Raw genomic sequence first — 57,671 nt, 5'->3', positions numbered from 1 at the left:
GATCTTGGCTGAACTGCTGGCTGAGACCGAACGGATGATCGAGCAGATCGAAACCACAGCGCCGCTGGAGGCGCGCAACTGGCTTGAACGGATCCGGCGCTGGGATGTTGAGCGGCTCGAAGCTGAGCGCGAGCGGTTTCGCTCCGTCTACAAGCCAATCAGTATCTTGCCGCCGGATCAGTATCGCGCACTGGTGTTGCAAGCGACTGAGGGTTGTAGCTGGAACCGCTGCCATTTTTGCACGTTTTACCGCGATCGCGCCTTTCGCATTCATGCACCGGCCTCGTTTCGCGACCATATTCAGCGGGTGAAAGAGTTTGTCGGGGCCGGTTTGGGGTTACGGATGGCGATCTTTCTCGGTGATGCCAATGCGTTGATTATCCCGCAGCCGCGCCTGCGCGAGCTGTTGCAGGTCGTGCATGAGGAATTTACCATCGGCCCTGAGGCTAACTTCAAAGGCATTTACGCCTTTCTCGACATTTTTGGCGCAGAACGCAAAATGCTGGCCGAATACCGCGAACTGGCCGCCGCTGGCGTGCGCCGGATCTACCTTGGGCTAGAGAGCGGTGACGAGACGGTCTTTCGCCTCTTGAACAAACCGGGCTCACCGGCGGAAGCGATCGAAGCGGTGCGCACGATCAAAGCTGCCGGGATTGCGGTCGGCATAATCTTGCTGGTCGGGGCCGGCGGCGAACGATTTGCCGCCGAACACGTGCAGCATTCGCTAGCGGTACTAGCAGCGATGCCGCTCGGCCCGGATGATATCGTCTATCTTTCACCCCTGATCGTCCCGCCTGACAGCCCGTACCTTGCCCAACTACAGGCGTATGGCAGCTCCCCGTTGCCCGAAACCGCCATCAACCGCCAACTCGAAGAACTCAAACGCGGCGCGCGCGCGGTGGTCAGCCCCGGCACAAAAGTAGTGATTTACCATATCGAAGAATTTGTGTATTGACAAGCATCGGCGTATTACTGCAACTCACCAATTGGGCTGCCAATCCCGGCTTGCCTCTGCTATAATGAAAGCGATACGCAGTAATGATCGCTTGCTAACTAAGCTATCCATACACAGGATCGGCCTGCCGATGTCTGAGCACCGATTCATCCAGATCGATCGCAACCGCATTGCCCGCTACCTCGGCGCTGCGCAGGCACAGGCGCTGCTCGATGGCAACATGCGGCCCCACGAACTGTATGCCGCTTGCGCCTACCTTGCTAATGTCCAATACGCTCTGACGACCTACCTCCCGCGCCGGTTAGTTGCGTATCGGTTAGCCACGACTGATGACCAACCGTGGGTAGAATGGGTTGACGGCTCGCTGCTCTTCGCTGATGTGAGCGGTTCCACCGCCTTGGCCGAACGACTGAGCAGCCTTGGCCGCGAAGGGGCCGAGATTGTCACCGACACGCTCAACACCTACTTCGGGGCCTTGATTCGCCGCATCCAACAGGCCGGCGGCGATCTGATCACGTTTGGCGGCGATGCGCTGCTCGTGCTCTTTACCGGCCCCGATCACGCCAACACGGCAACGGTGGTAGCCCGTGACATGCTAGAGGCGCAAGCCGGCTTCGTGCGCGAAGTGCCGGGAATCGGATCGTTTCCGCTCACGATGCACATCGGGGTCGAGAGTGGCCGGGTGGCGCTCGTCAGCGCCGGACGGCCAGAGTCGCTGCGCTATAGCGCGATGGGAGCCTGCGTTGAGCGAGTTGCTCGCGCTGAGGAGTTAGGTGGACGCGGTGAGATTGTGCTCGGCCCGCAGGCATGGGCGATGATTGAGGGGCGCGCCCAAGGTGAGATGCTTACCGACGGTTATGCAAAATTGCATGCGATTAGTGGCGATACACCCCACACACCGCCGCCTTCCCATGCCAATCCGCCGCCGCCGAGCCGTGATACCGCCCTTCATTTGATCTGGACGCTGGAACGGCTCAGTCCATACTTACCGCCGACTCTGGTTGACCGGATCATGATAGAACCACGGCGGCCTCAACTGGAAGCCGATCTGCGTCCAGTCTCAATCTTGTTTGCGCAGATTGAAGGCTTAGCGCCACTGGTCGAGTCGTTGCCGCCCGCCACCATGGCGCAGGTCATCGACGCCGTTTGGCGCGTCTGTTTCACGGCGATCGAGCATTACGGCGGTTCTGTCAATAAAATTGACTTAGCGACCGAAGGCAGCAAGCTGCTGGCTACCTTTGGCGCGCCAGTTGCCCAAGAAGATCATCACGAACGCGCGGCGCGAGCTGCGCTCGATTTGCAGCGCGCCTTCCATACCCTGACCACCGCCCAACCGGCCGGCATCGCGCTCAATCGCTTGCGCCTACGGATCGGCTTGAATAGTGGAACCGTTTTTGCCGGCAATGTTGGCGATGTTGAGCGCAAAGAATACACCGTCATGGGTGACGCGGTGAATGTCGCGGCGCGGGTGATGGCACATAGCAATTGGGGTGAAATCCGAGCGACAACTCCATTTGCGGTTAGCATCGGCACCACGATGGTCTTTGCCGACTCACGTTCGGTCAGCGCGCGCGGCAAACGCGAACCGCTCGAACTATTGCGCTTGATCGGCGAACGTGAAGCGCCTACGCCGCAATTCCACCATGCGATTGTTGGCCGGCGGCACGAACTGGTGTGGCTGCGCGAACGTCTAGAACTGGCGTTAACCGGTTACGGCCGTGTCGTGCGTATCAGCGGCGAAGCAGGCATTGGCAAAACGCGACTTGCCGCCGAGCTATTGGTGACAGGGGCACCCCGCACGGCCAAGATCGTGACGGTACGTTGCTTATCATACCAGCAAAGCACACCATACGCGCCATGGAGCGATGCGATGCAGGCGCTGTGCTCGATCCCCGCCGGCGCCGATCAGGCAACGCGGGCCGCCCAGTTGCGACAGGCCCTCGCCGCCGCTGCAATCGCCGATGATTGGATGCCGATTGTAGCCGATTTGGTCAAGCTGGATATTGATGACAACCCGTTAACGCGCACGCTTGACCCAAAACAACGGCAGGAACGCCGATTTGAGATTATCCGTTCCATCATCCTCGCTATGGCTGCTACACGCGGCCTGATCCTCGTGTTTGACAATTTGCAATGGGCCGACCGGATCTCACTTGATCTCTGGCGCTATATCGCAAGTGCGGTAGCGCAAGCGCCGATCTTCTTGTTCGGCTTACACCGCGACACCTTGTACTGGGATAACGATCCGCTAGCCGACAAAGCCGAGGTGCTCACGCTGACCGAACTGCCGGCCAGCGATAGCGCAGCGCTGATTGCCGCTATTCCCGCCGGCGCTCAGATCGATCCGCAGGTGCAAGCGCAGATCATCGCCCGCGCCGCCGGCAATCCGCTCTTTATCGAAGAATTGGTGCGGGCCGTGCAACACGGCAACACAGCGCTCGACGAGCTGCCCGACAGCTTGAGCGGCTTGCTATTAGCTCGCATCGACCAGCTTGACGAACGTTCACGGGTATTGCTGCGGGTGGCCGCCGTGGTCGGCCAGCGCTTTCCACTGCCGGTACTGCAATCGGTTTATGGCGAAGACACGCGCTGGCTGATCGAACATGTCAGCCAGCTCGACGCGCAAGAATTGACCCTGCTCGAACGCGAAGCTCCTGAACGGGTTCACACCTTCCGCCATGCGTTGCTGCACGAAGTCACCTATCAAAGTATGCTCTTCGCTCGCCGGCGTGAACTGCACCGGCGAATTGGCGAATATCTTGAACAACGGTATGCACGTGAGCTGAACCAGCTCCGGCACGATGTGAGCAACGCGCGCCAGTTCCAGTATGTGCAGATCGGGCGCAACGGACCGATGGCGACCCGCGCCGTCCGCGCTATTGCGAGCCCGATCTTCCTGTTGGCACATCACTACCGGTTGAGCGACGCCCCGGAACGGGCGATTCAATACCTCTTGCTAGCCGGTCATTTGGCCCGCGACGAATACGCCAACGAACAAGCAATCACCTATTATCGCTGGGCGCTTGACATTATTGGTGAACGGGGCGACGATCCGCGGCTGTGGGAAGCGATGGAGGCGCTCGGCGACACCTTGGCGGCGATTGGCCAGTACGATGAAGCACAGCAGACGTACCAACGTTTACTAGCGTTAGGCAACGATCGCTTGCCGCCAGTCGTACAGGCTGAGACGTTGCGTTCGTGGGGAGCGGCGCTCGAAAAGCAAGGACATTATCAAGAGGCGCTGGAGCGTTTGCGTAGCGCAGAAGCGATCGCTAGCGCGGCGATCAACCACACGCCGCCGTTGTTGCTAGCGGCGATTGCCGCCGATCTGGCCCAGACCCTCACCCGGCTGTCAGCATTTGACGAAGCGCTGGCGATGTGCGAAGCCGGTTTGGCCCGTATCCGCAACGATCAACGCAGCATCGAGGATGAACGGATCGAGGCGGAACTTCAGCAGCAATTGGGTGTGATTTATGGCATGCGCGGACGCTACGATCTGGCCCGCTACCACTTTTTGAATGCGTTAAGCGTGCAAGAAGCGATTGACGACATCTACGGCTGCGCTCGCACCTACAACAATCTCGGCTACTTAGAGCAGTTGCAGAGCAACTATGCGGCAGCGGTCGAACTCTATGCCCACGCTGAAGAGCTGGCACGCAAGGTCAGCGCGAAATACGCCCTTTCCAGCGCGTTATTAAATGTGGCTTACGCTCATTACCGGCTGGCCAACTACGATGCCGCCGAAGCAGCGTGCCACGACGCGCTAGCGCTGTGCGAAGAGATGGGTGATCAGCTAGGGATGGCCCAAGCCGATGATACGCTCGGCATTATTGCCTATGCGCGCGGCGATTATCAGCGCGCGCTACAGGTTTATCAGCAAGCATTACCCATCTATGCCAAACAGGACAACCAGTACCAATACGGGAATACGCTCGCAATGGCGGCGCTGGCCGCCATTGCCAACGGCGATCCCGCAACCGGTCTTACTTACGCCAATCAGGCTTACCACATCGGCAATCAGATTCAAGTGCCGCAGTTAACGGTCGAAGCCCTCTGCGCAACGGCGGAAGCGCTCTTGGCCCAAGCCTGCCAAGCTGGGCAGAGTGATGAACGCGAGCAATTGCTGCAAACCGCCGCCGATTATGCGGCACGCGCAGCGGCACTCGCCGAACAGATTGGTAGCCGGTTTGATCATGCGGTAGCTTTGCGCCTGAGCGGTGAAATTGCCGCTGAACGCAATGAACCATTTAGCGACTACTTCACGCGCGCGATGGATATCTTTGCGACGATTAATTGTCGCTTTGAACACGCCTGCGCTGCGGCCCGCTTTGGCAATGCCTTGCAACGTCGCAACCTTCCAGCAGCTCATCCGTATCTAGAATTGGCCCGAAATGAATTGACCACAATTGGCGCCAACGGTGAACTTCGCCGGCTGGCCGAACAAGCAGGGGAGGTGTAACATGTCACAGTCAGCCGTTGAGCAGGTAATTGGTCGCGCTGTCATTGATGCTGAGTTTCGTGCCCAACTGATCGCTGATGCCCGTGTAGCCTGCGCCGGCTATGATCTCACGGAAGAAGAGTTGGAAGCGCTGGAACGGCTTGATGCCGAGAGCTTGCAAGCCTTTGCCGGTAAACTTGACCCGCGCCTGTCGAAGAGCGCCGGTCGCGGCTTTTTCTAAACAATCCAAGGTGAGTGCCACTGTCAAGGAATGACGATATGCACGAGCGGAGCGCCGAACGTCCTGAACTCCATTTTGTGCCGCGCGCGCTCCGTGAATTATTTTTACCGCGCCGGATGCCGCGTAACATACGCGCAGCCGTCGAACATTGGCTCAAGGGCGAACCATTAGCGCAATTGCTGCCGGCAGCGTTGGAGGCACCATTCAGACTCGATCTCGATCTAGCTACTATCTTTGCTGAGCCAAACCAGCTCGCGATCGTCGGGCCACCGGCCAGCGGGCGCAGCCTTGTCCTTGCGCAAATTGCCCAGCGTTGGCTCAACGATCAGCCAAGCGTACCGCTCGTGCGATTATTGCTCGCTGCGCTTGACACACCGAGCTTGACGCCGCGCGCGATTACGGTGCGCGCGTTGACCAAGCTGAATCTGGCGCCGAATCCACTCGAACACAACCTACCTTGTCTGCTGCTGATCGATGATTGGGAAGATTTGCCGCCTGCTCGGCGCGGAATCTGGCAACGTTTCTTGACCGGCCTCGCCGAACGTTGGCCGCAAGCACGAGTGGTCATTGCGTTGCCGCCGGGCGAATTGTGGCCGGGATTTCGCCATCACGCCATCGCACCATTGCCCGCTGAGCGATTGATTGGGTGGATCCGGCACCTCTTTCCCCATAGCGATCCACAAGCCATCCTGCCCTTGTTTGATCGCGATCCGCTGATCTTGCTGCGTGAGCGTCCGGCTGAATTGCTGTTGTTGGCGCTGACTCAGCCGCTCAGTGGTTGGCCCGTCTCGCGCGCTGCGCTGTATGAACGAGCGGCAACCTTTGCCGCGCCATTGTTGGCTACCCTCCCCGATCAGGAGAGCTGGCGCATTGGGCGCACCGCCTATCAGCATTACCAACAGGCGATCGAACTAGCGGCCCGACCGCGCCTCGACCCCACCCCCCTCTCCGATGCCGGCCCGCACCAGCACGCGCTGGTTGTGCCATTAGCATTTGGCGCCGCGCCGGATCCGCGCCCCCTAATCACCAGCCTCTATAACAGCGATCTGGCGCCAGCAGAACGGTTGTTGTTATTGGCCCGCTCCCTCCGTGAACGGCCACGGCTCGATCCAACCCTGAGCCGGCCCTTGATCGACGAGATCTGCCAGCACGGCGGGGAGGCATTGAACATGCTTGCGCCAGCATTGCCGGTGATCCTGATAGATATTAGCCGCACCCAACCAGATCAGCGTAACGCATTATTGGAACGGATCGTAAGCCAGCTCGCGCCGGCGAATAGCATAGCGTTGCTGATTACTCTGCTCGACACTAGTGATGCCCCGCCGACCTTGCGCTGGCACGCGATCGATCTACTCTGCCGGCAACAGATTTTACCACCGCCCCTGCCCGCCTATGCCGATCTGATCAGCCAAGCCGGTCGCTGCCTCCTCGCTGTGAGTCGCGCCAGCACCATTGATCAGTTAGCCGATCCGGCAGTGCATCTTGGCCTGCGCTTGCTCCTCAGCGGCGCAGCCGGTGAGGAGCGGCAACAGCTCATTGCGCACTATGTGCTGCGGCAAACAACCCTGCCAGCCAGCCTGCGCGCACTTGCGCCAGCAGCGCTACCCCTCGCCGAATTGCCACAGGCCGCCATTGATCAAACCGCCGAGGTGCGACAAGCGGCCCGCGCAGTCTGGTTGCGCACCGGCCATCTTGATCAACTAGCCCGCTTTGTCATTCAACCGAATCATCCGTGGCTGGCCCGTGATGAAGCGCTCGCCGATCTGGCTGCAACCCCTGCCGGCCATCCACTTCTAGCTGGGTTCGCATTGAGCAGCCGTTTGCCGGTTGATCTGCGCTTGCGCGCTATTAGCCGGCTGCATCGCTTGCCACACGGTGTTGACCTGCTCACCCGCTTGTTGCACGCAGTCGATGAACCGGCAATTATCCGGGCTGCTGCGGCTCGCCAATTGGCTCACTATCCACATGCCGTTGGGCTGATCAGCCCATTCTTAGGCCAGCAACACCCACCGCTGGTGCGCCGGGCAGTCGCCCACACGCTGAGCGCATTGGCTACACATAACCATCCATCAGCGCTAGCCGCGCGCACCACCCTCCTCGCTGCGCTCGATCGACCCGATCTTGACGCCACGTTAACCACGACCATCATCATGGCGCTTGGCCAACACGGTGGCAAGCATGCGTTGGCCGCACTGGGTCGCTTGCTCGCGCCCACGTATGGCGTCGACTTGTTGGAAACGTGGATCACCGCGTTACCGGCGCTGATCGGGCCAGCCGATCAATGGCTGCCCCAAGCTGAAGAGCCGGCCACGCGCGCCCTCTTGGCCGATGTGATAGTGACAACCGACACCTTAGCCGGTGCAATGGCAATCCCGCTCGACCGGCCTTCGGCCCTAATCACCCGCCACGTGTTACGAATTACCAGCGCAGCAGCACACGCTATCGGGATGATCGGACGCAATCAACCCACACTGGCCCCAGCCATCAACGCTTTGATCAGCGTCGCTTTACACGACACCAGCGCGCCGCGCCCGCTGGGTGAGCTATTGGCTGCCGATCCATCCACTGATCTAACCGCCATTGCGCGTAACGCCCAGTACGATACCCCCTTGCGCGCTGCGGCGCTGCAAGCGATTGCCGAATGGCCTGATGGTGCAGCTCTGTTGCTACGCCTCGCAGAAGAAACTGAGGCAGACCTTGCCTGTGCCGCGCTTGACCGCATTGGGCCGCCATGCTCCGCACCGATGATCGAGAGGCTGTTGTGCCTTGCCGGCGCAGACAGCACCGAACCGGTGCGGCTGGCAGCGTTGCAAGCGTTGGGCCGCAGCGCCGACCCCGCTGCAACGCCGGCGCTGATGGCCATCGCCACCAACGAACAGGAGCCGCCAGCCATCCGTGCCGCGGCGTTCGATGCTGCAGTCGCCCCACCGGTAGAACAGATCATCGAATGTATTACCATGCAACCCGACCCCATTCGCAGCGCGGCGCTGCGCGCGCTTAGCCGGAGCGATCGCCCAGTTCCAGCCAACATGCTGCACCGGCTAGCATTTGACGCTGATCGGGTTTGTGCGCTCGCTGCCGTCAACGCGCTCGCCAGCCAAGCCGAAACTACAACGCCCATTTTAGCCCGCGTTATGCGGAGTCATCCCGATCTGGCTGTGCGCCTCGCCGCTGCCGCTGCACTCAACCCAACCGCCGTCAATGACACGATACCGGTCTTGGTCGAAGCATTGCTCACGCCATACCCCGCCCTGCAAACGCAAGCGTTCACGCTGCTCGCCGCCGCCGATCCGTACCACCCGACGCTCCGGCAACTACTCATCGATCCGCATGCCCCTGATGTATTGAAATTGCTCGCTCTGAACCATCTCAGAAGCGTAGCGCCGGCCGATCCGCTTATTCGCGCGGTGGCAATCGATCCAAACGCCGCAGAACCACTCCGTTGCCACGCGATTGTCGCGCTGAGCCAGCACACCGATCACGATGTCATCGAGTGCTTGGCCCATTTGGCTGTGGCCAGCGGCCAACCGCTTAAGGTGCGCCACGTCGCGGTGACGGCGCTCGACCAGCACTGCGCAGAGTTGACCAACGTCGCTGCATTGCAGGCACTAGCAGCACTGGCTACTGCGCCTAACCCGGAGGTGGCGCTATGGGCGGGCGAAGCACTGCTGGATCGGTTAGCAAGCGCGAGTTTGTAAACGTAACGACATAAAAGCATGCTGAGCGGGCAGCGGTATAATGGCGACCAAGCCTGCCATCATACCTTTGCGATGGATCCCGCCGCACCAATGCCGTTGCAATGAGAGGAGAACGGGATGTCCCACACCGATTTCATCACCACTAGCCGCGGCTTGCGCCGCAATAGCCCGCCGATGCGCCTGTTTGAGAAGGCCAAACAGTTTGGCATCTGGAACCCCTCGCTCATCGATCTCAGCCGCGATCGCCACGACTGGGAGCAATTGCGCGACGAAGAGCGCGACCTGCTGCTGCGCTTGACCGCACTCTTCCAAGCGGGTGAAGAGGCCGTCACCCTCGACTTGCTGCCGCTGATCAGCGCTGTCGCCCGCGATGGCCGGTTGGAAGAGGAGTTATACCTCACGACATTTCTGTTTGAAGAGGCGAAGCATACCGATTTCTTCGCCCGCTTTATCGACGAAGTGGCGCGCGCCAACCCCGATCTCAGCCGCTACCACACGCCAAGCTACCGCGCCTTAATCTACGAGGCGCTGCCGACAGCGATGCACCGGCTTGAGCGAGACCCTTCGCCCTTCAACCTCGCCGAAGCGTCGCTGACCTACAACATGATCGTCGAAGGAGTGCTGGCCGAGACCGGCTACCACGGCTACTTTACCATTCTCGACACCCACAACCTCATGCCCGGCATACGCGAGGGCATTCGCCTGCTCAAGCAAGACGAATCACGCCATATCGCCTACGGCATCTATCTCCTTTCGCGCCTGATCGCAACCGATCAACGGATTTGGGATCACATTGTCGAACGGATGAACGAGCTGCTTTTGCATGCGATGGGTGTGATCGACGAAATCTTTGCCAGTTACGACGAGATGCCATTCAGCTTGCAAGTAGAAATGTTCAGCAATTTCGCCCTCAACCAATTCCAGCGCCGTTTGAACCGGCTTGAGATGGCGTGTCAGCAGAGCCTCGCTGAGATTGAAGGGCTGGCGACTGACGACGAGGATGCCGTATGAGTGCATTTGCCCGGCGGGTTGTGTTACTGACCGGTGCCGGCGGCGGGTTAGGGCGCGAGTTTGCCCACCAGTTGCTGGCCGCCGGCGCTGAACTCATTTTGAGCAGCCATAGCCCACAGCGTTTGGCTGCTGCGGCTGAGTTTGCCGCTCACGGCCAATCTAGCGGGAAGGCCGGCCGCATCCGCGCGCTGTTGCCCGCCGATCTGAGCGATCCGGCAAGTTGCGACCGGCTGGCCCAACAGGTTATACAAGTCGCTCCCGATCTTGATCTAGTCATTCACAACGCCGGCATCGGCCTCTACGGGCCGCTCAACACCATACCGGCTGACGCCGCCGACCGGCTGCTGCGTATCAATCTGCATGCCCCAATCCGGTTAACAGCAGCGCTCTTGCCCGTCTTGCGCAACCGGCCCAACGGCCAAATCGTCTTCATCTCGTCGATCCTTGGCCGGGCCGCGCTCCCTAACATTAGCGTCTACAGTGCGGCCAAATTCGGTTTGCGCGGTTTTGCCAGCGGCCTCACCGCCGAGGGGTATAGTGTTAGTACCGTCTACCCCTTCTTCACCCAAACCGATATTCTCGATGCACCCCAGTACGGTGGCGGGCCAAAGCGGCGCGTGCCGGGATGGTTGGTCGATCAGCCGCCGCCAGTAGTACGGGCTAGCCTCGCCGGTATCGCTGCCCGCCGCCGCCAAATCTACCCCAGTTGGAAAGCGCGACTCTACGCAGTGGTCGCGGCCATCGCGCCTGATATCTTACCGCCCTTCAGCCGGTTGGTCGCAGGATGAAGCAGATACAATGCGCAACCGATGTTGGCGTGCGGTAGTTAAACTGCCGCACGCCATACGTTCCGCAGTGATTACGAGAGAGCGCAGTCTCCACCCAGACCCCCGCTAGGGGCGGTGACGGAGGGTAGGACTATTCCCTAGCAGCGAGCGACCAAAGCCCCTGAGCAGGCTCCACCCGTGCTCGCCATGACAAGCGGAAATCACTCGCATTGTTGCCGGCAAAACATCTTAACAGCACCGTATTGCGCTGTGTCTGTGGTACACTAGGGAGAGTACCAAGACGTACTAGCGCGCAGACGCCCCAACGCTTGGGTACGTAGTGTCTGCGCGCTCCTCATCATCAGGATTGAGTGTATGAGCGAGCTTGCCGAAGAACTCACCCGCCTGACATGCGACCTGATCCGGTTTGAGACCATCGCCGGACGGCCTGATCAGTTGCAGGCAGCGATTAACTACGTTGCTAACTATTTGGCCAATGTGCCGGGCATTTATCTCGAACAAAGCAGCGCCGAAGGCAAACCGGCGTTAGTGGTCACGTTGCAGCCAACCCGCACGCCGCGCCTGATGCTGAACGGCCATTTGGACGTGGTGGTTGGTCAGCCGCACCAATTCGCGCCGGAGGTGCGCGATGGCCGGATCTATGGACGCGGCAGCCAAGATATGAAAGGGAGCGTGGCGGTGATGATGCGCCTGATCCGCGATTTGGCCACCCGCCCTAACCCGCCCGACGTTGGTTTTCAATTCGTGACTGATGAAGAGATTGGTGGACGCAACGGCACTGGCCGGCTGCGCGATGAAGGCTGGCAGTGCGCGTTTATGCTCTGTCTTGAACCGACCGATCTCGGTATCTTATTCGAGCACAAAGGCGGCATGTGGGCCCAGTTGCGCCTCCCCGGTCGCGCCGCCCACGGTTCGCGGCCATGGGAAGGCGATAACCCGATCTACCGCCTGACCCAAGGTATTACCGCCATCACCGAACGTTATCCGCCGCCAACCGGCCCGCACGATTGGCGCACCTCAGTCACGCCGACCGAAATTCGGGTTGGGGCTGGTTCACGTAATCAGGTGCCGGCTGAAGCGCTGGTGACGTTTGATATCCGCTGGACTGCTGATACGACGCCGGAGGCGATTCAAGCCGATCTGCAAGCTGCCTTCCCTACCGCCGAATTGGTCAGCGTGATGGCCAGCGCCGGTCTCCGCACTGACCCCGAACACCACGAGGTCAGTCAGATCGCCGAGTTGATCGAGCGCTACACCGGCCAGCCGCCGCGCTTCTACCGCGAACATTTCGCTACCGATGCGCGCTACTATTCGCATATCGGCGTGCCCGCCATTTGCCTCGGCCCAGTGGGGAAAGGGTTGCATTCAGCAGAAGAATGGGTCGAAATCGCGAGTCTGGTGACCCTCTATCAGATCATTACCGGCTATATTGACACTCTGCACGAGCGGTAAACGCACAATGCCTTCCCACCGGCTCGCGCTGCCACAGAGAGCGAATTCACAACGTATCGAATCAGAAGTTCACACCAGCTATGCTTTACCTATTACAAACCCTACCCGGCCTTGCCGCGCTCACGTGGCGCGAAGTTGAACAAAAGATCCGGCCTGACTCTGATCGACCAGCGCCGCGCCAAGTCGGCATCCGTGGCGTACCGGCTCGCAACGACCTCATCTTGCTCGACCATCAAGGTTCACCGCGCCCGCTGTTGGCGTTGCGCACGATCGAGGATGTCTTTGTCGTTGCCACCCGCGGCTTTAAAATCGCGCCCGATGATCGCGGCCTGCGCCAGATCTATGCTGCCACCCGTAATGAAGAGGCGGTTAAACCAGCGCTCGACGTTTGGCGGCGGTTGAATGGCGGCAAACGCAACGGCACCTTTCGCGTCGTAACGCGCATCGTTGGCAAGCACAGCTTTCAGCGCCGCGAGTTGGGCCGCGCCGTCGCCGACGCAATGCGCGATGGCTGGCCGGGACGCTGGCAGCCCATCGAGGAGGAGGCCGATCTGGAAGTGTGGGCAACGTTGCTCGAACAAGAACTGATCGTAGCGATCCGGCTCTCTGACGCCTCGTTGCGCCTACGCGGCAAGATTGCCCACCTGCCGGCCTCGCTGCGCCCAGCCCTAGCGGCAGCGATGGTGATGTTGACCCATCCGGCTGAAGATGACATCTTTCTCGACCCGATGGCCGGCGTTGGCACCTTGTTGCTCGAACGAGCGGCAGCGGGACCGTTTACCGCGCTGTACGGCGGTGACATCAGCCCGGCGGCAGTGACGGCGATGCAGGCCAATTTGCGCAGCGTGCGGGGCCAGATCGAAGTACGGCGCTGGAATGCGACGAAGTTACCATTGCCTGACGCAAGCGTAACCAAGGTGGCGGTGAATCTGCCCTTCGGCACCCAGATCGGCGAGGGCGAAGACCTTGAAGATCTGTACCGTGATGTACTGTATCAGATTGCCCGCGTGCTCAAGCCGGGAGGAAGACTGGTGACGCTCGTCGCCGATCAACAACTGCTCGATCGCGCTCGCGCTCAGGCAGCACCGGTCTTGCGCGCTATCGCCCGCCACCGGGTGCTGGTGCTCGGCCACCGCGCGACCATCTGCGAACATATTCGCGTGGCCGGTACGGCAACTCCGCCGCCACCACTGCTGTCCCCTGAAGATGACGACTGGGAGTAACACATGACGCGCCGAATCCGTTCGCTGATCAGCACGTTGATCATTGTGTTCGTCTTTTGGTTGATCTGGTCGCGGCTGCACATTGTGATCTGGGTGCAAATGCCGTGGTGGGGATTATTGCTGTTGGCAATCGGGATCTATTTGGTGATCGATTACGGGATCGATCAGGTGTTTGGCCGACGGCGGTAAAGGCAAGGTAGAGCATAGCGACGCTATGACCCTACCGCCGCTCTTTACCGTGGCAATCCCAACGTCGCCATCACCGCCTCTTCGCGGGCGCGCATAGCGGCCTCGTCAGCGGGGCCGCGCTCGTGGTCATAGCCGAGCAGGTGCAACACGCCATGCACAGTCAGGTAGGCCAATTCACGGGCTGGACTGTGACCATACTCTGCGGCTTGCGCCAACACGCGCTGGTATGAGATCGCAATATCGCCGAGATAGCGCGGCTGATCGGGCGCAACCACAAACGGCCCCCGATCACCGTCATCGGCGAAGGAGAGAACATCGGTTGGCGCGTCAACCCCGCGAAAATCACGGTTGAGCCGGTGCAATTCGGCATCGGTGGTAATGCGAATGCCAAGCTCGCACCCGGCAGGCGCTTGTTCATTGGCCAGCGCCGTGTGCGCAGCCCGTTCGACCAACGTCGCATCAACCTCGATCCCCTCATCAATCAGCACTTCAATGGTATAGCTCATAGCCCGCGCGTCCCTCGCAAAAAAAACGACACAGAGGATCGCGCTATTGACGGCTGCGACCCTCTGCCGTCTAAGCCAGCTTACGGTTTTGATTCATCGGCAGCGTGCTGTAATGCCTGCTGCGCCAGCAAAAGCACGTCGCGCTCGCGCTCGAACGAAACGCGGCGCAGCGCTTCGTCAAGCGGAAACCAACGGGCATCATCAACCTCTCCCGCTTGTGGCCGCACCTCGCCCCGTTCGTAGCGCAGCAGAAAGAGATCGACGTATTTATGCACCCGGCCCGCGCCCGACCGAAACCAATACTCGATTGTCGCCAGATGCCGCTCAACTACACCCTCCAAACCGGTCTCTTCGGCAACTTCACGCACGGCGGCGGCCTCAGCGGTCTCACCGCGATTGACGTGCCCTTTGGGCAGCCCCCAGCGTTCGCCGCGATCGGTGGCAATCAGCGCCACTTCGATCTGCGCGGCGACGATCCGGTAAATAACACCGCCAGCCGAATAAGCTGTGCGATGTGACAAAGAACGGCGTGAAGTCATGGATGTCCGAGTCAGGCACGCTTAAGCACACGACCGGCCCGCATATCCCAATAGCGATCGATCGAGTACTGAATCCGCTCGCGAGCGACATCCGCCGACTCCCAGCCGACCGGCTCGACCCGTGAGCCTTCAAGGTCTTTGTACACGGTAAAGAAGTGTTCGACTTCGCGCAAGTAGTGCGCCGGCAAGGCGGTGTAGTTGTGGTAATCGGCGAAGAAGGGATCGTACTGCAACACTGCCAGCACCTTATCATCCGGCTCACCCTTATCGAGCATGCGGAACAGACCTAGCGGGCGCGCTTCGACAATGCAGCCGGGGAAGGTCGGCAGGTTGGTCATCACCAACACATCAAGCGGATCGCCGTCGTCGTAGTAGGTCTGCGGCATAAAGCCATAATCACCGGGGTATTGCACCGCCGAATAGAGCACCCGGTCGAGGCGAAACGCGCCGATCCGCTTGTCGAACTCATACTTATTGCGCGATCCCTTTGGAATTTCAACCACGACGTGAATCACATTCGGAACGTCTGGGCCGGGCTCCAGATCGTGCCACAGGTTCTGCATTGGTAGCCTCACTCGTATAACGTAACTTGACCCATTACCGCAAGATTATAACACGTCATGGCAGCAAAGAATCGGAGAGACGCCGGCTCCACAACGTCTCTCCGCTGTGCTCATTCCCTTATCGAGCAGCCAGCGCCAGCGCAATCCCGCTGGCCCGATAGCGCGGCCATTCGGCTTGTGACGCGTAGCTGATGATAACCGCGTTTGCCGCCAACCGCGCGACCCCGGCGATGGCGCTGCCGTTGGCCGCTTGACCAGTGAAGGTGATCAGGCGGCTACCGTCAGGGAGCTGGTACGGCGCTTCAGCTTGGGCAACCGTGACCCAATCAGCGACCGCTTGCGACCATCCCGCCTCGCTTAGCACTGCCGGATCGGCCACCGCGCGCCGGCCCACCAACCGGCCATTGCCGGTCGCCGCCAACTCGCCGGGTTGCGCGACCGGTAGCACTTCCCATTCCGCCGGAACCATGATTGCGCCGGTATCGATCTGGGCCGTTGCCAACCCAACTGGCGCCCAGATCAGCGGGCTGGCGTAATCAACGATTGTCGTCAACCGCCGTTGCGGTTCGCCAGTGGGCGAGAGTTGCCACAACTCACCGGCAGTCGCCTCAGCATAGAGTGGCTGATTGCGATCAGCGGTTGGGTTCCAGCCAGAGGGTACCAGCACCGCCAACGTATTGCCGTCAGGCGACCATGCCGCCGCCGCCACGCGCGGAATACGGGCCACGAACTGGCCGCGCAGCGTCAGATCACCACCCGGCAATGTCTCGCGCCGCTCACCGCGCAGCTCGACCAGCGCCAGCCCCCAGATATCGTAACCGGTGAAACCACGGGCATCGCTAAAGTTATACTCCACCAGCGCCAAGCGCTGACCATCGGGGGCAAACACAGGCGGACGGTGCCAACCCGCGCCAGCCAGTGTGGGCATGCCGCCACCCTCGCTGCTGCCGGCAATCATCGTCAGATTAATATCAACCAGTGCCTGATAGCCGAGAAACCGTTGATAGGCCACCTCACGCGCATCGGGCGACCACGCCGGCCCATAGACGAGATAGCCCGCCTCAACCGAGCCATCGGCACTGGCGAAGTCCCACGCATTGGCGCCAGCCCGATTCACTAGCCGGATCGTGTTGGTTTGGCCGGGGAAAGGCAAAAAGTCAGGTTGCGCAGTTGGCGGCGTCGTATATGCCAACCGACGGCCATCAGAGGCGAACACCGGATCGCAACCGGGGCCGATGGCGCGTTCAGTAAAGGTGGGCAGATCGACAATAGTGACCGTCGCCGCTGCACACCAGCGACTCCAGCGCTCCCAATCGAACGGCAAAACCGGCGATTCGGCGGCAGCAGCATAGGCGAGCGACAAGCCATCAGGCGTCCAACTTAGACCATACGCCGCGCGACCCCGCACCAGCACCTGCGCCTCACCGCTTTGGCGATCGATCACACTAATAGTTTGGCCATGCGCAATTGCAATCTGCCGGCCAGCAGCATCAACGGCGACATCGCGCACCTCAGCGGCCAGCACCCGCTCACGCCCGCTCACCGGATCGAGCGCCACCAGTGACCCATTCCGCAAAAAGAGAATCTCAGCCGGATAGGCCGGCGCCACAACGTGCGTTTGAGGCAACGGCGTGGGCGAAACCGGCGCTGGCGTAGCTGAAATGGTCGGCGTCAAGGTTGGCACAGCCGTCGGCAACGTGACCGTTGCGGTCGCCGGCACAGCGGTGGGTGAAGCAATCGGCGAAGTCGGCGCTGGTGTTGGCGGCAGCGACGCTGCGCCGCACCCGGTAAGAACGAGCAGCCAGAGCAGCCAGAGACGGTGCAACATCGGGATCACGTCCTTCCTGCAAGCAGACACATCCTCATCTTGGAGAGTTGCGGCAACCACCGAACGCACGCAACAATCCCTTTTACTATAAAGATGAACGTGATCGATCGTTAGTTCCCGCGGTAGCGGCAGGGACAGAGCGTTGCTCTGTCCCTACTACCGGTTACGGCTGCGTTAACGTTGTTAGATCAACCAGAATTTCAATTTTGCCGGCTGACTGGGCTGCGCTGCGCAACTCGGTCACCCACGGCAAGAAGGTAGTGCTAAACGCCTCTTGGCCGGCAGGCGTATCGAGCAGCATCCGGTCATCAAACGAACGCACCTCTGGCCCGCCGGTCACTTCGATAATGTGCCAGCCATAATCGGTCTGCACCAAGCGCAGCTCACCCGGCTTCATACTGAACACCGCCTCTTCAAACGGTGCGACGTACAAACCACGCGGCGCCCAACCCAAATCGCCACCTTGGGCCGCCGACCCCGGATCATCCGAGCGCGTACGGGCCAGTGCAGCGAAATCACCACCATTTTGCAATTCAGCCAGAATCGCCTCAGCCGTAGCTTTTCGGCTCTCAGCTTCTTCGGGCGTGGCCGACACCAAAATGTGGCGCGCACGCACCTGCTCGGCCGTCGTATGCTTGAGCAACATCTGCTCGATCAAGGCATCACGCCGTAGCAACCGGCGCAACTCTGCCTCATCGGCAATGTTGTTGCTTTGCAGAAACGCTATAAATTGCGCCTCATCGCCACCAGCTTGCGCCAGCCGCAACTGGGTCACTTGCTCGTCGATTTTGGTCTCATCGACGGTAGCGCCCTCTTGCATAGCGGCCTGCACGACTAACTCAACATCGATCATCTGATCAAGCAATGTTTTTGGATCAGCTCCCGGTAAATAAAAACGATCAAAATCTCGCCGCAAGATAAATCCGTCGCCAACTCGCGCAATCACCCCTTCCGGCGCTGAAGTAGTTGCAGCGGTTGGCGCCGGTGGCGCACTGGTCGTTGGCGAACCGGCCACCGTCGGCCCCGACGACCCACCACAGGCGGTTAGCAAAAGGCTCGCGGCCAAGACCAGCCACGCAGCGCGACGAACAAACCAATCTAGCCTCACAAATAGACTCCTCTCCAAAACCACGTCGTGGACGTATCACAAGCAATACGCCGCAGTGTGCTCTCATCCTACCACATATTGCAGACCAAAACGAACAAGGATGCTATTTCATGCAGAACGACAACGCGCCCCGGCGATCATACGCAACAAAACCTTTGCATCAAAGTGTGGTAAGATGGCGCGCTAGTGAGGCGAAACAACGTTTGCCTAGATTACAAGCTGCGCTACACCAACTGATGAGATGGAGGAACAATCTATGGGCCTTATGGAAGGCAAGAAGGGCCTGATTCTCGGCGTGGCCAACGACCGCTCGATCGCGTGGGGCATCGCACAGGCCCTGCATCGCGAAGGGGCGACGATTGGCTTTACCTACCTTGGCGAAGCGCTTGAGCGGCGCGTGCGCCCGTTGGCCGAGAGTCTCAACGCGCCCTTGATCGAGCCGTGCGATGTATCAAAAGATGAAGACATCGCCGCATTGATGGAACGCGCCCACGAGACGTTTGGCCAGATCGATTTTCTCGTCCATGCGATCGCCTTCGCCAACAAAGAGGAATTGAGTGGCACGATACTCAACACGACCCGCGAAGGCTTCCGCGTTGCGCTTGAGATTAGCGCCTATTCGCTAATTGCGCTAGTCAAGGCCGCCGAACCGATCTTTGCACCCAACGCGACTGTGCTGACGCTCAGCTACCACGGCGCGCGGCAGGTGATCGGCAGCTACAACGTAATGGGAGTCGCGAAGGCTGCGCTCGAAGCTAGCGTGCGCTATCTCGCTGCCGGCCTCGGCCCGCGCGGGATCCGGGTCAATGCGATCAGCGCCGGCCCGATCCGCACCCTCGCTGCTAGCGGCATCTCGAACTTCCGCAGCTTGCACAAGCACTTCGCCGAATATGCACCGCTCCGCCGCAACGTGACTATCGAGGACGTCGGTAATGCTGCGCTTTACCTCTGCTCGCCATTGTCTGCCGGCGTCACCGGCGAAATTCATTATGTCGATGCCGGCTTTAACGCCATCGTACCCGGAAGCAGCGAAGAGTAGCGGATCGAGTGGCAGTGTGCTACAATGGGGCAACATGCGCACTGCAATGCGGAGGAAAGCATGGTAGAGATTGCAATTGTCTCAACCGATGGCGCAACGGCGCAACGGTTAGCGGCGCTCATCGCTAACCTTGACTTCCGCGTCACGACGTATACTCCTGATACGCTACCGGCAGAACTGCCAGCCCTCTTTATCGTGGCGATGCCGGTGCTGGCTTCACCCGAAGAACAGGTGATCGAGCGCCTCCGCGCTGATGAGGCGACGGCGAACATCCCGATTGTGATTGCGAGCGCATTGCCGATGAACGAGTTGCAGTCGGTTCCCTACGCCAGCGATTGGACGATCGCGATCGTGCCGGAGCCAGTCGAGGCGAAGGTATTAATCGACACGATCAATTTCCTCTTAGGCAAGGGATGATTGTGTAGCAGGGGCGGGTCGTTACGACCCGCCTAACGCCACCAACGAGCGTTCAACCAGTGCGAACACCGGCGCCGGGATGAGGCCAATAGCTATCGTGCCGATCGCTGCCACCACAATATCAACGGTAAGACCGCGATTGAGGGCAGGGGCCGGCTCGCCTGCCGGCTCGGTCATAAACATGCGGATGATAACGCGCAGGTAGAAGAAAGCAGCCACGGCACTCGTAAGCACCCCCACCAACGCCAACCACGGAAGCCCCCCCTCCCATGCTGCGGTGAGCGCGTAGAACTTGGCCATAAAACCGGCAGTCGGCGGCACGCCGGCCAGCGAGAACATAAAGATTGCCATTGCCACCGCAAGCATTGGCTGGCGCTGGTACAAGCCGGCAAAATCGTCGAGCCGCCACGCATTCTCGCCTTGATGCTCAAGCGCGATCAGCACCGCGAACGCCCCTAGATTGCTCAGCGCATACACCAGCAGATAGAAGATAAACGCTTCTGGCCCGCGTTGCTCGCCGGCGACCATCACACCGAGCATTACATAACCGGCATGGCCAATGCTCGAGTAGGCCAGCATGCGCTTCACGTTGGTCTGCGCAATGGCACCCAAATTGCCGACCACCATCGTCAGCGCGGTCAGACCGGCCAGCACCGGTAACCAGTACTCGCTCAGCGTCGGCAAGCCCTCAAAGAGCAGCCGCACCAAAGCAGCCAGCGCACCGCCTTTGGTGCCAACACTCATAAACGCTGCTACCGGCGTCGGCGACCCCTCGTAGACATCGGGTGTCCACATGTGGAACGGTGCCAACGCCACCTTGAAGGCAAAAGCGATGAGCACCATCGCCGCGCCGCCAAGCAACAGGGTCAGATTGAGATCGCCCAACCCGCGGCTGGCTGCATATGCGCCAATCTCAGCCAGTCGGGTCGAACCGGCGGCACCAAAGACCAACGCAATGCCATAGACGAAAAATCCGGCGGCAAACGCGCCCAACACCAGATATTTCATCGCCGCCTCTTCCGAGGTCAGACGCGGGTAGGCAAAGCCGGTCAAAACGTAGAGCGTAATCGAGAGCGTCTCGATGCCGAGGAACAACACGATCAGATCGGTGCCTTGGGCAAGCAGGATCATGCCGCTGACAGCAAACATGATCAGCGGATAGAACTCTCCTTGCTCGATCCCTTGGCTAGGCAAATACTCCAGCGACATCGTAATGCTGAGAATGCCGACTAGCAAGAAGACCCACGTCAGCGTGAGGGCAAACGGATCGAGCCGCAGCATCCCGTCGAAGGTAGTACCGGTCACTCCCCAGAGGGGAAGACCAACCAACCCGGCCACCACCAAACCGCCGATCGCAAGGTAACCGGTCAATTTCTTGCGACCATCGGGAATAAAGAACACGTCAACCAACAGCAAGACGGTCGCCCACGTGATCACCACCAAGAGGGGCGCCATTAACGTCAGATCCACCGGCGGGATCATCAATGAATCCATCTGATCTCCTCCTCGCCTGCGCCGGCGATACCGCTTGTTTCTGCCACGTCACTTTGTGCGCCGGCCAGATGCGCCATTTGGGTTATGCGTGTATGCGGTGATATCATTTCACGTTTGTGCTAACACCTAAGCAGTTTTTATGCCAGTACGAGGGCGGGTTGACCAAGGCAGCGCATCGCCGAGCGTGCCCGCAATTAGCTTTGGCGAACGTAACAATACTTTTCACCCTTACCACCGGCCCTGCTCCCCGTTGCTGGGGAGCAGGGAAGCGCTTGCCGCTCTCGTGGGCTGGCGCACCCACCCCTCATTGCTTTATGTGCCTATCCTCGCGCCAGCGTGAGCGCGCCGGATCTAGCAGATCGCTACCCGCCCGCCACCTGCGCCATTAGTTCGGCTACTAGTGCTGCAACACTGTGCTGCATGCCAGCAAAGAAGAGCGCGGGATAGATGCCAATCACGACAATTGGAATGCTCAACAAAGCGAAGGTCGTGAGTTCACGCTGATTGAGATCGGGCAAATTAGCATTGGCCGGCTGTGAGACATCGCCCATAAAGACGGCCCGGAAGAGTTTGAGCAGATACGCCGCCGCTAACACTACGCCACCAACGGCAATGGCAACATAGACCCAACCGAGCAATGGCGACCGGAAAGCGCCGGCAATGATGGTAAACTCACCGACAAAGCCATTGAGGCCCGGCAAGCCCGCCGATGAGAGCGCCACTAGCAGACTGAAGGCGGCAAACACCGGCATCACCTTCCACAAGCCGCCATACTCGGCCAGCTCGCGGGTATGCCGGCGTTCATACAGCACCCCCACCATCAAGAAGAGGGCACTCGTGCTAAGACCGTGGTTGACCATCTGCAACACCGCGCCGCTGATCCCTTCAGTGTTAAGCGCGAAGATGCCAAGCACCACAAATCCCATGTGGCTAACCGATGAATAAGCCACCAGTTTTTTCATGTCTGACTGGGCAAAGGCCACCGCCGCGCCGTAGATGATCCCGATCACAGCTAGTACGGCTAAGGCCGGCGCCGCCCACTGCGACGCTGCCGGGAAAAGGGTCAAGTTATAGCGGATCATGCCGTAGCCGCCCAATTTGAGCAACACCCCAGCCAACACCACCGAACCAGCCGTTGGCGCTTCGACGTGTGCGTCGGGCAACCACGTGTGAAACGGCCAAAGCGGCACCTTCACCGCAAAGGCCAGAAAAAACGCGCCAAACAGCAGCCGCTCGGTTAATGTATCAAGGGTAAACCGGCCAGAGCGCAGATCACTAACAAACTGGCCAAAGCTAAACGTGCCGCGAAAACCGGGTTCGACGGCGGCAATAGCGTCGCGGTGCAGAATGTGCAACGCAATCAGAGCCAGCAACATCAGCACTGAACCGGCAAACGTGTAGAGAAAAAACTTGCGCGCAGCGTAGATGCGGTTCTGGCTGCCCCAGATCCCAATGAGAAAGGTCATCGGAATGAGCGTAAACTCCCAGAAGAGATAAAACAGCAGCAAATCCTGCGCCAGAAAGACGCCGAGCATCGCTGTCTGCAAAATGAGTAGCAGAATCTGGAAGTTACGCACATCCTTATGCACTGAGTCCCACGTTGACAGCACCACAATCGGCCCGAGAAAGGTAGTCAGCATCACCAGCCAGAGACTGATGCCATCAACCCCCAAACTATACGTTGCGCCAACGATTGGCAACCACGGCAACTCTTCAACAAATTGCATGACTGGCGGCGCGCCCACCACTGCGATCTGCATCGGATTGGTCTCGAAGCGCAGCGGCAACAGCAGCGAAATGAGAAAAACGGCCACCATCGTCACAAGCGATATCCGGCGGGACAACTCGACATTGGCGCGCGGCACGAACAACAACGCCAACGCCCCGGCTGCCGGCAGCCAGAGGACGAGCGAGAGGAGCGGAAAGCCTAGCTGATTCATAGCACTCCCTCGTGGAGCGACGTGCCGGCTAGATCACCGCCAGCCGCCGCTCCGGCCTTCCCGTACCAGAGAACCCTTGACCGTCTGTGTAGGACGTTTGCACCGCGTTGCACCAGCACCCGTGATCATTGCGCGCTGAGCGCAGGGGTAGAGTGGGGTACTGCCCGTGCGCGGCGAAGCCATCGCCTTCGAGCACGACCCGATCCCCCTTAGCCTTCCCTCCCGACCCAGCGGGAAATTGCTGCGGTCGGGCGGCACCCAACGCGGTTGGCAGCCATTGCTCCCTCGCAATGACATACGGGCACCTTTGCCCGTTCCCCCATTGTCATTGCGCGCTGAGCACAGGGGTAGAGCGAGGTGCTGCCCGCGCGCGGCGAAGTCATCGCCTTCGAGCACGACCCGATCCCCCTCAGCCTTACCTCCCGCCCCAGTGGGAGATTGCTGCAGTCGAGCGGCGTCTGCGTAACCACAGCCGGAGGGCAGGCGCTGGTTCGTACCCCCACCCTCCGCCCCCCTCCCCCATTGGAGAAGAGGGCGCTGTCTTCTCCCTCCCGCAGCGGGGGCGGGTTGGAGTGAGGGCTGTGCCTAGCGGGCAAACCACAACATCACCCCCAGCACAATCAAGACCCCAACTGTAAAGACCAGAGCGTAGGTGCGCACATACCCGGTTTGCAAGGCACGCACGCCGTTGGCCAAGCCGCCGAAGAAGCGGCCAACTCCCATCACCAACCCATCAACCCCTTGCGGGTCGAAAACGCGAGCCAGAAAATCGGCCAGCCGCTCGAAGCCGACTACCACCGTGCGCTGGTAGAGCCGGTCGAAATACCATGCTTCTTCCATCCCTTTCCAGATATCGCCGCTGTAGCGGTAGGCCGGATCTTTGCCGCCAATTTTGATCTTGGCCGCGTTGGAGGTGTACACCCACCAGCCGAGATAACCCATACCTCCCGCACCGGCTGTCGCGATCAACGCCAACCAGAGGTTAAATTCGCCGGCCTTTTCATGCAACACCGGTTCGAGCCAATCGGTCAACCAGTGCAGCGCCGGCACATTGATCGCGCCGCCAATGGTTGCGCCAACCGCCAGCACCACCAGCGGTACGGTCATCACCTGCGGGCTTTCGTGCGGATGATAGCTAGGATCGCGCTGCGTACCAAAAAAGACCAGCGCTACCTGCCGGCCCATATAAAAGGCGGTCAGCAGCGATGTCAGGAAGAGAAGAACAAAGATCGGCGTGTGGCCGTGGCTGATCGCATGGGCCAAAATCTCGTCTTTACTCCAGAAGCCGGCAAACGGCACAATACCGGCCAGCGCCAACGCGCCGATCACATACGTGCGGAAGGTGGTTGGCATCGCATCCTTCAACCCACCCATTCGCCGCATATCCTGCGTGTCGTGGGTACCGTGAATGACCGAACCGGCGGCGAGGAAAAGCAGCGCCTTGAAGATACCGTGGGTCAGCAGGTGGAAGATCGCGGCCACATACGCCCCCATGCCACAGGCCGCCACCATAAAACCCAACTGCGAGACGGTGCTATAAGCCAGCACCCGCTTAATATCCCACTGCGCCATAGCGGCGGTGCCGGCCAGCAGCGCTGTCAGCGCGCCGATCCATGCTACCCAGCCTTGGGTGGTAAACGATGCGACAAACAACGGCTCGGCGCGGGCCATCAAATAGACACCGCCGGTCACCATCGTTGCGGCGTGAATGAGTGCCGAGACCGGCGTCGGGCCGGCCATCGCATCGGGCAGCCAGACAAAGAGCGGGAACTGGGCACTCTTGCCAGTGGCACCGATCAGTAACAGGAACGAGATCGCTGTGCTGACGAAGATCGGCTGCCAATCGGGGCCGATACGCAGGCCGGCAATATCGCTAACTCGTTCGAGAAAGCCGAGCTGACCGCCTTCACCATCGCCATAAAAGTTGAGCGTGCCAAAATACGCGAATACCGCTAGCATAGCGAGAATAAAGGCCGCGTCGCCGATCCGGTTGACGACAAACGCCTTCACTGCTGCCGCACTGGCTGACTTGCGCTCAAACCAGAAACCAATGAGTAAGAAAGAACAGAGACCGACGCCTTCCCAACCGAGGAACAGCAGCAGCAGATTGTTCGCCATCACGAGGAAGAGCATCATCGTGACGAACAGATTGAGGTAGGCGAAATAGCGCACTACCCGCGGGTCGCCGTGCATGTAGCCGATTGAATAGACGTGGATCAACGCGCCGACGCCGGTAATCAACAGTGCCATCACTGCCGTCAGCGGGTCGAACATGATCGCAAACGGCACCCGGAAGCTGCCGGTATTGATCCATTCCCATGCCGTACTGACAATCCGCCGTTCTTCTGGTGGCATGCCGGCCAGCATCGCCACCGCAATCAGCGTCACTACAAACGCTGCCGCCACCAAGCCGCTCGCCACCAGACCCGCTTCGCGTTCGCGGCGAATAACGAACACATTCAACAAAAAGCCAATAAACGGCAGCAGCGGAATAAGCCAGATCAACAGTTCCATAGCCGGCTAGCCCTTCAATGTACTGACTTCATCGACATCTGCCGTGCGTTTGGTGCGGAAGATCGAGACGAGCAGCGCCAAACCGACCGCCACTTCAGCGGCAGCCACCGTAATCACGAAGAAGACGAGCACCTGCGCTTCCACCGCAAGCCGTTCACGGGCAAACGCGACCAGCGCCAAGTTGGCCGCGTTGAGCATCAACTCAACCGACATAAAGACCACAATCACATTGCGCCGGAGCAAGACGCCAAGCACACCGATAGTAAACAGAATGGCGCTGAGCAACACATAATACGAGGTGGGCACCATCAGATCTTCCTCCCGCGCTGATTCAAGACCACCACTCCAATCACCGCGATCAGCAGGATAAACCCGGTCACCTCAAACGGCAGCAGATACTCGGTGAAGAGCAGCGCCCCCAATGAGCGCGGATCGCTGAACTGGGCCAGCGCCTCACCGACTGGCGGCGGCGTGGTAGCACCACCCAAACCAACCACGACCGATACCACCAACAAGGCCAAGCCCAACAATAATGCCAACGGTTGCTGCCACGCAATCCGATCCGGCGCATCTTCCACCTTCTCGGCGCCCAACAACATCACCACAAACAGAAACAACACCATAATCGCGCCGGCGTAAACAGTGAGCTGGATCGCGAACAGAAAGGGAGCGCTCAACAACAAATACATTACCGAGATGGCGGTGAAGTTCAACAGCAAAAAAAGCGCGCTATGCACCGCATTGCGCGAAACCAGCATCGCCACCGCGCCGGTAATCGCGATCACGGCTGTGATGAAGAACAGGATTAAGTCCATACACCGTGCTCCAGATATTGCAACCGCAGAGGCGAACCAAGCTCCTCTGCGCCAGATCACAAATCAATCTTGGCCGGCGGGCTAGGTTGCCGGTTAAGCTGCTGCAAGATCGGCGGTGGCTCGCCGTGACCTTTATCTGGGGGCACGAGCAGCATCTCTTTGGTGTAGATGGCTGCGCGCCGGTCATAAAAACTCAACTCATACTGGTGCTCGAGCACAATGGCGTTGGTGGGACAGGCATCTTCGCAATAGCCGCAAAAGATGCAGCGCAGCATATTAATCTCATACACCGCAGCATACCGCTCGCCGGGTGAACGCGGGTTAGCGGGGTCATTTTCCGCCGGAATGACCAAGATTGCATCGGCGGGGCAGGCTGCGGCGCACAGCGCGCAACCGATGCAACGCTCTTGGCCGTTGGCGAAACGCTTCAGCTCGTGGCGGCCACGGAACCGCTCGCGCACCGGACGCTTAACTTCGGGATATTGCACCGTCACCGGACGCTTGAACATGTAGCGCAGCGTGGTTCCTAACCCTTTAACCAGTTCTTTGAGCATACGTCTATCCTTTCAGGCGATGCGCCGCATCGCCCCTACGATTGGGGAATCTGTATGTCGTTGACCAAGGTGACGTTATCCACCGGCTTGGGGGTGCGGTTGAAACCAATGGCAATCGCAATGGTTAATGCCCCCAAGCCGAACAAGACCCACGAATGCACCACCCGATCGGGAACAAGGACGATCACAACCGCAGTGTAGACCAGATTGAGCAAGCCGACCGGCAACAACCACTTCCAACCCAAATCCATCAAGCGATCGTAGCGCAAGCGCGGCCACGAAGCGCGTACCCAGACCGAGATGAACAAGAAGATGACGACCTTGAGCAAGAACGCGCCCAGCGAGACAAGACCAAAGACGATGCTACCGGCCACCGGCCCGGCCAGCGCCGTCACCTCCCGGCCCAGAATGTCGAGGCCGGGGAAGTTCCAGCCGCCAAAGAAGAAGGTGACGGCCAAGGCCGAGACAGCAATGAGTTTAATATATTCGGCCATAAAGAAGAGCGCGAATTTCATCGAGCCGTATTCGGTGTTGTAACCGCCAGTCAACTCTTGCTCAGCTTCGACCAGATCGAACGGCGCGCGCACCACTTCGGCAGTCGCCGCCACCATAAAGAGCACGAAACCGAGCAATTGCGGGATGATGCCCCACAAGCCGCCTTGTTGCTGCGTAACGATCTCGTGGGTAGAGAAGGTACCATAGGTCATCACCACGCTAAGCACCGCACACCCCAGCGCTAACTCATACGAGATGAGCTGCGCCGAGGAGCGGATGCCGCCGAGCATCGAGTATTTGTTATTCGAGGCCCAACCGGCCAGCGTGATGCCGTAGACGCCGATGCTGGTCACAGCCAGCACATAGAGCACTCCGATATTCAGATCGGTAATCTGCAAGATATTCCACAAATTGGCCCGCGCCGGATCATAACAGGCCTGATAATCCCAGTTAAGGTTGAGACAACCGAACGGAATGACGGCCCAAATGATCAGGGCCGGGATCACGGCAAGCGCCGGCGCCAACAGATAGACCGGCTTATCGGCCATTGCCGGCACGATATCTTCCTTAAAAAAGAGCTTGACAGCATCGGCAGCGGGTTGCAAAAAGCCCTTTGGCCCGGCCCGGTTGGGTCCGACACGGTGCTGCAAGCGCGCAAGGAGCCGGCGCTCGAACAGAGTCAAATAGGCGAAGGCTGTTGTCACCGCAAGGGTGATGACAAAGCACTGAATGACGATAATCAGAATGGTGAGCCAATCCATGATCGCTCCCTTTGTGGCATGATGCCCTCATTCCCCAACCCCTGCTCCCACAACGCGGGAGCAGGGGAGCGGTAGGTTACCGGAAACAGAATGCGCTTACCCCATCACCACTTTCGCCAGACTCACTCGTGTGCGCGGGCCGGTTTCGATAGCGGCTGCTTCAACGTCGGCCAACCCTGCTGGTAACAAGATTATGCCAGCCGGCAGATCAGCCAGCACCCGCGCCGGCAGCACCAATTCACCGGCAGCCGAGGCAAGCCGCACCCGATCGCCGCTGTGGATATTCAACTTGGCCGCATCATCAGCGCTAATCGCTACGTACCCTGCCGGTACGAGATTCTGCAACTTTGATCCGCGCAGGTAGCGGTCGCCGTCATAAGCTAACACCTGTTCGAGCAGTAGCAGCGGGCGGTCATCGGCAAAGCCAGTGACCGCGCCGGTGAAAGTCAAAGTCACGCCTTTAGCCAGCGCCGGCGGCAACACCAGACCTACCCCCTCATTGTTGGCATAGCTGGTGCCATCGTAGTAGATAGCGTCATCGGATTGGCGACCCCAACTACCGCCAGTGCCGGTAGCGGCTAAGGCAGCGTAGGTCATACCGGCATAGCCCGGCACTTTAGCAACGATCTCGGCGGCGACATCAGCCGCTACCACGTACTCCCATGCCTCGGCTGTGATCGAGATCGGGCCGTTACGCCCACCGCCAATCGGCACCATTGCCAGCGTTTGGGCCACTGCGGCGATGATTTGCCAGTCAGGCCGGACTTCACCCACCGGCGCGCAGGCTTGCCGCGAGCGTTGCACCCGCCGCTCGGCGTTAGTATACGTGCCTTCGCGTTCGGCGATACTAGCCGTCGGCAGCACCACATCGGCCAATTCGGCGCTCGCAGTGAGGAAGAGGTCTTGCACAACTACGAACTCAGCCGCTTCCAGCGCCGCGCGGGCGGCGGGCAGCTTGGCCGCCGGATCGATGCCGGCCAGCCAGATGGCGCGCACCTTGCCGGCCTGCGCTGCGGCCCAGATGCCGTTGGCATCGAGGCCAGCCTGTTTGCGCGGCACATAACCCGGCCCAGCATCGGGACGCACCCCCATCTCGATTGCGCCACGGCTATTGCCGCCCGGCAACAGAGCGATGAGACCATTGTTCGCTGTACCAGCCCGGCCAGTCAACAGCATCAATGCGGCGAGCGCTTCGGCCAGCGCCGGTCCGGCGCTGCGCGCTTCCCAACCGTAGACGATCAGGCTCTGCTCGGCGGCGAGAATATCTTGCGCCAGCGTTTCCAACTCTGCCACCGGCAACCCGCATGCCGCCGCAAGATCAGCGAGCTTCGACCGGCCAACCGCTCGGCGCAGATCATTCCACCCATGCACCCGATCGAGCGCTGCCGGCTTACCACCCGCTTCGAGCGCCGCCTTCAACAGGCCATGGACAAATGCCAATTCACCTTCGGGCCGGTAGCGCACCACCTTCGTTGCCGAACGGTCGAGCTTGGTCGGGCGTAGACCGGCGACAATCAGCTTGCCACCGCGCTGGGCAATCCCGCGCAGACGCAGCAGATAGAGCGGCGCTTCCTCTTCGGGATCGGCCCCCACTACCAACACCACCGTCCCCGCGCCGAGCTTGCTCAGATCGGTACCGGGGCCGGGCGCAAGCAGGCCGCCAATCTCATCAGGTGGGTGCGCTGCTGGGCCGCCGCTGCCGGTATCAATGTTCTCGCTGCCCAACTCGCGCAGCAGCTTCTGGAAGAGGTAAAGGTCTTCATTGCTCAGATGCGGCCCGGCTAAACCGGCCAAGGCATTGCCGCCGTGCCGCGCCCGGATAATCGTCAACTGATCGGCCACCACCTCAAGCGCCTCGTCCCAACTGACCGGCACCAGTTTGCCATCGCGCCGCACCAACGGCGTGGTCAGACGATCGGGCGACTCGATAAAGCGATGGCCATAACGGCCCTTATCGCAAATCCAGATATCGTTCACCGCCGCATTCTCGCGCGGCATCACCCGCATGAGGCGGTCGTGGCGCATATCGAGGGTGAGGTTACAACCAACCGGGCACAGCGTGCAGACCACCGGCTTGCTCTGCAACTCCCACACCCGCGCCTTAAAGCGGAAATCGCTGCTGGTGAGTGCGCCTACCGGGCAAATATCGGTTGTATTGCCCGAGAACTTGCTGTTAAAGGGCGGATCCGACTTCGAGATAATCATCCAATTGCGGCCCCGGTTATCAAAACCGAGCACCGGATCATCGGCAATTTCGTCTTGGAAACGGACGCAGCGCCCGCAGAGAATGCAGCGCTCGCGATCGAGGTAGATCAAGTCGCCCAGCTTGACCGGCTTCTCGAAATGCACTTTATCGTTATAATCGAAACGTGAAACCGCCGGCCCCCAACCCATTGTCAAGTTCTGCAACGGGCACTCGCCACCTTTGTCGCACACTGGGCAATCGAGCGGGTGCGAGGTGAGCAAAAATTCGAGAATACCGCGTTGGGCAAACTTCACCTGCTCAGTGGTCGTCTGAACCACCATCCCCGGACTCACCGGCGTGGTGCAGGCGGTTTGCAACTTGGGCATCATCGCAATGACCGGCTGGCCATTGGCGTCAAGCACCGGCTGGCGCGTAGCCGGATCGATCTTTGGCGTACCGACTTCAACCAAACACATCCGGCACATACCGACCGGCTTGAGGCGTGGATGGTAGCAGAAGACCGGGATTGCGATCCCAGCTTGGCGAGCCGCATCAACAATATTGGTACCGGCAGGCACCGTTACCCGCACTCCATCAATGGTAAGCGTCACATCTGGCATTGTAGGTGACCCTATTCTAGTAACGGATGGATGACCCCTTACCCCCAACCCCGCTCCCTGTAGACGGGGAGCGGGGAGCCACTGTATCGCGGAATGGAGAGGGGAAAGGCCATCGCTACATCTCACTCCCTACGCCCCACTCCCTACCTCCCTGCGTTGAGCTACCGGTGAGCCATGAGCGGAATATGATGACCATTCCGGTGGCTGCTCTGTTTCACCAGCGCCTCGAATTCGTGCGGGAAGAGCTGCAACGCGCTCTTGATCGGCATGACAGCGCTTTCGCCGAGCAAGCAGAAGCAGTTGCCGGCCATCTGGCGATAGATGCTGTGCAGCGTATCAATATCGGCAGTGGTGGCATGGCCCTCTTCCACCATGCGATGAAGCACGCGCACAAGCCAATGCGTGCCCTCGCGGCAGGGAGTACACTTGCCGCAGCTCTCGTGCTTGAAGAATTCGTCCATCTTATAGGCGACATGCGGCGCTGAGACGGTATCGTTAAGCACAATCACCGCGCCGGAACCGAGCATCGAACCAGCGGCGGCGACGCTCTCGTAATCGAGCGGCACATCGAGATGCTCAGCGGTGAGCCACGGCGCAGATGCGCCGCCGGGAATGATAATCTTCACCGGACGGCCTCCCTTCATCCCGCCGCCATATTCGGGCGATTCGATCAGTTCGCGCAAGGGTACGCCGAAGGGCAGCTCGTAGTTGCCGGGACGGTTGACGTGACCGCTGAGCGAAAAGCATTTAGTGCCGGGGCTCTTCTCAGTGCCGTGCGAGCGGTACCACGCCACGCCTTTCTCGACAATGCGCGGCACGTTAGCCAGCGTCTCGACATTGTTGATGATCGTTGGCTTGCCGTACAGACCGGCCACGGCGGGGAAGGGTGGCTTGAGGCGCGGCTGACCAATCTTGCCCTCTAGCGACTCCATCAAGGCCGTCTCTTCGCCGCAGATGTAGGCACCGGCACCGCGATGGACGTAGATATCGAGATCGAAATCGGTGCCGAGAATCTTCTTGCCAAGAAAGCCGGCAGCATAGGCCTGCGCAATCGCCCGTTCGAGCGTGCGCGCCGCAGCAGCGAACTCGCCACGCATATAGATATAGGCCACATTGGCCTCGATGGCGTAGGCCGATAATGCCACCCCTTCGATCAACTGGTGGGGATTCTTGTCAATAATCTGATGGTTATTGAACGTCCCCGGCTCAGACTCGTCGCAATTGCAGAGCAGGTAACGCGGATAGACGCCTTTGGGCAAAAAGCCCCACTTAATGCCAGTGGGAAAGCCGGCACCGCCGCGCCCGCGCAGACCCGACTCTTTCACCATCTGGACAATATCAGCCGGCGTCTTCTCGGTCAGCGCATAGCGATACGCTTCCCAGCCGCCGTGGCGACGATAGACTTCAAAATCGGCAATATCGGGAATATCGAGTTCCCGCATCACAATATGTTCACTCAGCCCCATCGCACCCAACTTTCTAGCGCGCCAAACAGCAGCGGCGCGGCATCACAACGGCGAGGCCTTACGAGTATCCGAACGATCCAGCCCGGCATCGGCTTCGGGAGCAACCGAGGATGGCGGAGAGGCCGGCGCAGCGGGTGGTTCGATCACGAACTCACGTGGACGGTAGGGTGAAAACCGCTCGATCTGCACCAGCCGGCCGTCGCGAGTAAACTCATAATCTTCGGCGAAACGGCCACTAACGCCACGCTTGCGCGCTTCAGCGGCGCGAGCACGCAGATCGTTCAACAGCATTTGCACCCGATCAGGGGTGACATCGTACACATAATCGAGGTTCGCTTGCAACACCGGTGCGCGGTCGCACGCAGCTAGACACTTCACCCGCTGCAAGGTGAACATCCCGTCGGACGTGGTCTCGTCTTCGCTAATGCCGAGTGTCTGCTTAAGCGCCGCGATCAGCTCCTCGGCGCCGCAGTAACAGCAAGGCACGTCATCGCACACTTGCAGCACCCACGTCCCGACCGGACGATTGTAGAAGAGGGTATAAAACCCAACCACCTCAAAAACATCGGTGGCCGGCAATGCTAAAATCGCCGCCACCTCACGGATAGCATCATCGGTCAGATAGCCGTATGTGTCTTGGGCAAGGTATAACAACGGCAACACTGCGCTGCGCTTGCTGGCGTAGCGAGCGATAATTGCCTCGATTTCAGCTTGATGGATTTCAAGTAGCGTCACGGTCTCCTCCGTGGACAGATATGGATGGCCCCTCACCCCTAGCCTCTCTCCCCGTGGACGGGGAGAGGAGAGCTGCTTAGTGTCCTGCATTGGCATTGTGACCCGCACTCAGTCTCGCTCCCGCTCGCAGGGGAAGCAGAGCTGCGAAACGACCGCAAAGACCCACCTAGTTTTTGCCCCTGTTGCGGCTATTCGTTTGTTTGCGCTCGTCCCCGGCCCCGCTCGCGTCGGAAAGGGTTAACACGCTCTGCACCTATTGTAGCGCGTGCTCGCCCCCGGCCCCACGCTCGCTCGCGTCGGAGAGGGGGTGATCTTTCAACGATCCACCTCACCGAGCACTGGATCAAGGCTGGCGATGAGTGCAACTAGATCGGCCACCAACCGGCCCTTGGCCATGTGAGCCAGACTCTGCAAATTGATAAACGATGGCGCGCGGAAATGAACCCGCCACGGTTTAGGGCTGCCATCGCTCACCACATAGCAGCCAAGGATGCCGCGAGGAGACTCGATGCTGACATAGGCATCGCCGCGCGGCGGCTTGAAGCCCTCGGTCCACAACTTAAAGTGGTGGATGAGCGACTCCATGCTTTCGGTAATCTCACGTTTGGGTGGCGGAGCAACTTTGCGGTTTGGCGTCACCACCGGCCCCGGCCCCAACTCGCGCAGCCGCTCGGTCGCCTGCTGCACGATTTTGACACTTTGGCGCATTTCGGCGATGCGTACACGATAGCGGTCGTAAATATCACCGTTCTTCCCGATCGGAATTTCAAACGAATACGTCTCGTAACCGCTATAGGGCATCGCCTTGCGCACATCGTAAGCGACGCCAGTCGCGCGCAGATTGGCGCCGGTGAGGCCAAGGGCAATCGCCGATTGGGCATCGATCACACCCACGCCGACGGTGCGTTCAAGCCAGAGCGGGTTTGCGGTCAGGAGATCCTCGTACTCGTCAATACGGGATGGCATAATAGCGAGGAACTGCTCGACGGTAGGAATGAAATCCGCCGGCAGGTCGTAGGCGAGACCGCCGATGCGGAAATAGCTGGTCATCATGCGCGCACCGGAGACCAGCTCGAAGATATCGAGAATCTGCTCGCGCTCGCGGAAGGCGTAGAGGAAGACGCTCATCGCCGCCAGATCAAGCGCATGGGTACCGAGCCAAACCAGATGCGAGGAAAGGCGCTGCAACTCGGTAAGCAAGACACGAGCGATCTGAGCGCGTTCGGGAATCTCAACATCAAGCAATTTCTCGACCGCCAGCGCATAGCAGAGATTATTCGAGAGCGGGGCCAAATAATCCATGCGGTCGGTCAACACCACCGCCTTCTGGTAGGTCTTACTCTCCATCGTCTTCTCGATACCGGTATGAAGATAACCGACATCGGGGGCGACGTTGACCACGACTTCGCCATCGAGTTCGAGCACCAAGCGTAACACGCCGTGCGTGCTAGGGTGGTGCGGCCCCATATTCAGCACCATCGTCTCGGTGCGACCAGCGAGGGCCGGCTCAATGATCTGTTGGGGGGTAGGGACAGTAATCGGTTCGGCCATACACTACTCCCTCGCAAACGGCTTGCGCGCGTAGATACGGTCTTGGTTAAACGAAAACGCAATCTCTTCGTCGCCGAGCGGATGATCCTTGCGCAGCGGGTGACCAATCCAATCATCGGGCAGCAAGATCCGAGTGAGCGAGGGATGACCGGTGAAGGTGATCCCCAGCAAATCGAACGTCTCACGCTCTTGATAATTGGCGGTCGGGAAGAGTGGCGTCAGCGAAGGAACCGCCGGGTTCGGCTCATCGCACCCAACCTTCAAACACACGCGATGGCGATGGCGCATACTGGTGAGGTGGGCCACTACCTCGAAGCGCGGCTTGCGGCCAAGATAATCAACCCCACAGAGATTTTCGAGGAAGGTATAGGCAAGCTCTGGATCGTCGCGCAGCAACTGGGCCGCAGCCAGATAGCCAGCCGGTGTCAGAGTCACGCTCAGATCGCCTCGGAACTCACTCACTGCCAGAATCTCTTTGCCAAGCTGCGCGCGCAACGCGGCAAGCACCGTCTGATTATCCATATTACTTCACCTGCATAAGCGGATGCTCAATCCGGATCGGCGCTTCCTTCTTGCCGTTAATCTTCTCACGCATTACCTTCTGGTGGAGCATCATAATGCCATCGATTAAGGCTTCAGGGCGCGGCGGGCACCCGGCGACGTAGACATCGACCGGCACCACCTCATCGACACCTTGGACGATGGCATAGTTATTGAAAATACCGCCGCATGCCGCACAATCACCCATCGCGATGACCCACTTGGGTTCGGGCATCTGGTCATACAGCCGGCGCACAACCGGGGCCATCTTGCGCGACACGCGCCCAGCGACGATCATCAGATCGGCTTGGCGCGGTGATGCGCGGTTCAACTCCATGCCAAACCGCGAGAGATCGTAATTACTCGCCTGCGCGCCCATCATCTCAATGGCACAACAGGCGAGACCAAACAGCAATGGCCACATCGCATTCGTGCGCCCCCAATTGACGACCGTTTCAAGCGTAGTGGTGACAATGCCCAGATTGCCGGCCTTCTCTTCTATTCCCATCGCAACGCTCCCTTCTTCCATTCATAGACAAAGCCGACGAGCAGCACTAGAAAGAAGACCCCCATCACGGCGAGGCCAGCTGGGCCAAGGTCGCGGAAAACTAGCGCAAACGGATAAAAGAAGACGACTTCAATATCGAACACGATGAAGAGCATCGCCACGACATAGAACTTGACTGGAATACGACGGATCGCCGGCCCCACCGGATCCATGCCTGACTCGTAGGGCGCAAGCTTGCGCGGCGTGCTGCGACGCGGGCCAAGCAAAGCCGAGGAGGTGATAACGAAGGCAGCGATGAAAACGGCAATCAGAAAAAGAATCAGAACCGGAACATAAGGCTCAAACATAAGCGGCCTCACAGCGTGCAAACGCGAAACCCGGCAGCGCGGGCAGAAGTGTCAATGGAATTATACCTGTCTTCAGACTTGTGTCAATCAGCACGATCTAAGGAAATTGCCGGTGCGATCTATCTGAAAACACCCGTGCAAAACGAGGCAGAGACGCAGCGCAGAGGTTTTTAAACGCAACGGCGCAGAGGGCGCAAAGGTTTTAGGGAATGGTTGGGTCACAAGCGCACTGATACCATCTCCAAACCCCTTCGCGCTCTTTGCGTCTTTGGGCTAACCCCTTCGCGTCTTTACGTTAACCCCTCGGCGCCTCACAATTCCGTGCAGGAAGTGTGCAGATATTGGACATTTCATTGAAACTACGTTGCAACATTAGACAGTAGTCAAGACGGCAATTGTCGGCTATAATACAGGCCGCAATCTATTGTAAGGTGTGAAGGAGTAGAGCAATGAACTCGACGCCAGCAGGCGAGGCCATTCAAATCATTAACGGGCGCTTGCAGGTACCCGATCACCCGATCATCCCCTTCGTCGAAGGCGATGGTACCGGTCGCGATATCTGGCGGGCCAGCGTGCGTGTATTTGATGCGGCAGTTGCATTGGCCTACGGTGGCAAGCGCAAGATTGAGTGGGTCGAGGTCTTGGCGGGTGAGAAGGCTTTCCAGCAGACCGGCAACTGGCTGCCGGATGAGACGATCGAGATCTTCCAGAAGTATCTGGTCGGGATCAAAGGCCCGCTGACCACACCGGTCGGCGGCGGCATCCGCTCGCTGAACGTGGCCCTACGTAAGCATCTCGACCTCTATGTCTGCCAGCGTCCAGTACGCCACTTCCCCGGCGTGCCCTCACCGGTTAAGCACCCGGAAAAGGTTGACATGGTGATCTTCCGCGAAAACACGGAGGATGTCTACACTGGGATTGAGTATCGGGGCGGCAGTGCCGAGGCAGCTAAGATTATCGAGTTCTTGCGGCAGGAATTTCCCAAAGACTTTGAGAAGATTCGCTTCGGTACCCCCGAACAGACTGATGCATTCCGCCGGTTGATCGGCGAGGAGCCAGAAGGCAAGGTCGAATTAGGCATCGGCATCAAGCCGATCAGCCGCATCGGCACCGAGCGGCTAATGGCAGCAGCGATTCAATACGCCATCAACTACAAGCGGAAAAGCATCACTATCATGCATAAGGGGAACATCCAGAAGTTCACCGAGGGCGCCTTCCGCGATTGGGCATACGAGTATGCCGAGCGCGCCTTTGGCGATTATGTCTATACGTGGGCGCAGTGGGAGCGCACCAAGGCGGCGCGCGGTGAGGCGGCGGCTAACGCCGAGCAGAAAGAGGCACTGGCCAGCGGCAAGATTCTGGTCAAGGACACAATCGCCGACATTATCTTCCAGCAGGTGCTGACGCGGCCCGACGAGTTTGATGTCATTGTCGCACCAAACCTCAACGGCGACTACCTCTCGGATGCGCTGGCGGCGCAGGTAGGCGGCATCGGCATCGCTCCCGGCGGCAACATCAACTACGTTACCGGTCACGCCATCTTTGAAGCGACCCACGGCACGGCGCCGAAGTATGCAGACCTCGATAAGGTCAATCCCGGCTCGGTCATCTTGTCGGGTGAGATGATGCTCCGCTATATGGGCTGGACGGAAGCAGCCGATCTGATCATCGCTGGCCTTGAGCGCACGATCGCCGACAAGACCGTCACCTACGACTTCGCCCGTTTGATGGAGGGTGCGCGGGAGGTGAAGACATCAGAGTTCGGCAGCTTGATCATCGCCAATATGGAGAAGATCGCTGCTGGGCAGGTGCCACACCCCGAAGAGACCTTTGGGCCGGAGATTCTGCGCCGAGCTGACGGCAAGGTCTATCCACACGATAGCGTGGGGGCGGTGATGACGCGGGCGGTGGTGGCCGTACCGGCTGAGGCGTCATTGCGCGAGACAGCGATCTATATGCGCGGGCGCAACATTCACTCGGTGATCGTCAAGCCTGACGCGAGCGGGCAGTGGGGCATTATGACGATGCGTGACGTGCTGAAGAAGGTGGTACGCGAGGGTCGGGCTGTGAATGGTCTGACTGTCGGTGATTTAACTACGCGGCCATTGCTGAGTGTTAGCCCTGAGACTCCGATTGCCGAGTGCGCGGCGTTGATGGTCGAGCGCAACATCCGCCGGCTGGCAGTGGTTGAGAACGGCGAACCGATTGGGATCATCTCGGAGACTGATATCTTCAGCCACGTCGCGGAGTAAAGGCGCAGAGGGTTTAACGCCAAGGCGCAGAGGGCGCGAAGATTTGATTAATGGTTGGAGCACAAGCGTGCCTGTACCATTCCCTAAAAACCTTCGCGCCCCCTCCATTTCCTTTGCGTTAAGCTTCTTTTCGCCCTTTGCGTCTTGCTGTAGCCGGTTGATGACGCAATGGATTCCGTTTTTGAGCAGCCGTTCGCCGAAATTGATGACGAGCGCTAGCTTAAGACCAGATAAGCGCAAGTAGGTGAGGGCTTGAGCCGTGAATATTTCGTGATAGGTTTCGACGGCCTTGCACTCAACGATGACCAACCTACCGACGAGCAGATCAACCCGCAGCGGTGCGGCGAGGGTTGTGTGTTTGTACTTGACTTGACATTTCTGGTGCTCAACATCAATACCGGCTTAAGATAGCTCCCACCCGAGAGTTCTTCGTAAACTCGTTCGAGCAGACCTACCCCGCCAAGGATACGATGCACCTCGATCGCGGCAGTAATAACGTGTCGGCTTAATGGATTCTCGTCTATTGTCGCTTCCTGTGCAAGTAAAACGGTTCCTGTATATGAAACCGTTTCATCCGGTTACAAGATGCGGTGAAAAGACGCGAAGGCGGCAAAGGGCGCCAAGCCTTGAGAAGGGGGCGACGAGTGTATTTGTACCGTGCCAACCCAACCTTCGCGGCCTGTGCGATCGTTGCGCCTTGCGGTTCCCAATCCTCTGTGTCTACAGATCGCTGAATGCGGCACCAATGAGGGCGATCCCTTCCTCGATCCGATCACTCGATTGAAAACTGAACGCAAGCCGAATCGCATTATCGCCGTAACCGGGTTCGGCAAAGCAGGCAGTACCGGGCAAGAATTCGGCGCCGCGGGCACGGGCAGCGGTGAGCAACGCATTGGCGCTGACCCCTGCCGGCAGTGTGACCCAGATGAAAAAGCCACCCACCGGCAGCACAAAGCGCGCTTCGGCGGGGAAATGGCGGCGAATCGCTGCGGCCATTATGGCGCATTTGCTGGCATACTGCTGCCGAAGAGCGGCAATGTGCCGTTCGAGCCGGCCTTCGGCGCTAAAGCGGGCGACAACGCGGGTGATAAAGGGGCCGGTGGTACCTTCGGCTTTGACCATGAGCAGGCGGTCGATGATTTCGCGGCGGGCATGCACCCAGCCAATACGCAGGCCGGGGGCGAGAATCTTCGAGTATGTACCGACACGAATAACCCAACCCTCCTTATCAAGGGCCGCTAAAGAAGGTAGCGATTCACCACCAAAACGCAGGTCGATGTACGCATCATCTTCAACAACCGGCACACCGTATTCAGCAGCCAACGCCACCACCTGTCGGCGCCGGTCGAGGCTGAGGGTGACGCCGGTCGGGTTGTGGAAGGTGGGAATGGTGTAGATAAACTTGGGCCGCCGGCCATCGGCGGCGAGGCGGCGTAAGACATCGGCTAGCGCCGCGACATCCATCCCGTGCTCGTCAACCGGTACTGTTACCAGCCGGGCGCCACTCTGGGCAAACCGCTTGACCGCACCGAGAAAGCTCGGCCCTTCGATAATCACCACATCCCCCGGCTCAACAAAGATTTCGGGCAAGAGGGCCAGAATCTGGCCGGAGCCATAACCCACTAGCACCTGTTCGGGTTGGGCCTCCACCCCCTCGGCGCATAAACGGGCTACGATCTGGTCAGTCAGACCGGGGTAGGACAGCGCATAATTGAGCGACTCGGCGGCCTCGTAGGCTAACACCTCGGCGGCGGCGGCCATCAGCTCGGCGCGGGGGAAGAGGGCGGGGTCGGCGAGGCCGTAGGCAAGGCTGATCAACGGGCGGGCCGGCTCGCCAGCAGCGCCGAAGAGCGGTGGCGTCACATTGCGCACGCGGGCGGCGAACAGATCAATGAGACGGTCGGCGGTTGCAGTCATGAATGTATACTCCTTCATCACTTAAGCATAAGGCGCAAAGCGAGCAAAGACACGTAGAGAACGCTAAGGATGATAAACGCAAAGGCGCAGAGAAAGCCAAAAGCGCGAAGGTTTTTTGGAATGGGACAAGCACACTTGTGCGCCATACAACATACTTTGCGCCCTTTGCGATCTACGCGTCTTTGCGTTAAAAAACACTTTGCGCCCTCAGTATCCGGCCTGCTTGTCAACAACGTTGATCATCGGCTCGTCATTTAGAAACGCCCACAGATTCCGGGCGAAAATATCCAGCGTGCGCGCCCGAATATGCGGCGAACTCCACGAGATATGCGGGGTGACAAAGACATTCGGCAGCTCCCAGAAGAGGCTATCGGGCGGCAACGGCTCGTGGGCGAAGACATCGAGACCGGCGCCAGCGATACGGCGATCGCGGAGGGCAGCGATCAGCGCGGCTTCGTCAACGATCTCGCCGCGGGCAATATTGATCAAATAAGCATCAGGCTTCATCAGCGCCAGCTCTGCTCTACCAAACATGCCGCGCGTCAGGGGCGTGAGCGGCGCGGCGATGACCACAAAATCGGTCTCGGGGAGGAGTAATCTCCATTCCCCCTCACCAACCACCCGCTCGACACCGGGCATGGGGCGCGGGTTGCGGCGCGATCCCCATACCCGCATACCAAAGGCGCTGGCCCGTTCGGCGATGGCTTGGCCAATCTGGCCCAGACCGATGATCAGCATCGTCGCGCCAGCCAATTCGCGCAGTTGCATGTCTTGCTCGCGCCACTGGTGGGCGGCTTGCAACTGGTGCAGGCGAGCGGCTTGCTTAACGTGGCTAAGAGCGAACAGCATAACAAATTCGCTGATCGGAATGGCATGCACACCGGCGGAGTTGGTCACGATGATGTCGCGCTCGAGCACTTCGGGGATGAGCGAACCGTCAACACCGGCACGAGCAATGTGAATCCAGCGCAAGGCCGGCATCTGGCGTACCAAACGGGCCAACTGCTCGGCGGTAAAAAACCAGCGCAAGAGCACTTCAGCATCGGCGATCGGTGCTTCCGGTTCGCCGTGCTGATCGTACCAAACAATGGTTGCCTGCGGCGCGACGGCTTCAAGGCGAGGGATGAGTTCATCGCGTAGCAGACCGGGCAACACGAGCTTCATGGAGTCTCCTCAAGGATGCGTGATGGAACGGTTCCAAAGGTATTGTACCCAATCTACGGAAAAGGCTGATCAGTCAAGAGAATGGTTCAGAGAGGGAGAAGGCGCAGAGCATGGTTAACGCAAAGGCACCAAGAACACAGAGGGCGCGAAGTATTTTATAGGTGAAGCCAAGCGCGCTACTACCCCTGCCAACAAAAACCTTTGCATGCTTTGCGCCCGTTGCGTCTTTGCGTCAAAACTCTTTGCGTCTTGGCCTCCTCTGCGTCGTTGCTTCGTCGTTACTTGCGCAGAATCGCGTTTCCGCCTATAGTGATAGCATTCGCCGGGAAGCGAATCTTGCCCGGCTTGTGTTATGTTGTCGCAAAAAAAGCTATCACGAGGAGCATATTAGCATGGCAGCGGGAACAACTTCAGATCTGCGCAACGGGATTGTGATTCGCTACAACAACGATCTCTATCAGGTCGTCGAATTTCAGCACGTCGCGCCGGGCAACTGGCGCGCCTTTGTCCGAATGAAGATGAAGAGCCTAACCACCGGCAAAGTCATAGAAGATCGAGTACGAGCCGGGGCTGAAATCGACATCGTGCGCATCGAGCGCCGCCCCATGCAGTACCTCTACCGCGAGGGCGACAACTTCATCTTTATGGACAACGACACCTTCGATCAGATTCCGGTCTCGGCGGAGCTGGTGGGTGACGCGGTGAAGTTTATGAAAGAGAACGAGACGGTCGATCTGGTATACGACGCTGACAAGGATGTAATCATCGGCGTTGAGCTACCGATCTTCGTCAACCTGAAGGTGGTGGAGACGACGGTGGCGGTGCGCGGTGACACAGCAACAAACGTTACCAAGCCAGCCACGCTAGAGACAGGGGCGGTGATTGAGGTACCGGCATTCATTAATGAGGGTGACGTGTTGAAGATTGACACCCGCACCGGCGAATACATTACGCGGGTGTGAGGTTGGGGCGTGTAAAAAATATTGTAGCGACGCATAGTCGTGCGTCGCTACAATATTTTTTATTATCAACGGATTAGAAATCGTCGTCTGGCACTGACGGCGTATTATTGGTCTTCTTAGGTTCGGGGGCATCGACGATCAGCGCCTCGGTGGTTAAGACCATTCCGGCGACGCTAATCGCATTCTCAAGCGCGGTACGCACCACCTTAGCCGGATCGATAATGCCAGCCTGCATCAGATCAACGTAAGCGCCGGTCATCACGTCGTAACCGAAGTGATGGTTGTTATGCTTACGTTGCTCGTTGCGCACATTCTCGACTACCACCGAACCATCTTCGCCAGCGTTGGTCGCGAGCTGGCGCAGCGGCTCTTCGAGGGCGCGGCGGAGCATATTGAGCGCCATACGCTCCTCTTCAAATTGGGTCGTGACGTTATCGAGCGCCGGGATAGCATTTAGCAGAGCGACACCGCCACCGGGCACGATACCCTCTTCGACCGCAGCGCGAGTCGCGTTGAGCGCGTCTTCGACGCGGGCCTTGCGCTCCTTCATCGCCGGCTCGGTCGGTGCGCCAACTTTGATCACGGCCACGCCACCCGACAGCTTCGCCACCCGCTCTTGCAGCTTCTCGCGGTCGTAATCCGAGGTTGTGGTCTCGATCTGCTGCTTGAGTTGGGCAATGCGAGCCTGAATCGCTTGCTTATCGCCGTGGCCTTCAACGATAACCGTGTTATCCTTATCGGCCTTGACACGGCGGGCGCGGCCAAGGTCTTGCAGGGTCGCGCTCTCAAGCTTGCGGCCAATCTCCTCGGAGATGACCGTACCGCCAGTAAGGATCGCGATGTCTTGCAGCATCGCCTTACGCCGATCACCGAAGCCGGGGGCCTTCACCGCCAGCGCGTTGAGCGTACCGCGCAGCTTGTTGACCACCAGCGTCGCCAGTGCCTCTCCGTCCACATCCTCGGCGATCACGAGCAGATCCTTCTTGCCACTGTTCAGCACCGCTTCAAGGATGGGAAGCAGATCCTTGATCGAGCTAATTTTCTTATCGGTAATCAGGATATACGGCTCGTCGAGCACTGCCTCCATGCGGGCCGAGTCGGTGATGAAGTAGGGCGAGATATAACCACGGTCGAACTGCATACCCTCGACCAGCTCGTGCTCGAGATGGGTGCTCTTGCCCTCTTCGACCGTCACAACGCCATCGCGGCCAATCTTATCCATCACGGTCGCCAGCAACTCGCCAACCTCAGCATCTTGCGCCGAGATGGTGGCTACATTGCGGATCTCATCGCGGGTCTTGAGAGTGATCGCCTGCTCTTTGATCCGCGCCACCAAGGCTTGCCCACCCTTATCGAGACCGCGCTTGAGCAGCATCGGGTTGGCGCCAGCGGCTACCAGCTTCAGGCCCTCATTGATGATCGCTTGGGCCAACACAGTCGCCGTAGTAGTACCGTCACCGGCGACATCGTTCGTCTTGACAGCGGCCTGCTTGAGCAGTTGTACGCCAAGGTTAGCGAACGGATCCTTCAGCTCAATCTCTTTCGCGACGCTCACACCGTCGTGGGTGACGGTCGGCGCACCCCACTTCTTATCGAGCGCAACATTACGACCACGCGGGCCAAGCGTCGTCTTGACCGCGAGGGCAAGGGTATCAATGCCGTGTTTCAGTGCAGTACGAGCTTGCTGATCGAAGATCAGTTGCTTCGCCATATCACCTACTCCTGAATGATGCCAAGAATATCCTTCTCTTGTAGGATCAGATACTCTTCCTCATCGATCTTGAACTCAGTGCCAGCATACTTCGCGAAGAGAACGTGCTGACCGACCTCAACGCTCATCGGGATGATCTTACCATCATCCGCACGCCGGCCCGGTCCCACCGCGATCACCTCGCCCTCCATTGGGCGCTCTTTACTCGCGGTATCGGGCAGGAAGATGCCACCTTTGGTCTTCTCTTCCCGCGGCTTGGGTTTCACCACTACCCGATCATGCAACGGTCGAACTTGCACAGGCAACCTCCTGTTGTCTGAGTACGGGGCGTCGAGCAAGCGACGCCCCAGTGCGACTAGCTAGCGGCTTGCCCAGCGCTGCGCGGCGTCGCTATCGACTGGCGTTGCCGGCTGAACAGCGCGAAGGCGACAGCAACCAGTACGAGGATCAGGCCGACCCAGAAGGTCTGCGGTTGCGGCAAAGCAATGCCGAGCACGCGGTCAAGCGAGTAGGCGCCGGGAGACCACAGACCCATTACCGCAGCTAGCACTGCGAGCACAAAGCTGTACTCGCTGCCGCCATTGCTGATCCACAAGCCATGCGACCAGTGGACGAGGGCAATCGCCGCGATCATCACGGCAATGATCGCCAGCGGGCCAATCGGATGGAGAAGGCCGAGGGCGAAGAGCAACCCGCCACCGAACTCAGCCAAACCGGCCATCAGCGCCCAGAAACGGGGTGTGCGTAGACCCATGCTCGCCAACCAATCAGCGGTGGCGCGCAAGCCTTGGCCACCAAACCAGCCAAACAACTTCTGCGCACCGTGGCCCATCATCAGTAAGCCGATGACCACTTGCAGGATGAGCAGGCCAAGATCCATCGTCATCGCGTACCACCTCCTTGATCGTCAACGCACAGCAGTGCCACACTTACGCGCTACACTGATGAAGCGATGATGATTCAAACAGGCGTACATCCATGCAGATAAAGAAGCGATGTTAGATCGCTATCAGCGGAGTGTTAGTAATGTGTTAGAAGTTTTGCAGGGGCACACGGCAGGGTGCCCCCCACCCTCCACCCCTCACCCCAGCCCGCTCCCCAGAGGGGAAAGACGGCAAGAATCCCCCACCCCAATCTTACCCCTCTACAGTCTAGCCTGACCCCTCGTCCACGCTTACTTCGTCACCCACGCGGTATCGCTCATCCCGGCTCATCACTACAACACCAAAGCCATACTGCTGAGCCTGCACCACTGCCAGCCAAGGATGACAACGGTAGGCAAGGGCCAGACCAACCAACAACCAGTATGGCAACTTACCGCTCAGAATTACACCAAGCTCGGGATCAAGAGGCGGAGCAATTATCGTTCGCATTTCATCGTAATCAAGATACGGTTGGAGGGGTTGCACTTCGAGCCACGAACAGGTCGACTGCGTGCGCAGACGCCATTGCAGCAATGACGCAGAGGGGTGACCAAGAGCGACAACTGATGGCTGCACCCATCCCAACCGCGGATCGAATAGAAACACTTCGTGGGACGCGGCATGCAAGGCTAGAGCCGCGTACAGCCAGTTAGGCCCACGACCGTAGAGAGACAACGCGATGGCCGGCACTTCAGTGAACACCTGCGGCAGATCGGACGGCTGCCAAAGCCGGCCTGCACTACCAACAACGTGTGCCAGCCGGTCAAGATCAACCACCAGTTCAGTCGGCGCGTGTTGGAAATGGCGTCTCTTCAGCTCTTCGGAAGAAAACGTAAACAAACGAGTCAAACGCTCACTCAACTTTGTCACCATCACACCATTAGGAGGACGTTGACGTTCCAACCCACTAATAACGCCACGCAACACCGGAGTCTCCTCATCAATCCGGTCCGCTCCGTGCAGCACCGACTGCAACTCAGCAATCACGCTCAAACCGCACCGCTCAGATCGCTCACGCCATTCACTCAACCCATTTGGTGATGCCGCTAACAGTACCGCGTGCGTACAAGCGCGCAATATCTGCTCTTGTTCAAGCGTTGGCTTTCCACCCACATCAACCAACAATGGCAAATGTCGCTGCGCAATATCGCGATGCACCCGTTCTACAAACTCATTGCTAAACTGCCCTTTCTGGCGCAACAACCGCACCTGCTCGGCAGAGGTCTCTTGAATCCAATCGCCCTCGCCATCGGGACAAGCGCGCAACACATAGTGTTCCACCCTTGCCGCACGCAACATCTGTGATAATCGATACACCAATACCGATTTGCCACTATGTGGCGGCCCACCTATCATCACTGCCGGAAACGACTGCATTGCTCATTCCATCTAATTTAGAAGTGCTAAATAATTCACACCATCGTTGCGGTACGTAGCATAAACCGACCAAACTATCGATGGCTTTTCTGGCCACCATGAGCCTATTTTGGCTCAACGACTATGCTATCATGCTGCGTATCGAGTTTAAAACAAAAAGGTATGACATTGAGCACATCAGCAGTATTACAACCGGCGACGCTCATTGCCACCCTCGGCGGCCAACCCCAAGTCGTCACATTTGCACTCGACGCTTTACTTGCACAGGGCGACGTAATTGACGAAGTATACATCGTTCATCTTGCGCTCGCCAATCCACACACTCGGCAGGCATGGCAGCGCCTGCAAGCCGAATTCACCGACGACTACTACGCCGGTCAGCGCTGCCGACTACGCCGCGTCCCTATCCGTATCAATGGCGCGGAACTGACCGACATCCGCACGGCTGCCGACGCTGAAGCGACGTGGCAGTGCATACGCAACCTGATCGCCGATCTCAAGCGTGAAGGGCGGCGACTGCACCTCTGTCTCAGTGGCGGACGGCGCATGATCGCGCTACTGGCGATGTCGGCAGCCGCGCTGCTCTGCGACCATCAAGACCGCATCTGGCACATGTACACACCAGAAACGACGTTGCAGCGGGTCAAAGACGGGGCGCAAATGCATGTAACTCCTGCCGACGGCGTGCAGTTGATCCAAGCGCCGCTGGCACCGTGGGGCGCCTATTTTCCGGCGCTGCGGTCGCTGGCGCAGATGCCGATGCACGCAGTGCAGGAGCAGATGCACCGCGTCGCCGCGGTAGATGATCCGCGCTGCCGCCAAGTGTGGGAGCGTCTCAGTCCGCGCCAGCGCGACGTACTGCGCGCCTTTGCCCGCGGATTGCGCCCTGATCAGGTCGCCGATGCGTTGTCGATTTCGTTGAGCACGGTCAATACACACAAAACCGCCATTCTTGCCGAGTGTCGTGTTGCGTGGAACCTTGCGGACGGTGAGCCGCGCGATTACCGCTTTATCCGCGAGCATTTTGCCGCATTCATCGAGCGAGTATAGCAGGCTGCCCGCGTGGTGGGATCAGCAGGAGTGCTGAGAAATAATCAGTAGAGGTGGGGAGGGAGAGGGGGATGGGGGGATGGTAGTATTGGGCTGATGCGTAAATCAATCTGTACGATGCATTTCGGCGCATCGAGAGAAGAAGCGGAGGACAATAACAATGCGTCGGCTAAAAACTCTTGCAATTAACTTTTGAGCAGTCATACTCTTACCAGTGATTGCTCGAACCGATCATTCAGCTAGGATAATACTGTACTGCTTTAGTTTTGTACACAACACGAAGGAGAGGTAAATAAATGACAAATCAACCTGTTATTCCTCAAAACTATGTATCTGATCACCTCTTTCTGCTTGTCGGCACCAATCCGTTGCCTAATCTAGTTGCAGCAAAGTTGCTCCTTAAAAAGGGAGGACTGTTATATCTAGTGCATTCATTGGCTACCCAGCCGGTTGCGGAACGTCTGGAGCGATATTGGATAAAGGTGGAAAAGCAGAGCCAGCCACAGTATGTTTGTGTAGATGAAGCAGATGGGACTGATATTCGGCAAAGAATCGATAATGCGTTGCAAAATATTCAAAGCGGTCATGTTGGGTTAAATTATACAGGCGGCACGAAGACCATGTCTGTTCATGCCTGTAGAACTTTGTTGGATTATCAGGCATCTAAGCGTTGCAATGTAACCCTGAGCTACCTAGATGCGCGTTCTAACAAGATGTATATCGAGCATGGAAGTAATCCACTCTTCAAATCCGACTCATTACTGTACGAAGTGCAGCCAAGTCTGCAAGATATTGTTACATTGCACGCCTTCAAGTTAGTCTCACCTGTCGAAACTCAGGCGATGCTTCCCGATCTTGCAAACGTTCTGGCAAATGCGCATGGATCTCCAGAAGCCGGTGAGGCGTGGCGAACATGGTGCGATGATGTTTTGCGCAAATATACACGAACGAAGAAATCCAACGAATGGGACAACAAGATAGAGGGGGTATCTCTCCCCTTGCCCAATGATGCATTGTTGAGTCAGGTGATTGATACGATGCGCCAGAGGTTTAGCCTATCTGAACAAGAGAACACCCTATCTTTGGGTAGTGCTAGCCAGAAGGCTGGTTTTCAAAAAGTAAAGCACCTCTGCGAGTGGTTCGATGGAAAATGGCTCGAACATTATGTCTTTGATTGCATTTTCCAGATTAAAAACCACTGTAACATACATGATGCTGGAATGGGTATTCGTCCCCAGAGTGACAAGGATAGACCGGAGTACGATGTTGATATTGGCGTTATGCAAGGTTATCGACTCTACGCCATTTCATGCACGACAGATGCCGATCCCGGCATGTGCAAGCTCAAGCTCTTCGAGGCGTATCTGCGAGCGCGCAATATGGCCGGTGACGAAGCATACGTCGCGTTAGTGTGTATGGCAAACAATCCTGAGAAAATCGAGCGCCATATTGGACGTTCGTGGGATGCTGCCGGGAAAGTGCGGGTATTCGGGCGCTCACATCTTAGAGAACTATCCACGCGCTTGAAAGATTGGTTTAACAGTGTTGGTTTGCCATAAGGGAGGCGATAATGACCGAATATGTCCTGACCGCCATTGACACAACCCGGATTCAGGACTACATCTTCGGCAGCAACAGGCTTGCCGAGAATATTGGCGGCTCTGAGCTGGTAGAGATGGCGACGCATCAGTGGGTGTATGAAGCGTTGCCACCTAACAACAATGTAGATGCAGCAACGGGCAAACTGGATAGCAAGCATACGATTGACACCCTAGATGCTGAGGTGCTCTACGCAGGCGGAGGTAATACCGTTATCCTGTTCAAGACATTCGATCTGGCACGTACCTTTGCAAGCCAGTTGACGCGACGGGTGCTGAAAAACGCTCCCGGCTTGGAACTGGTCATCGCTCATCGCCGATTTGATTGGGCGCAGGATTCGTTGGCGCAGATCGTCAGTACAACGCTTAGTATTGATCTGGCACGCAAAAAGCAGAACCGGGCTTTCTCAACGCCATTGTTAGGGTTGGGAGTCACGGTTCCGTGTGCTTCAACGGGGTTGGTTGCCTCCCGAATTGTCGAGAAAAAGCCGGTCTCTCTGGAGATTCGAGCAAAAAGCAGTGAAAGCGTCCAGGACCGGAGTCTGGATCGCTTGAAGGCAAAATTGCCGAAAATACAGCAGGACAATTGGGAGATTCCGCGAGATTTTGATGATCTGGGGCGCATCAAAGGGGAGGAAAGCTACATTGCTGTCGTGCATGCCGATGGCAACGGGATCGGCAAGCGTGTGCAAGCCATTGCAAGCTGCTACAGCACGCCACGCCAGAACCGTGATTATATCGAAGCAATCCGCGATTTTTCGCAAAGCCTAGAGCGCGCCGCTACCACTGCTCTGAGTAGCGTCGTCAATCTGATGGCTGACGCTTTCATCGCCGATCCTGCACTCGCCAGTCATCACCGCGAGAGGTTCCCACTGCGTCCGATTGTCTTCGGCGGCGACGATGTGACGTTCGTCTGCCAAGCAAGGTATGGTTTGTCGCTGGCGGTGCGTTATCTGGAGGCATTTGAAGAAGCGACTCAAAACGAACCCGCATTCGGTGGCAAACCCGCGTATGCATGTGCTGGCATTGCAATCGTCAAGACCCACTATCCGTTTGCTCGTGCCTATCGTCTCAGTGAGCAACTCTGCCGCTCGGCAAAGCAGATGCTAAAACAAAAGCAAATTGAAGATTCCGCCATGGACTGGCACGTTGCAATGAGTGGTATTACGGGTTCGCTAGAGGCGATCAGGCAACGTGAGTATTCCGTCAAGCAGGGTTTGCTCCATATGCGACCGCTGCTGCTCCGCGACTCGGAGGTCTCCTGGCGCACCTGGACGGTCTTCAAAACGTTGCTCGATGAGTTTATCAGGGAAGATAGTGAATGGTTCGACCGGCGTAACAAGGTCAAGGCGCTACGTGAAGCTCTGCGCCAGGGGCCAGATGCCGTAACAGACTTTCTGAGCACCTATCAACTTGATGCATTGCCGAAGGTCGGAACCATCAATGTGGCTGGCTACGAGAAAACTGGCTGGGCAGGAGATCGGTGCATCTATTTCGATGCAATTGAAATGATGGACTTGTTCACCGACGTGCAGAGGATGGTGTCTAATTCCGTGACGGCAGATGGTGTATGAGGCTGAATATGACAACGTATATGCTCCGGTTCACGTTGCAGAGCGGCGCTACCTTCGGACGCGGCGATGGTGTGGCAGGCCTTCTCGATGAAGAGGTGGATCGCGATGCCGATGGTATGCCGTTTCTGCGTGGACGCACATTGAAAGGACTCTTGGCGGAAGAGTGCGCCAACCTGTTGTATGCGCTCACATTACAGGAGAAAGCAGAGCAGTGGCGCGACAGGGCATATCGCGTCTTTGGTTATCCGGGGAGCACCTCGAAGGACACGGGTATGCTGCGCGTCGGGGACGCCCGTCTTCCCAAGCCGCTGCGGGATGCCATCAGAGTGATGATCGATACTGCGGATCTGTCTGCTGATGAAGTATTTGAGTCGCTAACCGCTATACGCCGCCAGACATCGATCAACGAGCACGGTGCGCCGGAAAAGGGCAGCCTGCGTTCTATGCGCATTATCCTGCCGGGAACGATTTTCGAGTCTAGACTCGAGTTTGCCGAGACGCCTGACGATCAAACGCTTGCTTTGGTCGCGGCCTGTGTACTCGCATGGCGACGCGCCGGAACCGGGCGGAACCGTGGCCGTGGCCGATTGCAGGCGCACTTGCTCGATAGTGATGGCACAGACATCACCGAGCGTTTCTTTCGCGTGTTTGCCGGGAAGGTGGCGCAATGAAGGTCATTCCCTACCGCATAACCCTGCTGGAACCATTGCTGGCAACCCGCATTGCAGGCGATCCGAATAGCGCCGTGTCCTATCCCTATGTGCCCGGCAGTACTGTGCGTGGAGCAGTTGTATCTGCATATATGCGAAAGAAGAGTATTGAGACCATCGACGCCGGGTCGAAGGAAGTACGGCGTCTCTTCTTCGATGCTCGCACACGGTATCTGCACGCTTACCCGGTTGATGCTGGGGGTCGTAGAACCCTGCCTGTACCGCGATCACTGTTTGCTATCAAGGATGATGAAACGTGTTTGTACGACTTTGCCCACGAGGTTATTCATGAAGTGAATAACAAAAAGGTGCAATTCGTCGCTGCTGCTAGGGACTCTCAGCCGTTCTGCTGGATCGATGACGATGAGATGTACTTCATCGCTCCACAGCGCCGTATCAACGTTCACACCAGTCGAGATCGTCTGATGGGACGGGCGACAGAAGCGAGCGGCGCTGTTTTTCAGTACGATGCATTAGAAGAAGGACAAACATTCGCCGGGTGGGTGCTGGTAGATGACGACAGCGATGTCGAGATGTTGAAGTCGCTTTTGCGGGATGTTCAACACCTTGGAGGATCAAGCAACAGTGGGTATGGACGTGTATCTGTCGAAGTCGGCGATCTTCGCGAGCCATGGCGTGAAACGCCGGGACAGGCTAATGACATTGCCGCCGGACAACCGTTCATTGTGACGCTTCTGAGCGATGCGCTGATCCGCGATCCGGCGACCGGGCAGGACACGTGGGATGTGCGCCTTGCATTGCGGGCATTGCTCGGTGTTGCTGTTGAATATGTTCAACCAGAAGCAGACGAAGAACGCCGCAGCGTCTGGCGGATGGAAGAGGTAGGCGGGTTCAATCGCGCGTGGGGATTGCCATTGCCGCAGGCGCATGCCATTGCTGCCGGCAGTGTCTTTGTGCTTCTTGCAGAATCCCCGATCAGCGCCAAAACGATTGCTGCCGTCGAGTGGCAAGGGATTGGTGAACGTCGGAGCGAAGGCTTTGGACGACTGGTTTTCGACTGGCAACGCGAATCGAAACTGAACGTTATCAGGGCGCCTGAAAAACCAAAGCAAATGCGTACTCTTCCGACATTAGAAGGACCCGCGCGAGAAATGGCAGAGCAGATCGTTCGTCGGATGATCCGTCGCGATCTAGATCGTCAGCTTCGTAAAGCGATCTACGGCATCCGACTGGATCACCGAATACCTCTTTCCAATGCCCAGATCTCGCGGATGCGCATTATTGTGCGCGAGGCATTGTCGAATGGCGATATTGCTCGTCTACAGCGTTATCTGGAAGACAATATCAAAACACGCCGCTCGGTGCGCGATCAGTTTGAGCGCACGCGCATCGGGAGTGAGCGACTGTCTCGCTGGCTAGAGGATCGCCTGAAGCAGCCCGAGTCGGTCTGGGACAAAATCGGTGCGCAGAACCTGTCGAAAGGTATTGGCGCAAATGTTCGTGTAAGTACACAAGGAAATGAAGCCCTAGCGCGTGAGTATACCATTCGCCTGATCGATGGCGTACTGGCGCGACTAGCAAAAGAACGTCGCAGGGAAGGCGGTGAATGATGAGCGCCCATCCTCTGACCAAATCGCGGCAAATCTGCGAGCGCTGGTTGATCGAAGGTGACTTGGTGTTACAGACTCCCACCCATCTTGGGAATGGCGATAGTGATGGCATTGTCGATATGCCGCTGTTGCTAGATGAGGCGACAGGCAAGGCGTTGCTGCTTGGCACGTCGCTCGCCGGAGCGCTGCGTAACTATGTGTATGAGCGACGGCATGGATTTGGTGTGCGTTTGAATCGAGACGGCATGCGCATCTTCGATAATGCTATCGAGTCGCTCTTTGGTGCTGAAAAGGGGAATGACGACGGTGCTCAGAGTGCGTTGGTCATCGATGATGCAGTCGGAGAAACACCGAAAGTTGAATTGCGCGACGGCGTGCGCATTGATCCGGTAACGCGGACTGCCAAGATCGACTTTGAGAATGGTAGACCGCGTGGGTACAAATATGATCTTCAGCTTCTGGAAGCGGGCACAACATTACCATTGCGCATAGAACTATTGATTAGTCAAAATACCGACTCACAAGAGGTTCGACAACTGCTTGCCCTTGCGCTTCACGGTTTGGCAACAGGCGAGATTGCCATTGGAATGCGCAAGCGTCGCGGATTTGGCGAGTGCAGGGTTGCGACCTGGCGGGTCCGGCAGTATGACCTAAAACAGTCTTCCGATCTCCTTGCCTGGCTTGCATCAGAGTATCCTAATTGGGGATATAAGCCGACCCAACCTCTGAAAACAGGAAACGACATTGCGGAGTTACTCGGCGTTTCCCTCGCAAGGGTTGAGGATAAGCGCAGTGTATGCGTAATTCAAGCTACGTTTGCTTTGAACGGATCGCTCCTGATTCGGGCAGGTTTCGGCGAACAGGATCGCGGCCCGGACACCGTGCATCTGCACAGCAAGCAAGCCAATGGTACACGACGACCGGTGCTCTCCGGTACCAGTCTGGCCGGCGCGCTGCGCCATCGTGCTGAGCGGATTATGCGCACGATTGCGAATAGTAGTCGCACGCCGTCAATGATCGACGAGATGTTTGGCCCGGCTGACATCACTTATGGCAAACAGCCAGCTAGGGCTAGCCGATTGATTGTCAAAGAGACGGTTATTGAAAATCCGGTTAATCTGGTGCAAAACCGGATTCGCATCGACCGTTTTACCGGCAGTGTTCACGGAACCGGGTTATTCAACGAGCAACCGGTTTTTGGAAAGGACGATACGCTCATAACAGTTGATCTGACGCTACGCAATCCGACCGACGCGGAAATTGGCTTGCTGCTCCTTGTGCTCAAAGACCTCTGGACCGGTGATCTGCCGCTGGGTGGCGAAGTAAGCATCGGGCGCGGGCGATTAAGGGGAGTGAGGGCAACTGTCACAACGTCTCAGCATAAAGAGACGCCTCTCACTATCGAAACCGCTCAAAATGGAAAGTTGACTGTCCATAACGGTGATGCGCTGGAAAACTACGTCAAAGCGTTGCGCAGGTATGTTGAAACCGTAGAGGTGACCAGATGAAGGACCCCTATATCCTTACTCCTGTGGAGGTGGATAACAGCTTTGCGTCCGATCCAGCACAATGGTTCGTCACCCAAGCGCAGCAACATGGGTTATGCTATCTACTCGTCCACGCCGATGATGGAGTCATTTGGGGACGTATTGATAGCGCCGGTCTGCACACGTCTCAAGGCATCACTCCAACGTCGCCGCCATTGCGTGCGGTCACCTTGCAACAGGCTCGCTTGTTCGGGCCAAAGGGCGAGTTGCTGGTATGGCGCATTGATAATGGATGGAGTGCGCGGCTTGTCACTGATGTTGACGGAAACTCGAACGACGTTATTGACGAAGACCAGATTCTGTGGGGTGATACAGTCGAATCTACACACAATGGTTTCACGTTAGTGCGAGAGGGGTCTCAAGGTATGCGTCATGCTGTACCCGCGATCGTCACACCTGACCAACTCAAACACCATGAACTACGCCTGCGTGTGCGCCACTACATTACAGAAAACGACGATGGTGAAGCTCGCATTGCGCTGAGCCGCTTAGTCCAAGTCTTGCCGGAAAGTGTCTGAGGAGGAACACCGTGACATTGCCAAAACACGTGAATCCTACGAAAGAACGAGCCGTTGCACCGTACAACTTTGTCCCATTGCCGGATCAGATCGTAACAATTGATCCTCAGACACTTCCCGATCAGGATCGGTATCATCCGGATCGAAACACCGGATACATCGAGTGCATGATCACAACCGAGACACCGATATTCGTGCGTGCGCCGTTGACGCCGGAAGAGTTCGAGCACCAAGAAACCGGGAAGGACGACAATATCCCTTGGCGTCAACAGGTGCGCAACAAACCAGACTTCTTTTCCACCGATCCGGCAAAAACTCCTCGTATTCCCGGCAGCAGTCTGCGTGGCATGCTACGCCAGCTCGTGGAGATCATTAGCTACAGCAAGGTGCAGTGGGTCTCCGAACAACCGCTCGTCTACCGTGCTGTTGGTGACACGACCAGTCATGGTGAAAAATATCGCAATCGTATTATGAAGAATGACGGTCAGCGTTCCAATCGCAGCGGGAAGCTGGCGTGGCACTACACGCCGCTGGTTAAAGCCGGCTACATCTTTGAGAAGCGCGGCGAGTACTTTATTCGTCCGGCACAGGATATTGGGGGAACAACCTTTGCTCGGATTCGCAGTGATACTATTCCTAGCGGGCTGAAACCGTGGGGCGCGTGCAAGAATGCGTCTGAAATCTGGTTTCAACCGGGCCAATATGATTATCAGAACGTGCGTGGCGGGTTCCTGCGCATCAAGTATGCGAAAGTGGTCCGTGCATCGGCGCAACAAGCGCAAGATTTGATAAAGGGTGCTCTGGTACGCAGCGGACCAATGGCGTCGAAACGTAGTGAAGCGGTGATTTATCCGCCTGATGAAGATGCGGAACTGATCCAGATCCCTGATGAACTCGTAGCTGCCTATAAAGATCAAGTGAGCCAAGAACAGGAACATTTGTTAGGAAAAAATGGCGTTCTACGCGATGAACAACCGGTCTTTTACCTGATGGAGGACGGCAAGCTAATGTTCTTTGGTCATACGATGATGATGCGGCTGCCATATCATCGCACGCCGCTCGACTTCGTGCCAGAGGCGTTGCGCCGCGAAAGCGATCTCGATCTGGCAGAAGCGATCTTTGGCTACACAAAGTCAACCGGTGAGGGCAAGGCGCGTGCTTACGCCAGCCGCGTCTTCGTTGGCGATGCGCTGTTGGAACCCAACCAAGCCGACATCTGGCTGAGTGGAGAACCAATCGTGCCCAAAATCTTGGGCAGTCCCAAACCAACCACTTTTCAACACTACCTGACGCAACCAACACCTGATCCTCAGGAGAAGAGACGCGATCGTAGCGGCAACCCGAAGTATGTGAAAGAACTGACCGACTATGCCGATCACGGCAAGAGCGTTATTCGCGGGTACAAGCTCTACTGGCATAAGGGAACGGTCACAGCAGCTGATCTTCAGGAAGAGCTGGATCGGTTGCGTGACGCACAAGGACGCGAGAAAGAAAACGACACACAACATACTCAGATGCGACCAGTTGCTCCCGGAGTTCGTTTTCGCTGGCGTATCGCCTTCGAGAACCTCTCTGACGTAGAACTTGGCGCGTTGTTGTGGGCTTTGACGTTGCCTGGCGAACCCGACAGAGCGTATCGTCACAGCATCGGTATGGGCAAGCCGTTCGGTATGGGGGCAATCAAGATTGAGGCTAGTTTGATGTTAGACGATCGTCAGCAACGCTATGCGACCCTGTTTGAAGGCGATGACTGGCGCATCGGCACTGTCAAGGCGGATGATCGCATCCCAGAGTTCGTCTCCTGCTTTGATCGCCTGATTCTCGCACAGATCGGCGCTGCCAATGTTTCAAGTCTTGCTAATGTCGAACGGATTCAAATGCTGCTTTGCATGCTCGAATGGCCGGGTCCCGACAAAGAATTGACCCGCTATATGGAGATCGAGCGCCAAGACCCTAAGATCAAACGTGGCAAGATTAACGAATACAAGGATCGGCCCGTTTTACCTGATCCGCTACAGGTTTGTCCTGCTGGTCGACGTACAACGTCCTCCGCTCCTCGCTTGTCAGCAAAGGACTCAATCGAGATTAGTCGTCCAGTGTCTATTCAGGACGTGCGCGAGGGCATGTACTTGGAAGGAAAGGTAGTGCGGGTTGAACGCGACCGGGTGGTTGTTGATATCCTCGGTCACGAAGCATCGCTCAGTCGCGAGCGTCTTGATCCTCCTGCACGCGACATTGCCGACATGCAGGAACGTTTTCCGGTAGGCAAGACCATTC

At 58.2% G+C, this 57,671-nt stretch carries 46 protein-coding genes and 2 pseudogenes (1 of these 48 running past the window's edge); 22 read left to right on the top strand and 26 right to left on the bottom strand.

Translation table 11 applies throughout. The features are described from left to right. The 9 genes from Q1A00_RS16165 to Q1A00_RS16125 form a co-directional block, all read left to right on the top strand. Positions 1–955, top strand: the 3' portion of a protein-coding gene (locus Q1A00_RS16165) for a radical SAM protein (RefSeq protein WP_299757812.1). Its footprint begins 218 nt before the window's first position; 955 of the gene's 1,173 nt are visible here — the last part of the coding sequence; the start codon falls outside the window, past its left edge; its stop codon occupies positions 953–955. A 130-nt stretch (positions 956–1,085) separates the two neighbouring features. Next, entirely contained in the window at positions 1,086–5,414 is a 4,329-nt protein-coding gene (locus Q1A00_RS16160) for an adenylate/guanylate cyclase domain-containing protein (RefSeq protein WP_299757810.1), read from the top strand. Position 5,415: 1 nt separating this feature from the next. Continuing rightward, entirely contained in the window at positions 5,416–5,634 is a 219-nt protein-coding gene (locus Q1A00_RS16155) for a Franean1_4349 family RiPP (RefSeq protein ID WP_298401164.1), read from the top strand. Between the two features lie 38 nt (positions 5,635–5,672). Further along, complete coding sequence (locus Q1A00_RS16150) at positions 5,673–9,332, top strand: HEAT repeat domain-containing protein (protein WP_298401162.1); 3,660 nt, start codon at positions 5,673–5,675, stop codon at positions 9,330–9,332. A gap of 117 nt (positions 9,333–9,449) precedes the next feature. Beyond that, complete coding sequence (locus Q1A00_RS16145; RefSeq protein WP_299757806.1) at positions 9,450–10,343, top strand: R2-like ligand-binding oxidase; 894 nt, start codon at positions 9,450–9,452, stop codon at positions 10,341–10,343. Then, entirely contained in the window at positions 10,340–11,131 is a 792-nt protein-coding gene (locus tag Q1A00_RS16140; protein WP_299757803.1) for an SDR family oxidoreductase, read from the top strand. Before Q1A00_RS16145 ends, Q1A00_RS16140 begins: the two co-directional genes overlap by 4 nt. 354 nt (positions 11,132–11,485) lie before the next feature. Beyond that, entirely contained in the window at positions 11,486–12,583 is a 1,098-nt protein-coding gene (locus tag Q1A00_RS16135) for a M20/M25/M40 family metallo-hydrolase (RefSeq protein ID WP_298401154.1), read from the top strand. Positions 12,584–12,663: 80 nt separating this feature from the next. Continuing rightward, positions 12,664–13,806, top strand: coding sequence for a methyltransferase domain-containing protein (locus tag Q1A00_RS16130; RefSeq protein ID WP_298401152.1), 1,143 nt, complete (start codon positions 12,664–12,666; stop codon positions 13,804–13,806). 3 nt (positions 13,807–13,809) lie between these two features. Then, positions 13,810–13,995: a hypothetical protein gene (locus tag Q1A00_RS16125; RefSeq protein WP_299757799.1), complete on the top strand. Its 186-nt coding sequence runs from the start codon at positions 13,810–13,812 to the stop codon at positions 13,993–13,995. A gap of 44 nt (positions 13,996–14,039) precedes the next feature. Here Q1A00_RS16125 and ybeY read toward each other — a convergent pair whose 3' ends face one another. The 5 genes from ybeY to Q1A00_RS16100 form a co-directional block, all read right to left on the bottom strand. Next, positions 14,040–14,501: an rRNA maturation RNase YbeY gene (gene ybeY, locus Q1A00_RS16120; protein WP_298401147.1), complete on the bottom strand. Its 462-nt coding sequence runs from the start codon at positions 14,499–14,501 to the stop codon at positions 14,040–14,042. An 80-nt stretch (positions 14,502–14,581) separates the two neighbouring features. Next, positions 14,582–15,040 carry an NUDIX hydrolase gene (locus Q1A00_RS16115; protein WP_298401144.1) on the bottom strand — a complete coding sequence of 153 codons (459 nt, stop codon included), beginning with the start codon at positions 15,038–15,040 and terminating at the stop codon, positions 14,582–14,584. An 11-nt stretch (positions 15,041–15,051) separates the two neighbouring features. Next, positions 15,052–15,603: an inorganic diphosphatase gene (locus Q1A00_RS16110; RefSeq protein WP_012259161.1), complete on the bottom strand. Its 552-nt coding sequence runs from the start codon at positions 15,601–15,603 to the stop codon at positions 15,052–15,054. A gap of 118 nt (positions 15,604–15,721) precedes the next feature. Continuing rightward, the gene (locus Q1A00_RS16105) at positions 15,722–17,431 is read right to left on the bottom strand and encodes a hypothetical protein (protein ID WP_298401379.1); all 1,710 of its coding nucleotides are present in this window, start codon (positions 17,429–17,431) and stop codon (positions 15,722–15,724) included. 163 nt (positions 17,432–17,594) lie between these two features. Then, positions 17,595–18,539, bottom strand: coding sequence for a peptidylprolyl isomerase (locus Q1A00_RS16100; protein WP_298401126.1), 945 nt, complete (start codon positions 18,537–18,539; stop codon positions 17,595–17,597). Positions 18,540–18,795: 256 nt separating this feature from the next. On the opposite strand from Q1A00_RS16100, the gene Q1A00_RS16095 reads away from it, so the two are divergent. Beyond that, positions 18,796–19,578, top strand: a complete 783-nt coding sequence (locus Q1A00_RS16095) for an enoyl-ACP reductase (RefSeq protein ID WP_298401124.1) — start codon at positions 18,796–18,798, stop codon at positions 19,576–19,578. Between the two features lie 60 nt (positions 19,579–19,638). Next, positions 19,639–19,995: a hypothetical protein gene (locus Q1A00_RS16090; RefSeq protein WP_298401122.1), complete on the top strand. Its 357-nt coding sequence runs from the start codon at positions 19,639–19,641 to the stop codon at positions 19,993–19,995. Between the two features lie 21 nt (positions 19,996–20,016). Here the strand turns inward: Q1A00_RS16090 and Q1A00_RS16085 are convergent, their stop codons facing one another. From Q1A00_RS16085 to ndhC, 14 genes are all read right to left on the bottom strand, one after another. Continuing rightward, entirely contained in the window at positions 20,017–21,489 is a 1,473-nt protein-coding gene (locus tag Q1A00_RS16085; RefSeq protein WP_298401119.1) for an NADH-quinone oxidoreductase subunit N, read from the bottom strand. A 362-nt stretch (positions 21,490–21,851) separates the two neighbouring features. Further along, positions 21,852–23,429 carry a NuoM family protein gene (locus Q1A00_RS16080; RefSeq protein ID WP_298401116.1) on the bottom strand — a complete coding sequence of 526 codons (1,578 nt, stop codon included), beginning with the start codon at positions 23,427–23,429 and terminating at the stop codon, positions 21,852–21,854. Between the two features lie 585 nt (positions 23,430–24,014). Then, positions 24,015–25,943: an NADH-quinone oxidoreductase subunit L gene (gene nuoL, locus Q1A00_RS16075; RefSeq protein WP_298401113.1), complete on the bottom strand. Its 1,929-nt coding sequence runs from the start codon at positions 25,941–25,943 to the stop codon at positions 24,015–24,017. A gap of 6 nt (positions 25,944–25,949) precedes the next feature. Continuing rightward, the gene (gene nuoK, locus Q1A00_RS16070) at positions 25,950–26,252 is read right to left on the bottom strand and encodes an NADH-quinone oxidoreductase subunit NuoK (RefSeq protein ID WP_298401111.1); all 303 of its coding nucleotides are present in this window, start codon (positions 26,250–26,252) and stop codon (positions 25,950–25,952) included. After that, a complete protein-coding gene (locus Q1A00_RS16065; protein WP_298401109.1) occupies positions 26,252–26,758 on the bottom strand; it encodes an NADH-quinone oxidoreductase subunit J in 507 nt (168 codons plus the stop codon). The genes nuoK and Q1A00_RS16065 overlap by 1 nt, the downstream gene beginning before the upstream one ends. Positions 26,759–26,814: 56 nt before the next feature. Further along, positions 26,815–27,312: an NADH-quinone oxidoreductase subunit NuoI gene (nuoI, locus tag Q1A00_RS16060; RefSeq protein ID WP_066790056.1), complete on the bottom strand. Its 498-nt coding sequence runs from the start codon at positions 27,310–27,312 to the stop codon at positions 26,815–26,817. A gap of 35 nt (positions 27,313–27,347) precedes the next feature. After that, positions 27,348–28,568 (bottom strand): NADH-quinone oxidoreductase subunit NuoH, encoded by a 1,221-nt coding sequence (gene nuoH, locus Q1A00_RS16055; RefSeq protein ID WP_298401101.1) that lies wholly within the window; start codon positions 28,566–28,568, stop codon positions 27,348–27,350. Between the two features lie 96 nt (positions 28,569–28,664). Beyond that, on the bottom strand, positions 28,665–31,373 hold the full coding sequence (gene nuoG, locus Q1A00_RS16050) for an NADH-quinone oxidoreductase subunit NuoG (protein WP_299757788.1): 2,709 nt from the start codon (positions 31,371–31,373) through the stop codon (positions 28,665–28,667). Between the two features lie 161 nt (positions 31,374–31,534). Next, positions 31,535–32,839 carry an NADH-quinone oxidoreductase subunit NuoF gene (nuoF, locus tag Q1A00_RS16045; RefSeq protein ID WP_298401097.1) on the bottom strand — a complete coding sequence of 435 codons (1,305 nt, stop codon included), beginning with the start codon at positions 32,837–32,839 and terminating at the stop codon, positions 31,535–31,537. Between the two features lie 42 nt (positions 32,840–32,881). After that, complete coding sequence (locus Q1A00_RS16040) at positions 32,882–33,574, bottom strand: NAD(P)H-dependent oxidoreductase subunit E (protein WP_298401095.1); 693 nt, start codon at positions 33,572–33,574, stop codon at positions 32,882–32,884. Between the two features lie 315 nt (positions 33,575–33,889). After that, positions 33,890–35,125, bottom strand: coding sequence for an NADH dehydrogenase (quinone) subunit D (gene nuoD / locus Q1A00_RS16035; protein ID WP_298401093.1), 1,236 nt, complete (start codon positions 35,123–35,125; stop codon positions 33,890–33,892). Between the two features lie 3 nt (positions 35,126–35,128). Further along, positions 35,129–35,647, bottom strand: coding sequence for an NADH-quinone oxidoreductase subunit C (locus Q1A00_RS16030; RefSeq protein ID WP_298401090.1), 519 nt, complete (start codon positions 35,645–35,647; stop codon positions 35,129–35,131). Position 35,648: 1 nt separating this feature from the next. Then, positions 35,649–36,173: an NADH-quinone oxidoreductase subunit B gene (locus Q1A00_RS16025; RefSeq protein WP_298401087.1), complete on the bottom strand. Its 525-nt coding sequence runs from the start codon at positions 36,171–36,173 to the stop codon at positions 35,649–35,651. Further along, positions 36,164–36,520 carry an NADH-quinone oxidoreductase subunit A gene (gene ndhC / locus Q1A00_RS16020; RefSeq protein WP_298401084.1) on the bottom strand — a complete coding sequence of 119 codons (357 nt, stop codon included), beginning with the start codon at positions 36,518–36,520 and terminating at the stop codon, positions 36,164–36,166. The genes Q1A00_RS16025 and ndhC overlap by 10 nt, the downstream gene beginning before the upstream one ends. A gap of 449 nt (positions 36,521–36,969) precedes the next feature. Between ndhC and icd the strand changes: the two are divergent. Together icd and Q1A00_RS18500 are read left to right on the top strand one after the other, a co-directional pair. Next, a pseudogene (gene icd, locus Q1A00_RS16015) lies at positions 36,970–38,307 on the top strand (NADP-dependent isocitrate dehydrogenase); the annotation flags it as partial. Then, positions 38,305–38,772, top strand: a complete 468-nt coding sequence (locus tag Q1A00_RS18500) for a CBS domain-containing protein (protein ID WP_366917433.1) — start codon at positions 38,305–38,307, stop codon at positions 38,770–38,772. The pseudogene icd and the gene Q1A00_RS18500, both read left to right, overlap by 3 nt. Positions 38,773–39,000: 228 nt before the next feature. Here Q1A00_RS18500 and Q1A00_RS18495 read toward each other — a convergent pair. From Q1A00_RS18495 to Q1A00_RS16000, 3 genes and pseudogenes are all read right to left on the bottom strand, one after another. Continuing rightward, a pseudogene (locus Q1A00_RS18495) lies at positions 39,001–39,168 on the bottom strand (GxxExxY protein); the annotation flags it as partial. A 324-nt stretch (positions 39,169–39,492) separates the two neighbouring features. Beyond that, positions 39,493–40,689: a PLP-dependent aminotransferase family protein gene (locus Q1A00_RS16005; RefSeq protein WP_298401075.1), complete on the bottom strand. Its 1,197-nt coding sequence runs from the start codon at positions 40,687–40,689 to the stop codon at positions 39,493–39,495. A gap of 207 nt (positions 40,690–40,896) precedes the next feature. After that, positions 40,897–41,853, bottom strand: coding sequence for a D-2-hydroxyacid dehydrogenase (locus Q1A00_RS16000; RefSeq protein WP_298401073.1), 957 nt, complete (start codon positions 41,851–41,853; stop codon positions 40,897–40,899). Between the two features lie 392 nt (positions 41,854–42,245). Between Q1A00_RS16000 and efp the strand changes: the two genes are divergently transcribed. Further along, positions 42,246–42,815 (top strand): elongation factor P, encoded by a 570-nt coding sequence (gene efp / locus Q1A00_RS15995; RefSeq protein WP_298401071.1) that lies wholly within the window; start codon positions 42,246–42,248, stop codon positions 42,813–42,815. A 73-nt stretch (positions 42,816–42,888) separates the two neighbouring features. Here the strand turns inward: efp and groL are convergent, their stop codons facing one another. The 4 genes from groL to Q1A00_RS15975 form a co-directional block, all read right to left on the bottom strand. Continuing rightward, positions 42,889–44,526, bottom strand: coding sequence for a chaperonin GroEL (groL, locus tag Q1A00_RS15990; protein ID WP_298401069.1), 1,638 nt, complete (start codon positions 44,524–44,526; stop codon positions 42,889–42,891). A 5-nt stretch (positions 44,527–44,531) separates the two neighbouring features. Continuing rightward, positions 44,532–44,825 carry a co-chaperone GroES gene (locus Q1A00_RS15985; RefSeq protein ID WP_298401067.1) on the bottom strand — a complete coding sequence of 98 codons (294 nt, stop codon included), beginning with the start codon at positions 44,823–44,825 and terminating at the stop codon, positions 44,532–44,534. 56 nt (positions 44,826–44,881) lie between these two features. After that, on the bottom strand, positions 44,882–45,412 hold the full coding sequence (locus tag Q1A00_RS15980; RefSeq protein WP_298401064.1) for a DoxX family protein: 531 nt from the start codon (positions 45,410–45,412) through the stop codon (positions 44,882–44,884). A 265-nt stretch (positions 45,413–45,677) separates the two neighbouring features. Beyond that, the gene (locus Q1A00_RS15975) at positions 45,678–46,826 is read right to left on the bottom strand and encodes a CRISPR-associated protein Csx3 (RefSeq protein ID WP_298401061.1); all 1,149 of its coding nucleotides are present in this window, start codon (positions 46,824–46,826) and stop codon (positions 45,678–45,680) included. 162 nt (positions 46,827–46,988) lie between these two features. Here Q1A00_RS15975 and Q1A00_RS15970 point away from each other — a divergent pair, with 162 nt between their 5' ends. The 8 genes from Q1A00_RS15970 to Q1A00_RS15935 form a co-directional block, all read left to right on the top strand. After that, the gene (locus Q1A00_RS15970) at positions 46,989–47,876 is read left to right on the top strand and encodes a CRISPR-associated ring nuclease (protein WP_298401058.1); all 888 of its coding nucleotides are present in this window, start codon (positions 46,989–46,991) and stop codon (positions 47,874–47,876) included. A gap of 296 nt (positions 47,877–48,172) precedes the next feature. Then, positions 48,173–49,435, top strand: a complete 1,263-nt coding sequence (locus Q1A00_RS15965; protein WP_299757775.1) for a hypothetical protein — start codon at positions 48,173–48,175, stop codon at positions 49,433–49,435. 11 nt (positions 49,436–49,446) lie between these two features. Next, the gene (locus Q1A00_RS15960) at positions 49,447–51,048 is read left to right on the top strand and encodes a hypothetical protein (protein ID WP_299757773.1); all 1,602 of its coding nucleotides are present in this window, start codon (positions 49,447–49,449) and stop codon (positions 51,046–51,048) included. Positions 51,049–51,056: 8 nt separating this feature from the next. Continuing rightward, positions 51,057–51,719, top strand: coding sequence for an RAMP superfamily CRISPR-associated protein (locus Q1A00_RS15955; protein ID WP_299757770.1), 663 nt, complete (start codon positions 51,057–51,059; stop codon positions 51,717–51,719). After that, on the top strand, positions 51,716–53,329 hold the full coding sequence (gene csx10 / locus Q1A00_RS15950; protein ID WP_299757768.1) for a CRISPR-associated RAMP protein Csx10: 1,614 nt from the start codon (positions 51,716–51,718) through the stop codon (positions 53,327–53,329). The genes Q1A00_RS15955 and csx10 overlap by 4 nt, the downstream gene beginning before the upstream one ends. Beyond that, positions 53,329–54,837, top strand: coding sequence for an RAMP superfamily CRISPR-associated protein (locus Q1A00_RS15945; RefSeq protein ID WP_299757766.1), 1,509 nt, complete (start codon positions 53,329–53,331; stop codon positions 54,835–54,837). Before csx10 ends, Q1A00_RS15945 begins: the two co-directional genes overlap by 1 nt. Next, positions 54,834–55,394, top strand: a complete 561-nt coding sequence (csx19, locus tag Q1A00_RS15940) for a CRISPR-associated protein Csx19 (RefSeq protein WP_299757764.1) — start codon at positions 54,834–54,836, stop codon at positions 55,392–55,394. Before Q1A00_RS15945 ends, csx19 begins: the two co-directional genes overlap by 4 nt. Positions 55,395–55,405: 11 nt before the next feature. After that, the coding region (locus Q1A00_RS15935) for a TIGR03986 family CRISPR-associated RAMP protein (RefSeq protein ID WP_299757762.1) at positions 55,406–57,671 on the top strand (2,266 nt) is incomplete at its 3' end.

It is taken from the genome of uncultured Chloroflexus sp., from assembly GCF_938091255.1.
GTDB lineage: Bacteria > Chloroflexota > Chloroflexia > Chloroflexales > Chloroflexaceae > Chloroflexus.
The sequence above is the reverse complement of the archived record's forward strand: the minus strand, read 5'-3'. Positions and strand labels throughout refer to the sequence as shown.

Coding starts and splice junctions, on each gene's coding strand:
- Q1A00_RS16160 (WP_299757810.1), top strand. CDS start 1,086: ATGTCTGAGCACCGATTCATCCAGATCGATCGCAACCGCATTGCCCGC.
- Q1A00_RS16155 (WP_298401164.1), top strand. CDS start 5,416: ATGTCACAGTCAGCCGTTGAGCAGGTAATTGGTCGCGCTGTCATTGAT.
- Q1A00_RS16150 (WP_298401162.1), top strand. CDS start 5,673: ATGCACGAGCGGAGCGCCGAACGTCCTGAACTCCATTTTGTGCCGCGC.
- Q1A00_RS16145 (WP_299757806.1), top strand. CDS start 9,450: ATGTCCCACACCGATTTCATCACCACTAGCCGCGGCTTGCGCCGCAAT.
- Q1A00_RS16140 (WP_299757803.1), top strand. CDS start 10,340: ATGAGTGCATTTGCCCGGCGGGTTGTGTTACTGACCGGTGCCGGCGGC.
- Q1A00_RS16135 (WP_298401154.1), top strand. CDS start 11,486: ATGAGCGAGCTTGCCGAAGAACTCACCCGCCTGACATGCGACCTGATC.
- Q1A00_RS16130 (WP_298401152.1), top strand. CDS start 12,664: ATGCTTTACCTATTACAAACCCTACCCGGCCTTGCCGCGCTCACGTGG.
- Q1A00_RS16125 (WP_299757799.1), top strand. CDS start 13,810: ATGACGCGCCGAATCCGTTCGCTGATCAGCACGTTGATCATTGTGTTC.
- ybeY (WP_298401147.1), bottom strand. CDS start 14,501: ATGAGCTATACCATTGAAGTGCTGATTGATGAGGGGATCGAGGTTGAT.
- Q1A00_RS16115 (WP_298401144.1), bottom strand. CDS start 15,040: ATGACTTCACGCCGTTCTTTGTCACATCGCACAGCTTATTCGGCTGGC.
- Q1A00_RS16110 (WP_012259161.1), bottom strand. CDS start 15,603: ATGCAGAACCTGTGGCACGATCTGGAGCCCGGCCCAGACGTTCCGAAT.
- Q1A00_RS16105 (WP_298401379.1), bottom strand. CDS start 17,431: ATGTTGCACCGTCTCTGGCTGCTCTGGCTGCTCGTTCTTACCGGGTGC.
- Q1A00_RS16095 (WP_298401124.1), top strand. CDS start 18,796: ATGGGCCTTATGGAAGGCAAGAAGGGCCTGATTCTCGGCGTGGCCAAC.
- Q1A00_RS16090 (WP_298401122.1), top strand. CDS start 19,639: ATGGTAGAGATTGCAATTGTCTCAACCGATGGCGCAACGGCGCAACGG.
- Q1A00_RS16085 (WP_298401119.1), bottom strand. CDS start 21,489: ATGGATTCATTGATGATCCCGCCGGTGGATCTGACGTTAATGGCGCCC.
- Q1A00_RS16080 (WP_298401116.1), bottom strand. CDS start 23,429: ATGAATCAGCTAGGCTTTCCGCTCCTCTCGCTCGTCCTCTGGCTGCCG.
- nuoL (WP_298401113.1), bottom strand. CDS start 25,943: ATGGAACTGTTGATCTGGCTTATTCCGCTGCTGCCGTTTATTGGCTTT.
- nuoK (WP_298401111.1), bottom strand. CDS start 26,252: ATGGTGCCCACCTCGTATTATGTGTTGCTCAGCGCCATTCTGTTTACT.
- Q1A00_RS16065 (WP_298401109.1), bottom strand. CDS start 26,758: ATGGACTTAATCCTGTTCTTCATCACAGCCGTGATCGCGATTACCGGC.
- nuoI (WP_066790056.1), bottom strand. CDS start 27,312: ATGCTCAAAGAACTGGTTAAAGGGTTAGGAACCACGCTGCGCTACATG.
- nuoH (WP_298401101.1), bottom strand. CDS start 28,568: ATGGATTGGCTCACCATTCTGATTATCGTCATTCAGTGCTTTGTCATC.
- nuoG (WP_299757788.1), bottom strand. CDS start 31,373: ATGCCAGATGTGACGCTTACCATTGATGGAGTGCGGGTAACGGTGCCT.
- nuoF (WP_298401097.1), bottom strand. CDS start 32,839: ATGGGGCTGAGTGAACATATTGTGATGCGGGAACTCGATATTCCCGAT.
- nuoD (WP_298401093.1), bottom strand. CDS start 35,125: ATGGCCGAACCGATTACTGTCCCTACCCCCCAACAGATCATTGAGCCG.
- Q1A00_RS16030 (WP_298401090.1), bottom strand. CDS start 35,647: ATGGATAATCAGACGGTGCTTGCCGCGTTGCGCGCGCAGCTTGGCAAA.
- Q1A00_RS16025 (WP_298401087.1), bottom strand. CDS start 36,173: ATGGGAATAGAAGAGAAGGCCGGCAATCTGGGCATTGTCACCACTACG.
- ndhC (WP_298401084.1), bottom strand. CDS start 36,520: ATGTTTGAGCCTTATGTTCCGGTTCTGATTCTTTTTCTGATTGCCGTT.
- Q1A00_RS18500 (WP_366917433.1), top strand. CDS start 38,305: ATGGAGAAGATCGCTGCTGGGCAGGTGCCACACCCCGAAGAGACCTTT.
- Q1A00_RS16005 (WP_298401075.1), bottom strand. CDS start 40,689: ATGACTGCAACCGCCGACCGTCTCATTGATCTGTTCGCCGCCCGCGTG.
- Q1A00_RS16000 (WP_298401073.1), bottom strand. CDS start 41,853: ATGAAGCTCGTGTTGCCCGGTCTGCTACGCGATGAACTCATCCCTCGC.
- efp (WP_298401071.1), top strand. CDS start 42,246: ATGGCAGCGGGAACAACTTCAGATCTGCGCAACGGGATTGTGATTCGC.
- groL (WP_298401069.1), bottom strand. CDS start 44,526: ATGGCGAAGCAACTGATCTTCGATCAGCAAGCTCGTACTGCACTGAAA.
- Q1A00_RS15980 (WP_298401064.1), bottom strand. CDS start 45,412: ATGACGATGGATCTTGGCCTGCTCATCCTGCAAGTGGTCATCGGCTTA.
- Q1A00_RS15975 (WP_298401061.1), bottom strand. CDS start 46,826: ATGCAGTCGTTTCCGGCAGTGATGATAGGTGGGCCGCCACATAGTGGC.
- Q1A00_RS15970 (WP_298401058.1), top strand. CDS start 46,989: ATGACATTGAGCACATCAGCAGTATTACAACCGGCGACGCTCATTGCC.
- Q1A00_RS15965 (WP_299757775.1), top strand. CDS start 48,173: ATGACAAATCAACCTGTTATTCCTCAAAACTATGTATCTGATCACCTC.
- Q1A00_RS15960 (WP_299757773.1), top strand. CDS start 49,447: ATGACCGAATATGTCCTGACCGCCATTGACACAACCCGGATTCAGGAC.
- Q1A00_RS15955 (WP_299757770.1), top strand. CDS start 51,057: ATGACAACGTATATGCTCCGGTTCACGTTGCAGAGCGGCGCTACCTTC.
- csx10 (WP_299757768.1), top strand. CDS start 51,716: ATGAAGGTCATTCCCTACCGCATAACCCTGCTGGAACCATTGCTGGCA.
- Q1A00_RS15945 (WP_299757766.1), top strand. CDS start 53,329: ATGAGCGCCCATCCTCTGACCAAATCGCGGCAAATCTGCGAGCGCTGG.
- csx19 (WP_299757764.1), top strand. CDS start 54,834: ATGAAGGACCCCTATATCCTTACTCCTGTGGAGGTGGATAACAGCTTT.